We start from the raw sequence: 55,666 nt of genomic DNA, 5'->3' as shown, positions 1-55,666 counted from the left end.
CTCAACGCCAGCCGCAACGGCGGTATCCAGGGCCTCGTACTCGTGCGTGACACCGCCCAGGCCGGTGGTTGGGTGCTCAAGCCGACCAAGCCGCAGGCCGCCGCCTACGAGATGCTCGAGCAGCTGGAGCAGGCCGAGGCCGCTGCCGCCCAGCGCGAGTCCGAGGACTGACCACCCGCCCGTGCCCGAGCTGCCCGAGGTAGAGGTCGTCCGCCGAGGTCTGCACGAGCACGTCGCGGGGAGGACCGTCGCCGCGGTAGAAGTCCTCCACCCACGCGCGATCCGCCGACACCTGCCCGGTGCGGCGGATTTCGCGCTGCGCCTGACCGGTCAGCGCCTGGAGGCCGCGCGTCGTCGCGGCAAGTACCTGTGGGTCGACCTGTCGGGCGGTGACGCCGTGCTCGCGCACCTCGGCATGAGCGGCCAGCTGCTGGTCCAGCCGGTCGGCGCCCCGGACGAGAAGCACCTGCGGGTGCGGGTCCGGTTCGCCGACGACGGCCCCGAGCTGCGGTTCGTGGACCAGCGCACGTTCGGCGGACTGGCGTTGGCGGACATCGTCGAGGTCGACGGGACCCGGTTGCCGCAGCCGGTGGCGCACATCGCGCGCGATCCGATGGACCCGGCTTACGACCCGGTCGCGGCCGTCGCGGCGCTGCGGAAGCGGCGGACCGAGGTCAAGCGCGCCCTGCTCGACCAGACGCTCGTCTCCGGTGTGGGCAACATCTACGCCGACGAGGCGCTGTGGCGGGCCAGGCTGCACGGGTTGCGGCCCACGGACAAGCTGACCAGGGCCAAGGCCGCCGAGCTGCTCGCGCACGCCACGCAGGTGATGCTGGAGGCGCTGGGCGAGGGCGGCACGTCGTTCGACGCGCTCTACGTCAACGTGAACGGCCAGTCGGGCTACTTCGACCGGTCCCTGGCCGTGTACGGGCGGGAGGACGAGCCGTGCCGCCGGTGCGGGACGCCGATCAGGCGCGAGCCCTTCATGAACCGCTCGTCCTACTCGTGCCCGCGCTGCCAACCCCGTCCGAGGGGTTGACGCCTCACCGCGCCGGGTCGGCGAGCCTGCGCAGCAGCGGGGTGACCGCCCTGAGCGAGTCGCGCTCTTCCGGCTCCAGCCGGGCCAGCCGTTCGGACAGCAATTCGGCTTCGCCGTGCGCCAGGGACAGGATGGTGTCGCGCCCGAGACCGGTCAGTTCCACGATGGTGGCCCGCCCGTCCGCGGGATCGGATTCGCGGCGCACCAGGCCGTTGGATTCCAGGCCGGTCACCACCGTGGTCGCCGTCGGCTGCGAGCACAGCGCCCGCACCGCGATCTCACCGATCCGCATCGGCCCTTGTGAGGCGAGTTCCGCGAGGACGAGCAGCTGCGTCGGCTGCAATCGTCGAACGGACGCGGACTGGCGCAGGCTGCGGATCAGCCGGTGCACGGCGACCACGAGTTGTAACGCGTCCTGATTAGTCACACTGGTGGTCATCAGACCTCCTCGTGGCTCACCGTGAGTGAGCAAGTGTCCGAATTCGGACAGGACATTCGCACTATCGCAGTACGGCTGTCCAGAGAACGGTTTCATTCGCACCCGGATGTACTCACGCTTTCCGCACCGATGCGGAGAAGGAACCGTCAAAACGGCATAAAGGGCTGTCGGGCCCGCATCAAGACGATGTCAGGAAGTTCGCCGAACGTAGTCGTCAGGACGGTGGGACGACGTCCGGGCGTAGTGTCTCAGCGTGACAAAGGTGCTGGTGGTCGATGACGAGCCGCAGATCGTGCGGGCGTTGCGGATCAACCTGTCGGCCCGCGGCTACTCGGTGCTGACCGCGCACGACGGCACGGCGGCGCTCAAGGCGGCGGCCGAGGGCAAGCCGGACGTGGTCGTGCTCGACCTGGGCCTGCCGGACGTGGACGGCACCGAGGTGATCGCCGGCCTGCGCGGCTGGACGACCGTGCCGATCATCGTGCTGTCCGCGCGGGTCGACTCCGCCGACAAGGTGCAGGCGCTGGACGCGGGCGCCGACGACTACGTGACCAAGCCGTTCGGGATGGACGAGCTGCTGGCCCGGCTGCGCGCGGCGGTGCGGCGCTCGGCGGTGGTGGAGGGCGAGGACGCGGTCGTGGAGACGGCGTCGTTCACCGTGGACCTGGCGGCGAAGAAGGTGCGCCGCGACGGCGTCGAGGTGCACCTGACGCCCACGGAGTGGGGCCTGCTGGAGATCCTGGCCCGCAACCGGGGCAGGCTGGTGGCGCAGAAGCAGCTGCTGCAGGAGGTGTGGGGCCCGGCGTACGCGAAGGAGACCCACTACCTGCGCGTCTACCTGGCCCAGTTGCGGCGCAAGCTGGAGCCCGAGCCCTCGCACCCCCGGCACCTGGTGACCGAGCCCGGGATGGGCTACCGGTTCGAGCCCTAGAGCCGGCACCGCCGAGCAGCGCGGAGGGAGTTACCGGTGTCGACCTCGCCCCGGCGGCCCTACCACCACGGCGACCTGCGTGCCGCCCTGGTCACGGCCGCCCGCGCGCTCCTGGTCGCCGAGGGCACCGAAGGCCTGACGCTGCGCCGGGCCGCCGCCGCGGCCGGTGTCTCGCACACCGCCGCCTACCGGCACTTCGCGGACAAGGCCGGGCTCGTGGCGGCGGTGATGGCGCAGGGGTTCGACGAGCTGCGCGCGGCGGCCGGGACGGCGTCGGGCGGGCCGCGCGACCGGCTGCACGGCATCGGCCGGGCCTACGTGGGCTTCGCGGTGGCCAACCCGTCGCTGTACCGGCTGATGTTCGGCGGCGAGGTGCCGCGCCGGGACGTGCACCCGGAGCTGTCGGCCGCCGAGCAGCGCGTGCACGTGCTCCTGTCCTCCGCCGTCGTCGCGGCCCAGGAGTCCGGCGAGCTGGCCGCGCACGACGAGGCGGACGTGACCGTCCTGCTGGCCTGCGTCCTGCACGGCCTGTGCTCGCTGGTGCTCGCCGGACAGCTGCCCGTCGAGCGCTCCGACGCCCTCGCGGGCGCGGTGATGGCGCTGGTGGACGCCGGTCTGGCGGCCCGGTGAGGCTCAGCCCGCCGGCATGGTGGGGTGGCGCTGGGACAAGAACGCGGTGCGCACCACGAGTTCCTTGACGCGCGCCGCCGCACGGCCGGTGAGGACGCGTTCCTTCGGGCTGTCGTCGTCGTTCACGAACTGGATCAGGCCGTCGCGGCGACCGAGGCTGATGCACTGGATGCGGTAGCGGAAGCGGAGGTGGTCGTCGGGCCGGCCGCCGTCGAGCCGCTTGGCCAGCGCCCGCACGGCCTGCTGCGTCGTGGGCAGGCCCGTCGCGCACGCCATGCGCAGTTCGAGGCCGTCGTGCCGCTTGATCGCGGCGGCGTCGCCCACGGCCAGGACCTCCGGGTGCGAGATCGACGTCAACGTCTGGTCGACCAGCACGCGGCCGTGGCCGTCCACCGCGAGCCCGGACCGCGCCGCCAGGTCCGGCACGGCGAAACCGGCCGTCCAGACGACCGCGTCGGCGGCGACGACCTCGCCGGTGCCGAGCACGAGGCCGTCTGCGCGGACCTCGGTGACGTCGGCGTGGTCGCGCACCCGGACGCCGAGCCGGCGGAACGCGTGGTGCAGGTGCCGCCTGCCCTTGTCCGACAGGGCGTCGCCGAACCCGCCCGCGGTGACCAGCAGCACGTCCAGGTCCGGGCGCGACTCGGCCAGCTCGGAGGCGGCCTCGATGCCGGTCAGCCCACCGCCCAGGACGGCGACCGTGCGCGCGGTCTTCAGCGCCACGGCGAGCTTCTCGGCGTCCTCGCGGGTCGAGACGGCGTGCGCGTGCTCGGCCGCACCCGGCACGCCGTCCAGGTTCGCGTGACTGCCCAGGGCGTAGATCAGCCGGTCGTAGGCCAGCGCGCCGCCGGTGAGCTGGATCTTGCGGGTGTCCAGGTCGATGTCGGTGACCCGGTCGACCACCAGGTCGACGCCGGTGCCCGCGAGGAGCTCGGCGAGCGGGACGTCGCCCCGCAGCCGCTGCCCCACCGCGAGCTGGTGCAGCCGGACCCGTTCCACGAACCGGTCCCGCGCGTTGACCAGGGTGACGCGGCAGTCGGTCCACTTCGCCGCCAGCTTGGCCGCGGCCAAGCCCGTGTAACCCGCACCGACCACCACGATGTGCTCTGCCATGTTCTCGTCCTTTCGTCATCAGAGGAGCGAGACGGGAGCCTCCGGTGTGACGGCTTAGGGTGTGAGGCGTGTCACCTGTTTCCGTGCTGCACACCTGGCAACTGCCCGAGGCGACCCTCACCGCCGTCCGCGAGCTGCTCGACGAGGTGTTCGACGGCGATTTCGGCGACGAGGACTGGGAGCACAGCCTGGGCGGCGTGCACGCCCTGGTCCGGGACGGCGACGAGCTGATCGGCCACGGCTCCGTCGTGCAGCGGCGGTTGCTGCACGACGGGCGCGCGCTGCGGGCCGGGTACGTGGAGGGTGTCGCGGTGCGGTCGGACCGGCGCCGCCAGGGTGTCGGCGGCGCCGTGATGGCGGCCTTGGAGGACGTCGTGCGCGGCGCGTACCCCCTCGGCGCCCTCAGCGCGTCGGAGGACGCTCTGGCGTTCTACGCGGCGCGTGGCTGGCAGCGGTGGCGGGGCAGGACGTTCGCGCTGACGCCCTCCGGGGTCGAGCGCACCGAGGAGGAGGACGACGGGGTCTTCGTCCTGCCGGTCGTGCCGCTCGACCTCACGCTCGACCTCACCTGCGACTGGCGGGACGGCGACGTCTGGTAGCTACGGGGTGTCCGGCGGGGACGGGGTCTCGTCGGTCGTCGTCGGCGTGGTGGTGGCGCTGGACGACGTGGAGGACGACGGCGACGGCGGGCGGTAGGACGACGGCGGGTTGCTCGGCGGCTGGGTGGTCCGCGGCTCGGACGACATCCCCGCGACCGGCTGCGGGTCCGGGCTCGCCGGGTCGGCCGGCCGCGAGCCGTCCTCCCGGCGCGGCTCCGGCGGTTGCGCGCCCGCTTGCTTGGACACCGTGACCACCACCGTGGCCGTCCGCGCGCCCGGCACGGCGTTCACCGGCGCGTCCTCGGTCGTCCCGACCTCCGCCAGCGGCTCCGGCGGTGGCGCGACCTTGGACCCGCCACCGGCCAGCACCGAGGCGAGCGTGGCGATCACGGTGGCGACGGCGGCGCCGCCCGCGGCGAGCAGAACCACCGAGGAGACCTTCTTCTTCGGCGACGCGCGCTGTTCTTCCTCGAACACACCATCTCCCTGCGGGGGATCCGGACGGATGGTTAGTGTTCGGGTTATCGGCCGCTCAGGCCGCGTGCCTCATCGTTCGGACGGTGATCCACACGATGGTGTGGGTGACCGTCACCGGCGGCGGACGATCTCGTTACGTGCCGGCCGGCGGCTCGGTCGTCGTGCTCGTCGTGGTGGTGGTCGTCGGCACGGTCGTGGTCGTCGGCGGCTTGGTGGTCGTCGTCGTGGTCGTGGTGACCACGGGCGGCGGGGTGGTCGTCGTCGGCTGGGTGCCGGTGTCCTCGACCGTCGTGGTCGTGGTGGTGCCGTCCGGCCTGGTCACCGTGGTCACGCGGGTGCGGCGCGACGTGGTCGTCGTGGTGGTGGTCTCGGTCGTGGTGGTGGTCGACTCCACCGTGGTCGTCAGGCTGACCGAGGACGACGACGTGCGCGGTGCCGTGCTGAGGGTGCTGCGGGACACGACGTCCTCACGCGGCGGCTGGGTGCCGGACGACGCGTCCGGGGTCGCGCCCGCCAGGGACGCGATGGTGGCGAAGATCGTCGACACGGCGACACCGGACGCGGCCAGCAGCACGTTGGGCGACACGCGCAGGCGGGAGCGCTCGGGCTCCGGGGTCTCGTACAACGGTTCTCCCAAGGTCTGTCGGACGTCGTCTCTACCAGCCGAAGTTCTGGGTCCAGTACCAGCCGCGGGTGTCCAGACCCACGCCGATGGTGGTGAACCCGCAGTTCAGGATGTTGCGGCGGTGCCCGTCGGAATTCATCCAGGCCCTCATGACCTGCTCGGCGGACCGCTGGCCCATGGCGATGTTCTCGCCGCCGGGGCTGGGGTAGCCGGCGGTGCGCATCCGCTGGGCGAAGTCGACGCCCTCGGGGGTCGTGTGCGAGAAGTAGTCGCGCTCCGCCATGTCGGTGCTGTGGCTCTGCGCGGCCTTGACCACCCGGTCGTCCACCTCCAGCGGCTTGCAGCCGGCGAGGTCGCGGGCCTCGTTCACCAGGGCGACGACCTGCTGTGCCTGCGACACGGCGGCGGGCGTGGTCGTCGTCGTGGGTGCCGCGGACGGTTCGGATGTGGTGGTCGTCGTCTCCGTCGTCGTGGTGGTCTCGGTGGTGGTGGTGGTCGTCGCGGTGGTGGTTTCGGTGGACGGCGGAGCCTCGGTCGTGGTCGGCAGCGGTTCCGGCTCGCGGCTCTGCGCGGGCTCGCCGACGCCACCCACCCCGCCGACGCCGATGTTGTCGGAACCGCGGCTCTGTGCTGCGCTTTCCCCGACGAACGGGGCGAGCTGTTCCGGGTTGGCGAAGGCGACGCCGGTCGCACCGGCCGCGCCGAGGAGCAGGCCGACGAGTCCGCCGATCACGGATCGGTTACCGCGCCGTGCTGTCACGGTCGCGCACCGTACCACTAACGGGTGAAATGACAGGATGGCTCTTGTGGCTGGAGTAGAGCGGACCGTGCGCCTGACCGCCTGGGTGCGGGGCCACGTGCAAGGCGTCGGTTTCCGGTGGTGGACCCGTGCGCGGGCGCTTGAGCTGGGTCTTGTCGGTTCGGCGTCCAACCTGCGCGACGGACGGGTCGAGGTGAACGCGGAAGGTCCCGAAGTCGCGTGCCGGGAGCTGTTGGTCGCGCTGCGTTCCGGTGACACCCCCGGTCGGGTGGACTCGATCGTGGAGCGCTGGTCGGAGGCCCGCGGCGGCCTCACCGGTTTCGTCGAGCGTTGAACGCCCGGGCCCCCGGTGGCGTAGTACTTCGATGTGGACCGGGGCGAAGATGTCGTCAGGCAGCTGTACGGCCGTTGGCGCGGCCCGCTGCACGGCTACGTCCTGCGCCTGGTCGGCGGTGACCACCAGCAGGCGGAGGACGTCGTCCAGGAGACGTTGCTGCGCGCCTGGCGGCACGTCGACGAGCTGACGCCCGCCGACGCGGGGCCGTGGCTCTACACGGTGGCCCGCAACCTGGTCATCTCCGGTTTCCGCAAGCGCGGCGGCCGCAGGTCCGAGGTGCCGATCGAACCGGACGACCTGCCGCCGGTCGCCGACGAGGTGGAGCACGTCCTGCAGAGCTGGCAGGTGGCCGAGGCGCTGCGGGCGCTGAGCGTCGACCACCGCAACGTGGTGGTCGAGCTGTACTACCGGCGGCGTTCGGTCGCCGAGGCGGCGGCGGTGCTGGGCATCCCGCCGGGCACGGTCAAGTCGCGCTGCTTCTACGCCCTGCGTGCGCTGCGCGACGCGTTGGAGGAACGCGGGGTGACCGAGTCATGAGCTGTGCGCGGACCGTGGCGCTCGGCGCCTACCTGCTCGGCTCGCTCGACCCGGCGGAGCGGTCGGCGTTCGAGCGGCACGTGCACGGCTGTACCACCTGCCGGCGGGAGATGGTGCGGCTGGCGCCGTTGCCGGGACTGCTCAGCCAGGTGCGATTGGACGACCTGGAGCTGCCGTTCGACGACCCCGCGCCCGATCCCGACCTGTGGCCGCTGCCGCCGGCGCCCGAGCCCGTGCCCGTGCCCCTGTCCCTGCCCGTGCCGACCCGGCGACGGCGGTGGCCGGTGCTAATCGGCGCGGGGGTGCTGGTGGTGCTCGTCGCGTTGGGCGCGGTGGTCGTGCCACACCTGGTCGGCGAGGACGCCGTGACGTGGCACGCCTCCGACACCACCTCCGGCGTCGTGGCCAGCGCGGACCTCGTCGGCAAGTCGTGGGGCACCGAGCTGTGGCTGACCGTCGAGAACATGCCCCCGGGCCTGCGGTGCAAGCTGATCGTGCACGACCGGGCCGGGCGGACCGAGGTCGGCGGCTGGTGGGGCACCGACCACGCGCCGGACGAGCGGATCCCCGGCTCCACGTCGTTCCCGGTGGATCAGATCGAACGGCTGGACCTGGTGGTCGACATGGAGGTGCTGGTCTCGGTCCGGCGGTGATCGCGCTGGTCAGCGTGCCGACGACTGGTGAATGGCCCGCACGGGTACTCTGCCCGGCGTGCACCTCAAGAGCCTGACGCTGAAGGGCTTCAAGTCCTTCGCCTCGGCTACCACGCTGCGCTTCGAGCCGGGCATCACGTGCGTCGTCGGACCGAACGGGTCCGGCAAGTCGAACGTGCTCGACGCGCTGCGCTGGGTGATGGGCACGCAGGGCGCGAAGGACCTGCGCGGCGGCAAGATGGAGGACGTCATCTTCGCCGGCACGTCCGGCCGCGCGCCGCTCGGCCGCGCCGAGGTGACGCTGACCATCGACAACTCCGACGGCGCGCTGCCGATCGACTACGTCGAGGTGTCGATCACCCGCCGGATGTTCCGCGAGGGCGCCACCGAGTACGAGATCAACGGCAACTCCTGCCGGCTGATGGACATCCAGGAGCTGCTCAGCGACTCCGGCATCGGCCGCGAGATGCACGTGATCGTCGGCCAGGGCCAGCTCGCCGCGATCCTGGAGAGCAAGCCCGAGGAGCGGCGCGCGTTCGTCGAGGAGGCCGCGGGCGTCCTCAAGCACCGCAAGCGCAAGGAGAAGGCGCTGCGGAAGCTGGAGGCGATGCAGGCGAACCTGACCCGCCTGACCGACCTCACCGCCGAGTTGCGCCGCCAGCTCAAGCCGCTGGGCAAGCAGGCCGAGATCGCCCGGCGCGCGCAGGTCGTGCAGTCGGAGCTGCGGGACGCCCGGATGCGCCTGCTGGCCGACGACCTGGTGACGCAGCGCGAGGCGTTGGCGCGCGAGGAGCAGGACGAGGCCGCCGCCCGCGCCCGTCGCGCCGAGGTGGAGAAGTCGCTGCAACAGGCCCAGTTGCAGCAGAACGAGCTGGAGGACCAGGTCGCGGCCGACGCGCCGAAGCTCCAGCGGGCCCAGGACACCTGGTACCGGCTGTCGGCGTTGGAGGAACGGCTGCGCGGCACGGTGCGGCTGGCCGTCGAACGGGAGCGGCACCTGTCCGCGGCGGTGGACGCGCCGCGCGGTGGGCGTGACCCGGACGAGCTGGAGGCCGAGGCGGAGCAGACCGCGATCCTGGAGCAGGAGCTGCAGGACGGCGTCACGGAGGCCCGGGTCGGGCTCGCCGAGGCCGTGGAGACGCGGGCCGAGCTGGAGCGGATGGTGTCCGCGGCGGAGAAGGCGCACCTGGCCGCGGTGCGCGCGATCGCCGACCGGCGCGAGGGCCTGGCCCGGCTGTCCGGGCAGGTGGAGGCGTTGCGGTCGAAGACGAGCGCCACCGCCGAGGAGATCGAGCGGATGTCGACGGCGCTGGCCGAGGCGGTCGAGCGGTCCGAGGTCGTGCAGCAGGAACTGGCCGAGGCCCGTGAGGTGACCGGGACCGAGGACGAGGACGACGTCGGGCTGGACGAGCGGCACCGGCTGGCGGTCGAGGCGGACGACGCCGCGCGCCGCCGGGTCGAGGAGCTGGTCAAGGCCGAGCGGACCGCCGAGCGCGACATCGCGTCGTGGAAGGCGCGGGTGGACGCGCTGTCGCTGGGCCTGACCCGCAAGGACGGCGCGGGCGCGTTGCTGGCGTCCCGGCTGCCGGGGTTGCTCGGGTCGGTCGCGGCGCTGCTGACCGTGGAGCCGGGTGCGGAGGTCGCGCTGGCGGCGGCGCTCGGTCCGATCGCGGACGCGGTCGCGGTGGCGTCCGGGGCGGACGCGGTGGCGGCGCTGGAGCTGTTGAAGGAGCAGGACACCGGTCGGGCCGGTGTGCTGGTGGGCGGTGCGCCGGTGAGCGTCGACCGGTCCGGCTGGCCGTCGTTGCCGTCCGGCGCGCGGTGGGCCGTGGACGTGGTGCAGGCGCCGGAGCCGTTGCGGCCCGCGTTGCACCGGGCGTTGGAGCGGGTCGCGGTGGTGGACTCGCTGGCCACCGCGCGGGCGTTGGTCGACGAGCGCCCCTCGGTGCGCGCGGTGACGCGTGACGGCGACGTGCTGGGCGCGGACTGGGCGGTCGGCGGGTCGGGGCGCAGCCAGAGCGTCATCGAGGTGCAGGCCGCGGTGGACGAGGCGTCCGAGAAGTTGGCGCTGGCGGAGCGCGCTCTGGAACAGTCCGCGGCGGCTCTGGAGGGTGCACGGGCCGAGCAGCAGGCACGCCGGGCCGAGGTCACCGCGGTGAAGGAGCAGCTCAACGAGGCCAAGGTGCGCCGTGCCCGGTCGTCGGAGCGGCTGAACCGGCTCGCGGCGGCGGTGCGTTCGGCCGAGGCCGAAGTGGAGCGCGTGCGGGCGCAGCGGGAGAAGGTCGAGGCGGCCCGCGAGGAGAACCTGCTCAAGCTCGGCGAGCTGGAAGAACGCCTGCTCGTGGCGCAGGAGCAGCCGCTGGACGACGAGCCGGACACCGCGCACCGCGACGAGATGGCCGCCGAGCTGGCCGCCGCCCGTCAGGGCGAGGTGGACGCCCGGCTGGGGCTGCGGACCGCCGAGGAACGCGCCCGAGCGTTGCAGGGCAAGGCGGAAGGGCTGCGGCGGGCGGCGCGGGCCGAGCGCGAGGCGCGGGAACGTGCCCAGCGCGCCCACGCGGCCCGTGCGCGGGGTGCGGTCGTGGCGAAGGCCGTGGTGCGCGGCGGTGAGATCGCGCTGGAGAAGATCGCCGCGTCGTTGGCGCGGGCGGCCCGCGAGCGTGACGCGGCGCAGGAGCGCAGGACGCAGCGGGAGACGTACCTGGCGCAGGTGCGCAACCTGGTGCGGGAGATGTCGGTCGAGCTGGAGAAGCTGACCGACGCCGTGCACCGCGACGAGGTGCTGCGGGCCGAGCAGCGGATGCGCATCGAGCAGCTGGAGACCAAGGTCGCCGAGGAGTTCGGCATCGGCCTGGAGGACCTGGTCGCCGAGTACGGCCCCGACGTGTTCATCCCGCCGTCGCCGCAGGAGGTCGCCGAGTACGAGGCGGCCAAGGAGCGCGGCGAGCTGGTGACCGCGCCGCAGCCGATGCCGTACGACCGGGACACGCAGGCGCGGCGGGCCAAGCGGGCCGAGCGGGACCTGTCGCTGCTGGGCAAGGTCAACCCGTTGGCGCTGGAGGAGTTCGCGGCGCTGGAGGAGCGGTACAAGTTCCTGTCCAACCAGCTGGAGGACATCAAGGCGACCCGGCGCGATCTGCTGACCGTGGTGAAGGAGGTCGACGACAAGATCCTGGAGGTCTTCACGTCGGCCTACGAGGACGTCGCGCGCGAGTTCGAGATCGTGTTCAAGGTGCTGTTCCCCGGTGGCGAGGGACGGCTGGTGCTGACCGAGCCGGACGACATGCTGACCACCGGCATCGAGCTGGAGGCCCGGCCGCCGGGCAAGAAGGTCAAGCGGCTGTCGTTGCTGTCGGGTGGCGAGAAGTCGCTCGCGGCGGTGGCGATGCTGGTGGCGATCTTCCGGGCCAGGCCGTCGCCGTTCTACGTGATGGACGAGGTCGAGGCGGCGTTGGACGACACCAACCTGCACCGGCTGATCGGCCTGTTCGAGCAGCTGCGGGAGCACTCGCAGCTGTTGATCATCACGCACCAGAAGCCGACGATGGAGATCGCCGACGCGCTGTACGGCGTGTCGATGCGCGGTGACGGCATCAGCCAGGTGATCTCCCAACGCCTCCGCGGCGAGGACAAGCCGAAACGCGCCAAGGCCACCGCGCCCGCCGCGAAGCCCGCCGACACCACACCCCAGCCCACCGCCGCGCAGAACGGCGAGACCGCCGCTGCCGACGCGCCCCGGGCCGAGGCCGCTGCCGAGGTCACGGCGGAGGGTGAGCCCGACCCGTCCGCCTAGTCGAGGCGCAGGATCGTCTCCTCGATCTCCGCGTCTCGCGCGGAGGCGTAGGAGACCTCGGTGCCGATGACCGCGAACCCCGCTTTCCGCAGGACCGCGAGCGAGCCGAGGTTGTCACTGGCGGCGCGGGCGTGCAGCGGCCGGACCGCGACCACGTCCAGGAACAGCGCCAGCGCCCGGCTCGCGACCCCCCGACCCCACACCGACCGGTCGAGCCAGTAGGTGATCTCGGTGTCACCCTCCATCACGAAGCTGGAGATGGTGCCGACGAGCCGCCCGTCCAGGGTCACCGCGCGCAGCTTCGTGTCCGGTGACGCCCGCACCTTCGCCATGTGGGCGTCGAACGCCGCGCGGTCGTCGGGGTCCTCGGCCGTGAAAGCGGCCATCCGCACCGACTCCGGGTCGCGCATCTGCTCGAACAGCGCGTCCAGGTCGGTGTCCTCGACCGGCCGCAGTGCCACCTCTGCCACTGACCCCCCTTGGTTCAAGCCCGCGGGGAACGTATCAGCGGCCACCGACAATTCGCGGAGGTCAGCGCTCGTCGAGGAGCTTCGCCTCGGCCGGCGTCGGCGCGGTGCCGCCGAGGTGGGCCGGCTGCCACCACTGGCCCTCGCCCGACTCCGGGTACCGGGCCTGGGCGTCGTCCAGCAGTTCCTGCATCCGCTCGCGCAGCGCGGCGTCCGTGGTCGGCTCCACCGGCTCGCCGACGATGATCGTGATCGGCACGTGCCGCTGCGTCAGGGACTTGGGCCGCCCCTTGGTCCACAGCCGCTGGGTACCCCAGACCGCCGTCGGCAGCAACGGCACGCCGGCTTCTGCGGCCATCCGCACGGCGCCGCTCTTCACGTCCTTGACGGTGAACGAACGGCTGATCGTGGCCTCGGGGAAGATCCCGACGATCTCGCCGGACCGCAGCGCGTCCAACGCCTGCTGGTAGGACGCCTGCCCGGCGGCCCGGTCCACCGGGATGTGGTGCATCCCGCGCATGAGCGGGCCGGACACGCGGTGCTTGAACACCTCGTGCTTGGCCATGAACCGGACCAGCCTGCGCGCGGGCTGCGCGCCGTAGCCGGCGAAGATGAAATCGAGGTAGGAGACGTGGTTCGAGGCCAGCACGGCCCCGCCGGTGGTCGGCACGTGCTCCGCGCCCTCCACGGTGATCCGCATGTCGAGCACGCGGAACATCAGCTTGGCCGCGGCGATCACCGGCGGGTACACGCGATCTGGCATGAACCCCAGCGTACGTTACTCGTCAGTAGTGCGATCGTGTTCGCGCACCACCCGTGGAACGCCGGCCAGGTCCTCCTCATTGCACAGCAGCTTGAGGGCGTAATACGGCGAACCCTTGGTGTCGTCGTAGTCCAGGTGGACCGCGATCACGTCGACCGCTTCACCGAGCCAGTCCTGTGTCTGCCGCAGCCAGGAGGCCGCGCGCTCCAACGCGCTGGGCAGGTCGTCATCGCGGAACTCGACCGGCCGGTAGGGGACCTCCTGCACGGTGTCCCGCTGGTTGGCAGGCATCGGTAGGTCTACCGCCACCCCGCTGTCGTTGAGTTCGAGTTGGATCGTTTCCTCGCTCACCCTCCCAGGGTTCCCCAACAGGAAACGCGCGGCAAGAGATGTCGGTCATCCGAGGCTGACCGGCAACTCGGCCAGACCGCTGACCAGGACCCTCCGCCACGCCAACTCCTCGACCGGCCGTGCCGCCCGCAAGCCCGGAAACCGCCGCAACAGCACTCGCAGCGCCTCCTGCAACTCGATCCGGGCCAGCTGCGCACCCAGGCAGAAGTGGGGGCCGATGCCGAGCGCGAGGTGCTGGTTGGGCGTGCGCGTGAGGTCCAACACGTCCGGCGAGGGGAACGCGCGCGGGTCCCGGTTGGCCGAACCGATGGCCGCCATCACCCCCTCACCGGCCCGGACGACCACGCCCGCGACCTCCACGTCCTCCAGCGCCACCCGCAGCTGCCCGACCTCGCTGAGCCTGGTGAACCGCATCAGCTCCTCGACCGCGCTCGGCAGCAGCGCCGGGTCGGCCACCAGCCGCTCCCACTGCGACCGCTCGCGCAGCAGGGTGGCGACGAAGCTGGTGATCTGGTTGGCCGACGTCTCGTGCCCCGCGACCAGCAGGTTCAATGCGAACGCGACCAGCTCGTCGTGCGTCAGCGGCGTCGTGCACAGCTCGTCGAGCAGGTCGTCCGACCGGGGCTGCCGACGCTTCTCGGCGACCAACCCGCCCATGTACTCCAGCAGGCTCGCCATCGCCGCCTCGACCCGCGGCTGCTCGGACATCTCCAGGCTGTACGCGAGCTCGACCCACTCCCGGAACCGCTCACGGTCGGCGTACGGCACGCCGAGCAGCGTGCAGATGACCTGGATCGGCAACGGCAGCGCGTACACCTGCCGCAGGTCGGCGCCGTCCACCACGTCGTCGGCCAGCCGTTCGCACAGCTCGCGCACCCACGGCTGGGTCTGCGAGATCCGCCGGTGCGAGAACGCGCCGGACACGAGCTTGCGCAGCCGGGTGTGCTCGGGCGGGTCGGTGGTCGGCAGGGTGCCGGGCAGCGGCCGGGACACGCCGACCCGGGGCGCGCCCGCCGCCACCACGCCCGCCCGGGAGAACCGCGGGTCGGCCAGCACCAGCTTCACGTCGTCGTACCGGGTGACCAGCCACACCTCGGCGCCCGCGAGCGTGCGGACCCGGACCACCGGCGACTCCTCCCGCAGCCGTGCCCAGGTCGGCGACGGGTCGAAGGCGAAGGCGTCGGCGAAGGGGATGTCGAGGACGTCGTCCGTCATGCCCTCGACGCTAGGAGTCCGGGGGAGCGCGGGGCGAGCGCCATCCGGTGCGCATCGGCAGTCGGACGCGGCGTGCGCACCGGGTCGGCGACCTCCGTCACGTCCCGCCCGGCGGGCACCGAAAACTCCCTCGCGTTCTTCCGACCTCGCGGGTGACCATTCCAGCCATGTACGACATCCGTCCCGCCACCCAGGACGACCTGGACGCCGTGCTCGCGCTGGTCCTGCGGCTGCAGGCCGACGACGCGCACCACATCGGCTACCTCGGCGAGACGCTCGGCGACATCGCCGCGGAGCTGGCCGAGTTCGAGCCCGACTGGGCCGCGTGCACGCTGGTCGCCACCGACGACTCCGGGTGGGTGGTCGGCGCGCTCAGCGTCGAGGCCGACACCGAGTCCGGCCGTGCCTACCTGCACGGACCGTTCGTGGACGTGCCGGTCAACCACCCGGCGGGCAGCCGGATCTGGGACCAGACCGCCGACGCCCTCTACACCGCCGCCGAGCCGCTGCTCGACGGCATCGCCGACCGCGAGCTGCTCGGCCACACCGGGCACCGGAGGCTGGCCGCGTTCGCCGAACGGCACCGCTTCTCCGCCGCACGACCGTGCGGCATCCACGTCCTCGACGGTGACGGCCTGCGCGGCCTGCTGATGCGCGAGGCGAGCTGTCCGCGCACCGGCCCGGCCCGCGAGATGCGGGTGCTGCCGACCGACCCGGCCGTGCACGAGGCGGTGGCCGTGCTGCACGAGCGGTGCTTCCCCAAGACCTACCTGTCGGGTCGCAAGCTCGTGGACGGCAGCCGGCAGCACACCGTGGTGGTCGCCCTGGACGGCGACCGGGTCCTCGGTTACGCCTCGGGCAAGGCCGAGCCGGGCGAGTTCTACCTGGACTTCGTGGCCGTGGAACCGGACGTGCGCGGGCAGGGCGTCGGCGCGGCGCTGGTCACCGAGCTGGTGTGGAAGCTGGCCGAGAAATCCGGGGCACGGCCGCAGGTCGCCGCCGCGATACTGGCCGGCAACCGCTCCTCCCAACGGCTCTTCGACCGGCTCGGCTTCCGCCTCCACCTCGAACTCGTCGCCTACCGCGCCAACGCCGCCTGACCGCGTCAGGCCGCCTTGGCCGACACCGCGTCCTGCACGTCCGGCGGCTGGTAGCCCTTGTGCCGCAATGACATCAGCCCACCCACGACCAATGTGACCAGCACACCGAGCACCGTGTACCAGGGGTAGGCCAGCGACACGATCTTCTGGGCCGGCGCCGCCGGCGAGAAGTCGATCGCCAGGGTCGCGTCCGGCCCGACGAACTTCACGCCCAGGATCACGAACGCCATCACGACCACCGTGACCGCGAACGCCACCACCGCGTCGAGTTCCCGAGCCTTGCGGAACACCAGGCCGAGCAGGAACGCCCCGAGCAGCGCGCCGTAGGTGAACCCGGCGATCGACAGGCCCTGCTCCACGATCGGGTTGCCGCGGCGGGTCAGCGTGGCGAACAGCCCGGCGCACACGATCAGCAGGCCGGCCCACACCACCGTCCAGATCCGGCCCTGCTTGAACACCTCGGCCTCGGTCATCGGCCGCCGCACCACGCGCTGCACGATGTCGGTCACGGTCGAGGAGGCCAGCGCGCCCAACGACGACGACAGCGCCGCCGCCAGGATGCCCGCGATCACGAACCCGGACAGCCCGGACGGCATGTCGTTGACGATGAAGTTGGCGAACAGCTCGTCGTTGTTGTTGAGCTTGAGGTCCTTGACCGGGTTGGCCGCCTTGTAGAACGCCCACAGCATCACGCCGATGAACAGGAACAGCGCGAACTGCAGGAACACCACCACACCGCTGGCGATCAACGCCTTCTGCGCCGCACGCACGTCCTTCGTGGCCATCAGCCGCTGCACGATGAGCTGGTCGGCGCCGTGCGAGGCCATGGACAGCACCGCGCCGCCGATGAACGCGACGACGATCGCGTACGGGGAGGTGAGGGGGCTGGCGTTGAAGTCGAGGACCTGGAACTTGCCCGCGTCGGCCGCGGTGGCGAACCACCCCTCGGGCAGCTTGCCGTTCAGCACCAGGATCACCGCGAACGCGCCCACGACGTACCAGAGCATCTGGATCGCGTCGACCCACACCACGGCCCGCACGCCGCCGAGGAAGCTGTAGACCACCATCGCGATGCCCAGCGCCGCCACGATCACCCAGTACGACACGTCCACGCCGTACGCGACCAGCACGACCTTGATCGGGATGGCGGTGGCGAACAGCCGCAGGCCGTCCGCCAGCAGCCGGGTGACGAGGAACGTCAGCGACGCGGTGCTCTGGATGTTGCGCCCGAACCGCTTGCCGAGGAACCCGTACGCGGTGATCAGCTCACCCGCGATGTACTTGGGCAGCAGCACGAACGACACCACGATCCGGCCGATCAGGTACCCGATGGCCAGCGACAGGAACGTCATCGTGCCCAGGTAGGCGACAGTCGGGACGCTCAGCACGGTGAGCGTGGACGTCTCCGCCGACACGACCGACACGCACACGACCCACCACGAGATGCGCCGTTCGCTGACGAAGTAGTCGGTGGCGGAGCGCTGGCGCCCGGCGATCCACACGCCCAGCAGCGGCATGCCCACCAGGAACAGCACGATGATGCCGACATCAAGTGCGCGCATGGTCTCCTCCGTCTTCCTGTCCCTCTTGGCCTGACCGCCGCCCACGGCGGCCGATCGTCAATCCCGTCACGGCGGTGATCACGGGCTCGGGCAGGCGCAGCGGGTAGCGGCCGGGGGTGATCGACCCCAGCGGGCGCGGACCGGCGGCACCGGTGGCGGACGGCACGTTCGCGGGCAGGCCGTGCCAGGTCAGGAAGCCCAGCAGGGCGGCGAGGTACGCCTCCTTGCCCGCGGCGGGCAGTCCCAGTTCGTCGCTCGTGCGCAGGTCCACGTGCCGGCTCAACGACTCGACCAGCACGGGGTTGCGCATGCCGCCGCCGGAACCGATGACGGTGCCCTCGCACTCGGCGGCGATCGTGCGCACCGTCAGCTCGGTCAGCGTGGCCAGCAGGTCCTCGGCGGGCATGGTCAGGCCCTCGGTGACGCGGTCCAGGTAGGCGCGGTTGAAGTGCTCCTTGCCGGTCGACTTGGGCGCGGTGCGGGCGTAGTACGGGTCGGCCAGCAGGCGGTCGAGCAGCTCAGCGTGGACGTTGCCGCGGCGGGCGAACTCGCCGTCGGTGTCCTGGTTGCGCAGGCCTCCGGACAGCACGGTCATCGCCGCGTCCATGAGCGCGTTGCCCGGTCCGGTGTCGTAGGCGATCACACCTTCGGGCGAAACCTTGGTGATGTTGGCGATGCCGCCGATGTTCAGCGCGGTGGCCGGCCTGCCCTGGTCCTCGGCGAACCCGGCCAGCCAGAGGGCGTCCAGGGTGCTCGCCAACGGCGCGCCGTGACCGCCCGCGGCGACGTCGCGGACCCGCAGGTCGGACACCACCGGCAGGCCCGTGGCTTCGGCTATCCACGCGGGCTGGCCCACTTGCAGGGTGCCCAGGCAGCGGCCGTCCTCGACCCAGTGGTGCACGGTCTGGCCCAGTGACGACACCAGGTCGCCCCGGTACCGGACCGCCACGGCGGCGAACGCCCGGCCGAGCCGGGTGTCGAGCGCGCACAGCTCGGCGGCGCTGGTCGGCGGCTCGCGCAGGTCTTCGGGGAACGGGTGCTCGGCGTGCTCCACGGGGGTCAGCACGACGGTCGGGCCGTCCAGGGACAGGTCGGCCACGGCGACGTCGATGGCGTCCATCGACGTGCCCGAGATGAGCCCGATCACCCTCACGCCCTGTGGTCTATTCCACACTGCACGCTTGCGCAAGAGTGTTAGTGGGAAAGTTGCCTCAAATCTACCTAGTTCGTCGATCGTCAACATACGGTGGCGTGCGAGGATTGCCGCGTGTCCACCACGTCCCTGATCTGGATCATCGTCGTCGTCGCGGCACTGCTCGCGGTCGCCCTCGTGACGGGCGTCGTGCTGGCGCGACGCCGGCGGATCAGCCTCACCGAGCCCGAGCAGGACAAGCCCGCGAAGGGCTACCAAGCCGGTGGTGCGATCACGTTCAACGCGCCCGCGCCACCGGTGGCCGAACCGACCAGACCCGCCGAGCCGGTCGAGCGCACCGGGGCGTCACCCGCGCCCGCTCCGGCGCCCACGACGGCGCCGACTCCCGCGCCCGCCAAGCCCGTCGAACCCGTCGAGCACCCGGTCGCCGAGCGCACCGAGGTCGACGGCCAGCCGGGTGTCGGTGACGACGCGGCGGTGCCGCGCGACTCGGTCAAGCGCGGCTTCGTCGAGGTCGACCTGCCCGAGGAAGCCTCCGAGATCGAGGAGATCGAGCCGACCGCCGGTCGGCTGGAACGGCTGCGCGGGCGGCTGTCGCGGTCGCGGTCGACGTTCGGGCAGAGCCTGCTGGGGCTGCTCGGCGCGGGTGACCTGGACGAGGACTCGTGGACCGACATCGAGGACACGCTGCTGATGGCGGACCTGGGTGCGGCGGTCACCGACCAGATCGTCACGGCGCTGCGGGAGCAGATCGTGGCGCGCGGTGTGCGCACTGCCGACGACGTGCGGGCGTTGCTGCGCGACGTGCTGGTCGACGCGCTGCACCCGGAGATGGCCCGCGCGGTGAACGCGTTGCCGCACACCAACGGCTCCGGCAACCTCAAGCCCGCCGTCGTGCTGGTGGTCGGGGTGAACGGCGTCGGCAAGACCACGACGACGGGCAAGCTGGCGCGGGTGCTGGTGGCGGACGGCCGGACTGTGCTGCTGGGTGCGGCGGACACCTTCCGCGCGGCCGCGGCCGACCAGTTGGAGACGTGGGGTTCGCGCGTGGGCGCGACGACCGTCCGCGGCGCGGAGGGTGCCGACCCGGCGTCGGTGGCGTTCGAGGCGGTGAAGCGGGGCGTCGAGGCCGGTGTGGACACCGTGCTGATCGACACCGCGGGCCGGCTGCACACCAAGACCGGCCTGATGGACGAGCTGGGCAAGGTCAAGCGGGTGGTGGAGAAGCAGGCGGCGGTGGACGAGGTGCTGCTCGTGCTCGACGCCACCACCGGGCAGAACGGCCTGACCCAGGCGCGGGTGTTCGCCGAGGTGGTCGACGTGACCGGCATCGTGCTGACCAAGCTGGACGGCACCGCCAAGGGCGGCATCGTGTTCCAGGTCCAGCGCGAGCTGGGCGTCCCCGTGAAGCTCGTGGGCCTGGGCGAGGGCGCCGACCACCTGGCCCCCTTCGAACCGACCGCCTTCGTCGACGCCCTCCTCACCTAACCCCGCGAGTCGAACCTTCAGGACCCCCGAATTCAACGCTCAGGCGCAACTCGTGCAACGCGAACGTTGAAATCGGGGGTCCTGAGCGTTCGACACGCGGGACCTGAGCGTTCGACACGCGCGGGGGTTAGGGGCGGGAGTGGGTGGAGAGGCGTTGGGCGGTGGCGAGGATCTCGGGGATGATGCGGGACAGCGAGTCCTTGGTCAGGCGGCTGTCGGGGCCTGAGACGGAGACGGCGGCCAGGGTCGGTGCGCCGTGCAGGGGAACGGCGACGCAGCGGACGCCCAGCTCCTGCTCGCTCTCGTCCAGCGCGTAACCCTGCTCGGCGATCTGGTCCAGCGAGGCCAGGAGCTCGTCCGGGTCGGTGATGGTGTTCGGCGTGTAGGCGGGCAGGCCCGTGCGGGACAGCAGGGCGCGCACCTCGTCACGCGGCATCTGGGACAGCATCGCCTTGCCCACGCCCGTCCCGTGCGGCAGCAGCCGGCGGCCCACCTCGGTGAACATCCGCATCGAGTGCCGTGACGGCACCTGCGCCACGTACACCACCTCGTCACCGTCCAGCACGGCCAGGTTCGCGGTCTCCTCCACCTGGTCGACCAACTGCGCCAGCAGCGGCCGCGCCCACGTGCCGAACTGCCGTGACGCGGTCTCGCCGAGCCGGATCAGCCGGGACCCGAGCGTGTACCGGCGGTTGCTGTTCTGCCGCACGTACCCCAGCGTGACAAGGGTGCGGATCAGCCGGTGGATGGTCGGCAACGGCAGCCCGGAGGTGGCGGCGAGCTCGGACAGGCTCGCCTCACCCCCGGCGTCGGCGAGGCGTTCCAGCAGGTCGAAGGCGCGTTGGAGCGACTGCACGCCGCCCGTGGACTCCCGTGCCACCGACACCACTCCTTCATTGCCGTTCCGCGTGGTGAAAACTATAGTCCGCGAAGTAGAAACCGACTCGGAATCGAGGTGGGCTTCCATGTCCGGTGTTCGCGTCCTCGGGGGCGAAGTGGAGCGCGGGGACGAGATCCTCACGCCGGACGCGCTGGAGTTCGTGGCGGGCCTGCACCGCGACTTCGCCGCCACCCGTGACGAGCTGATCGCACGCCGCGCCGAACGCCGCCCGCTGGGTTTCCTGGACGAGACCAGGGAGATCCGCGAGGGCGACTGGCGGGTCGCCGAGGCGCCCGAGCCGCTGCGCGACCGGCGGGTCGAGATCACCGGCCCCACCGAGCGCAAGATGACGGTCAACGCGCTGAACTCCGGCGCGAAGGTGTGGCTGGCCGACCTGGAGGACGCCAACACCCCGCACTGGCACAACGTCGTCTCCGGCCAGGTCAACCTGTACGACGCGGCCCGCGGCACGGTCGAGCACACGTCCCCGGAGGGCAAGCGCTACACCCTGCGCGACGACGTGCCCCGGCCGACGATCGTGGTCCGGCCGCGCGGCTGGCACCTGCCCGAACGGCACATCGAGATCGACGGCAAGCCCGCCATCGGCGCACTGGTCGACTTCGGCCTGCACTTCTTCCACAACGCCGAGTTGGGCAAGCCCTACTACTACCTGCCGAAGATGGAGAGCCACCTCGAAGCCCGGCTGTGGAACGACGTGTTCACCGCCGCGCAGCGACGGCTCGGCGTACCGCACGGCACGATCCGCGCCACCGTGCTGATCGAGACGATCCCGGCCGCGTTCGAGATGGACGAGATCCTCTACGAGCTGCGCGACCACGCCTCGGGCCTGAACGCGGGCCGCTGGGACTACCTGTTCAGCACCATCAAGTACTTCCGCGACGCCGGGCCGGACTTCGTGCTGCCCGACCGCAACAGCATCACGATGACCGTGCCGTTCATGCGCGCCTACACCGAGCTGCTCGTGCACACGTGCCACAAGCGCGGCGCGTTCGCCATGGGCGGCATGGCCGCGTTCATCCCGAACCGGCGCGACCCGGAGGTCACCCGCGCGGCGCTGGCCAAGGTGCGTGACGACAAGCGCCGCGAGGCGGGTGACGGCTTCGACGGCTCATGGGTGGCGCACCCCGACCTGGTGCCGGTGTGCGCGGAGATCTTCGACCAGGAGTTCGCCGACCGGCCGAACCAGCTCGACGAGCTGCGGCCGGAGGTGTCGGTCACCGCCGAGCAGTTGCTGGACTTCAAGTCGGCGGACGGCAGCGCCACCCGGGCGGGCGTCGAGTCCGCCGTCGACGTCGGCGTGCGCTACCTGCTGTCGTGGCTGAACGGCAACGGCGCGGCGGCCATCCACAACCTGATGGAGGACGCCGCCACCGCCGAGATCTCCCGTTCGCAGCTGTGGCAGTGGGTGCACAACGACGTCGTGCTGGACGACGGCACGCCGGTCACCGCCGAGCTGGTGCGCACCGTGCTGGCCCAGGTGGAGGAGAAACTCGAGGGCGAGCACCTCGACCTGGCCGTGGAGCTGTTCGAGCAGGTCGCGCTGGCCGACGAGTTCGTGGACTTCCTGACCCTGCCCGCCTACGAGCGGATCGGCTGACGTGCCGCGGACGTCGTTGTCGGTCGAGGCGGTGCGGGCGGTCACCGCGCGGCTGTCCGATGTGGAGCTGCGCGCGCCGGAGGGCCGCCAGCCCGTGCACACCTGCTACGTGCCCGCCGACCGCGTGACGCCGTCCACGCCCGCCGAGTGGGGTGCGCAAGCGCTTGCGGCGTTGGATGGGCACGCCCCGGACGGGCTGGCGGACGTGCTCGACCTCGCGCCGGACGTGGCCGACGTCGTGGACGCGCGGGTGCGGGCGAAGTTGCGCGGCGAGCCGGTGGAGGACCTGCGGATCGACTTCGAGGACGGCTACGGCGCCCGGTCCGACGCGGAGGAGGACTCGGACGCCGAACGCACCGCGCACGTGGTGCGGGACTGGTTGCGCGACGGCGTGGCCCCGCTCCGGTTCGGGCTGCGGATGAAGTCGTTCGACACCAGGGCGTCGCGCGAGCGCGGCATCCGGACGCTGGACGTCTTCCTCACCGCGCTGGGCGAAGCACCCGAGGCGTTCGTCGTCACGTTCCCGAAGGTCACCTCGGTCGCGCAGGTGGAGGTGTTCGGCGACGTGCTGGACCTGTTCGGGCTGCCGCTGCGGTTCGAGGTCCAGGTCGAGACGACCCAGTCGATCGTGGACCGCGAGGGCAGGCTGGCACTGCCGCGGTTCATCGAAGCGGGCCGCGGCCGGGTCACCGGGCTGCACTTCGGCACGTACGACTACACGGCGGGCTGTGGGTTGGGTGCGGCGCACCAGCACTTGGCGCACGGCGCGTGCGACTTCGCCCGCCACGTCATGCAGGTGTCCGCGGCGGGCACCGGTGTCGCGCTGTCGGACGGCTCCACCAACGTGCTGCCGGTCGGCGACGACGTGCACGAGGGCTGGCGCACGCACTACCGGCTGGTGCGGCGGTCGTTGGCGCACGGTTTCTACCAGGGCTGGGACCTGCACCCGGCACAGTTGGTGACCAGGTACGCGGCCGTGCACGCGTTCCACCTCGAAGGCGTGGACGCGGACGCCCGCCGGCTCAAGGCGTACGTGGCCCGGGCCGGCGGTTCGGTGCTGGACGAGCCCGCGACCGCCCAGGCGTTGTCCACGTCGTTCCTCCGCGCCCTGGACTGCGGTGCCCTGGACGAGGACGAAATCCGCCGTGCGACGGGACTCAGCGTGATCGAATTGCAGGCCCTAGCCAGAAGAGAGTGATCACGGCATCGCTGGATGGGGTGATCCTCGAATCAGCGAAGGGCCGAAACGCGCGATACCGGTCAGTGTGTGTGCATGACCATGAGGGCCGGCTTGTGGACCGGGCTGCCGGACCTGGAGCGGGCGGAGTTCCGCTATCAGGTGGTGGCGTGCGCGGCGGACGTGGACGTGCTCATCGCCGCCTTGGCGCGGCCCGAGTGCAATGACGGGATGTTGGAGCACTTCGGGCGCCCACCCGACGCCGAGGGGGAGGCCGACCACAACCTGGTGCTCGCGGTGCGCGGCTCGTGGGGCTACCTCAACTACGTGGACGACGAGTTCACCGGCTGGCCGAAGGGCGAGCCGGACGCGCCGTACGTGGACGAGACCTACACCGATTTCCCGCCGGGCGTGGGCGTGCCGCTGATGACCTACCGCGACATCCTGCTGGAGTTCATGTTCACCGCCCGCCGGCCGACCGTCGTGGACTGGTACGAGGAGGCCGACCTGTTCCACGCCTGGCGGCTGCAGCGGATGGCGCTGCACAAGAAGGTGGCGGGCGACAAGATGTGACCGTGCTCCCCGGCTCGGGAGCACGGCCGCACCGCTTCAGAACGACGGCAGGGTGTACCAGGCCGACCCGGCGTCCTCGGCGTCGTCACGCAGCACGGCGCCCTCGATCAGCCCGTACGGCCGGTCGGCGGCGTAGAACACCTCGTTGTCGTTCGTCAGCCCGAACGGCGACAGGTCCACCGCGAAGTGGTGCTTGTTCGGCATCGACAGCCGCACCTCGGCCACCTCGGGCCGGGCCTCCAGCACCGCCTCGCCCATCGCGTACAGGGTCTGCTGCAACGACAGGCTGTGCTTGGCCGCGAACGTCGCCAGCAGCAGCCGCCGGATCCCGGTGAAGCTCTCCGCCCAGTCGATCCCGTCGGTCGTCCGATCTCCGGCTCCGCCGGGGGTCTGGTAGCGCCACCGCGCCGTCACCGACGTCGCCAGGATCCGGTCGTCGGTCTCCTGCAACGTCGTGTACTCGTCGCGCGGGAAGCCGTGGAACTCCGAGCCGGTCGACTTCAGCACCACCACGTCCCGCACGCCCGACACCACCCACGCGCGCTCACCGTCGATCGTCACGGCGGTCGTGCGCTTCTCGTTGGTGCCTTGCACGAACGAGTGGTCGTTGCCTTCGATGCGTTCCCACGCGTGCTCGTCGATGAGCACGCGGGCGCCCGTGATCGCCTCCTGCGTCGACACGAAGTGCCTGCCCAGCCGCAGCGCGAAGTCCTCGATCTCGCCGACCGGGGCCTGCTTGGCGAAGGCGTAGACGGTGTTCTTCTGCGTGTCGGTCGCCAGCACCTTCGCGTTGTCGCCGGTCAGGTGGGTGTCCGCCAGGTCGCCGCGCAGGGAGGTGCTGACCGTGAGGTCCCTGATCGTGTGCACGGCGCCGTCGCGGGTCACCGTGACGAGGCGGTTCTCCGCCTTCCCGTACTGGTTGGGCCCCAGGACGATGGCCATCGCTCAGCTCCCTCGGTAGGTCGTGTAGGCGAACGGGCTCAGCAGGATCGGCACGTGCAGGTGCGGCGGATCACCGGTGACCCGGAACGCGACGGTGATCTCCGGGTAGAACGGCGTGTCGACGGCGAACACCAGCCGGTGCGCGCCGGGCTCCAGGTCCCGTGCGAACCGCAGCCTGCCGTCGTCGTCGGTGACGCCCTCGGCCAGCACCTCGCCGTCGCGCTCCAACCGGACCGGCACGCCGACCCGCGGCCGTCCCGCCTCGGCGTCGAGCACGTGGGTGGACAACGACGTCATGCCAGCACCTTCCTCAGCCGCAGTGCCGCGATCTTCGCCAGTTCCCGGCTCACCACGCGCAGTTCCACGTCCGGCGGGTTGCCCATCCGGGACGTGAGGTCGGCCAGCATCTGCTCACCGCTCAGCCCTGTCGCGCACACCAGGTAGATGTGCCCGAACCGGTCCTCGTAGGCGGCGTTGGCGGCGAGCAGCCGATCGGCGAGCGACGCCGTGACGCCGGACTGCTCGTCGGCCGACCACTTCGCCGAGACGCCGTCACCCCGGGCACGTTCCCCGATGCGGGGGTGGCCCGCGATGGCGGCGTGGACCTCCTGGTCGCTCAGGTCCGCGTGCCGGTCCGAGGCGGCGAGCAGCGCGTCCACGTCGGGGTAGGGGCGGTCGGCGAGCAGTGCGTCGACCCAGCGCGGCACCGCGAGGCACTCGGCGAGCAGGGGGCGGAGCTGGGCCGCCGGTGCGGAGTTGAACCCTTCCAGGTCGGGCACAAAGGCTCCCTTTTTCTGTATCGCGGAATCCCGTTTCCGCAAAGAGGGACGGTACGAGTGCCCTCCGAGCGTGTCAACAGTCTTGCGCCGCCGTCACGAGCCTGCCTACTCTCTCGATATACGGAAGATGGCATCCGCACTGTGGAATTAGCCTCCTGCCTGCCGGTGGCGGACGGCGGTGACGGCACGGTCGACGCCGCCGTCACCGCCGCGCGCGGCGGCACGGCGGTGGTCGAGGTGGCCGCCGCTGACCGCCCCGGAACCGGTCCTCCGCCGTCTGGCCGGTCGCATCGCCGCGGACCGGCTGGGAGAGTGACGCGCATGGACCTGGTGCTCCGCGCTGCCCGAGTCGTGACCCCGGACGGTGAACGCCGCGCCGACGTCGGCGTCGCCGGCGGTCGGATCGTCGCGGTGGCCGACCACCTGGACGCCGAGCACGTCGTGACGCTCGCGGACGACGAAGTCCTCCTCCCCGGTCTGGTCGACACGCACGTCCACGTGAACGACCCGGGCCGCGGCGACTGGGAGGGCTTCGGCACCGCCACCAGGGCGGCGGCGGCCGGCGGCGTCACCACGATCATCGACATGCCGCTCAACAGCCTGCCGCCGACCACGACCGTGGCCGCCCTGAAGGCCAAGCAGGAGGCGGCACGCGACAACGCGCACGTCGACGTCGGCTTCTGGGGCGGCATCGTGCCGACCAACCTGGACGACCTGGCCGAGCTGCACGCCGCCGGCGTGTTCGGCTTCAAGTGCTTCCTGATCCACTCGGGCGTGGACGAGTTCCCGCACGTCACCGAGGACGAGCTCAGAGCCGCCTTGACCAAGCTCCGGCCACTGGACGCGCTCACGATCGTGCACGCCGAGGACCCGCACGAGGTCACCGAGCCCGGTCCCGGCTACCGCGCGTTCCTCGACTCCCGGCCGCACCGCGCCGAGTCGCACGCCATCACCACCGTGGTCGACCTGGCCAACGAGACCGGGGCCAGGCTGCACGTGCTGCACCTGTCCAGCGGCGAGGCGGTGCGCCAGGTGCGCACGGCCAAGGAACTGGGGCTGCGGCTGACCGCCGAGACGTGCCCGCACTACCTGACGTTCGTCGCGGAGGAGATCGGCGACACCGCGACCGAGTTCAAGTGCTGCCCGCCGATCCGTGACGCGGCCAACCGCGAACAGCTCTGGCGGGCGTTGCGCGCGGACCTGATCGACCTCGTCGTCACCGACCACTCGCCGTGCACCCCGGAGCTGAAGCGCGGCGACTTCGCCACCGCCTGGGGCGGTATCGCGAGCCTGCAACTGGGCCTGTCGGCGGTCTGGACCCAGGCCCGCCAACGCGGGCACGCGCTGACCGACGTGGTCCGCTGGATGGCCACGAAACCGGCCGACCTGGTGGGCCTGGGCACCAAGGGCCGCATCGCGCCGGGCGCGGACGCCGACTTCTGCGTGTTCGCCCCGGACGACGCGTTCGTGGTCGACCGCGCGGCGCTGCACCACCGCAACCCCGTCACGCCCTACCACGGCCGTCCGCTGGCGGGCGTCGTGCGGCAGACGTGGCTGCGCGGCCGACCTGTCGACGACCGGCCGCGCGGCCGGTTGCTGAGCGCCCTCGGCTGAGCCGAGAACCGGACAGAGGAGACGCATGACCCAAGCCCCCGGCTGGACGCGACTGCCCGACCTGGCCTGCCGCTCGGTGGGCGGCGGCGTGGTGTGGGCCAACGACGAGCTGTTCGCCGAACGCGAGAACCTGATCCGCAAGCCCGAGCCGCAGTACCAGACCTCCACGTTCGGGCACAAAGGCCAGGTCTACGACGGCTGGGAGACCCGCCGCCGCCGTGACACCGGCGAGGACCACGCGATCGTCCGCCTCGGCCTGCCCGGCGTGATCAAGGGCGTCGTGGTCGACACCGCGTTCTTCAAGGGCAACTACCCGCCGTTCGCGTCCGTCGAGGCGACCTCCGCCGAGGGCTACCCGGCACCCGACGAGCTGGCCGACTGGGAGACCGTCGTGCCCAGGTCACCGCTCGAAGGCGACCGCAAGCACCACTTCGAGGTGTCCGCCCACCGCCGCTACACGCACGTGCGGCTGACCATCTACCCGGACGGCGGCGTGGCCAGGCTGCGCGTGCACGGCACCCCGGTCGCCGACCCCGACCTGATCCTGCCGGACGCCCTGGACCTGGCCGCCTTGGCGAACGGCGCCTCGGTCACCGCGTGCAGCAACATGTTCTACAGCGACCCGAGCAACCTCATCGCCCCGGGTCAGGCCACCGTCATGGGCGAGGGCTGGGAGACGGCCCGCCGCCGTGACGACGGCAACGACTGGGTCGAGATCGAGCTGGCCGCACCCGGCGTCATCCGGCTCGCCGAACTGGACACCAGCCACTTCAAGGGCAACGCCCCGGGCTGGGCGTCCGTCAAGGGCCGCGACCGGACCGGCGCCGAGTTCGACGTCCTGCCCCGCACCCGCCTCCAACCCGACACCCGCCACCGCTTCCGCATCGACGACAGCCGGGAAGCCACCCACGCCCGCCTCGACATCTACCCGGACGGCGGAATGGCCAGGCTGCGACTGCTCGGCTCCTTGACACCGGACGGTCTGCGCACCATCACCCAGCGCTTCCACGACCTGAGTCAGCCCTTGGGCTGACCACAGGCGCGACTTGGGGGCGGACGGCTACTTCAGCCGCGTTCCACGGCCTGGCTCAACTAACCCCCGAATAACCCCCGAACCAGCACGGCACCCACCCACTCACTCGCCCAAAACGAACCCGCCGCCCGCCCACCGAGCCGGACCCGACCACCGCGCCTGCCCTGGAACCAGCGCGGAACCAGAGACCAGCGCCGGAACTCAGGCCAGCCCTGGCCCGGTCACCCACCGTCGCCACCCGACTCCACGCCATCACCCGACCCGCCCGCCTCGCCCCTGCCCCACCCCACCCTCCGTCACCGGAAATTCCACGCCCACCAGCGCTGTTGGCCGCCGGAAGTACCTGCTTCAACCCCACGAAACGTGCCCGTAACACCAGCCCCCGGACAGTTCACCTCCACGAAACCTGAGGCGCGGCCGCGCGAAACAGGACATCCCGATGCTCCCTGCAACCGAAGCGCAGTGGAGGTCGACGTGGATACAGGGGACACCGCCTGGGTGCTCACCAGTGCCGCACTGGTGCTGTTGATGACGCCGGGACTTGCCTTCTTCTACGGGGGCATGGTCCGGTCGAAGAGTGTGCTCAACATGATGATGATGAGCCTGGGTGCAATCGCCGTGGTCGGTGTGCTCTGGGTGTTGGTCGGCTATTCCATGGCGTTCGGCACCGACGTCGGCGCCGGTCTGCTCGGCAAGCCGTTCGAGTTCTTCGGCCTGGACGGCCTGCTCGGCAAGGAGTCCCTCGCCGGCACCATCCCGTCCACCGTGTTCGTCGCCTTCCAGGCGATGTTCGCCATCATCACGGTGGCGCTGATCTCGGGCGCGATCGCGGACCGCGCCCGCTTCGGGCCGTGGCTGCTGTTCGCCGGCCTGTGGGCGCTGCTGGTGTACTTCCCGGTCGCGCACTGGGTGTTCGACTTCGACGGCAAGGACGCTGACGGCAACGTCGTCGACCCGGGCGGCTGGATCGCGAACCAGCTGGCGGCCATCGACTTCGCCGGTGGCACGGCGGTGCACATCAACGCCGGTGCGGCGGGCCTGGCGCTGGCGATCGTCCTCGGCAAGCGCGTCGGTTGGCCGAAGGACCGGATGAAGCCGCACAGCCTGCCGCTGGTCGTGCTGGGCGCGGGTCTGCTGTGGTTCGGCTGGTTCGGCTTCAACGCGGGCTCGGCCCTCGGCGCCAACGGCACCGCCGGCGTCACGTTCGTCAACACGCTGGTCGCCACGGGCGCCGCGATGCTCGGCTGGCTGCTCGTGGAACGCGTCCGCGACGGCAACGCCACCACCCTCGGCGCCGCGTCCGGCGTCGTCGCGGGCCTGGTCGCGATCACCCCGGCCTGCTCCGCGGTCACCCCGCTCGGCGCCATCGCGATCGGTGCGATCACCGGCGCCCTGTGCGCCCTGGCGGTCAGCCTGAAGTACCGCTTCGGCTTCGACGACTCGCTCGACGTGGTCGGCGTGCACCTGGTCGGCGGCCTCTCCGGCACGATCCTGATCGGCTTCTTCGCCAGCTCCGCCGCCCCGGCGGGCATCGACGGCCTCTTCTACGGTGGCGGCGTGGACCAGCTGTGGCGGCAGGCAGTCGGCGCGATCGCCGTGCTCGCCTACTCCTTCGTCCTCAGCCTGCTCCTGGGCTACCTGGTCAAGCTGACCGTCGGCTTCCGCGCCGACGAGGAGGCCGAGGTCGGTGGCATCGACGAGGCCGAGCACGCGGAGACCGCGTACGAGTTCGGCAGCGGCATCGGCACCCGTGGCGGCAGCAAGCCCAGTGTCGCCGCCGGCGCCACTGCGGTCCTTGAGGGGAGCAACAAGTCATGAAGTTGGTCACCGCGATCATCAAGCCCTTCACCCTCGACGACGTGAAGGCGTCGCTGGAGCAGCTGGGCGTGCTGGGCATGACCGTCAGCGAGGTCCAGGGCTACGGCAGGCAGAAGGGCCACACCGAGGTCTACCGCGGTGCCGAGTACGCCGTGGACTTCGTGCCCAAGCTGCGCATCGAGGTGCTGATCGACGACACCGCCGTGGAGAAGGTCCTCGACGCCGTCGTGGAGGCCGCGCGCACCGGCAAGATCGGCGACGGGAAGGTCTGGGTGACGCCGGTCGACACCGTCATCCGCGTCCGGACCGGGGAGCGCGGCTCGGATGCCCTATAGGGATCCGAAGTAGGAATGGGGGACGGCCGTATGGACAACGACGAGGCGGCCGTCGTCACGGCTGACGACCTGGTGCGAGCACGCGATCGGCTGCTCGCGCCAGGTCGGCGCCGTTTGACGGGGGAGTCGCTGCGCGAGGCGCTGGTGGACCTGCACGAGTTCTGGCTCACCGCGCACGCCTCGCAGGCGGGTGTCGGCGGACCGGGCGGCGGGGTCGCACTGGTCGCCGTGGGGGGTTTGGGCAGGCGAGAGCTGGTGCCCTATTCCGATCTGGACCTGCTCCTGGTGCACAACGGGCACAAGGGCGTGGACGAGATCGCCGAGAAGCTCTGGTACCCGCTGTGGAACTCCGGCATCGGCCTGGACCACTCGGTGCGCACGGTGGGCGAGGCGCTGCGCGTCGCCGCCGGTGACCTGCGCACCGCGTTGGGGCTGCTGGACATCCGTCACATCGCGGGCGACCAGGAGATCAGCCAACGGCTGACCGACAGCGCGCGTCAGGCGTGGCGCTCGGGCGTGCGCACGCGGCTGGACGAGATGTCCGAGTCCGCGTCACGGCGGTGGGCGCGCAGCGGCGAGATCGCGCACCGCGTCGAGCCGGACCTCAAGCACGGCCGCGGCGGGCTGCGCGACGTGACGCTGCTGGACGCGTTGAGCGCGGCGCAGCTGACCGACCGGCCGTCCGCCGAGGTCAACGAGGCGCGCAAGCTGCTGCTGGACGTGCGCACCGAGCTGCGCCGGGTGGCGCGCAAACCGCGGGACGTGCTGCGCGCGCAGGACGGTGACGAGGTCGCCACCGCTCTGGGCCTGCAGGATCGCTTCACGCTGGCCCGCTCGATGTCGTCCGCCGCGCGCACGATCGTCTACGCCGTGGACGTGGCCATGCGCACCGCCCGCGCCGCCGTGCCCAAGCGCGGACTGGGCGTGTTCGCCCGATCCCCGCTCCGGCGCACACCGGCCAGGCGTCCGCTGGACGAGGGCGTCGTGCTGCACGGCTCCGAGGTGGCGCTGGCACGTGACGCCGTGCCCAGCCGCGACCCGGCTCTGCTGCTGCGTGTCGCCACGGCCGCCGCCCGCAGCAAGCACCCCATCGCCGCGGGCACGTTGGCCAAGCTCGCCGACTCGGCGCCCGAGCTGCGCCAGCCGTGGCCCAGGGAGGCCCGGGACGAGCTGCTGGCCCTGCTGGGCAGCGGCACGGGCCTGATCGACGTGGTCGAGGCGCTGGACCGCACCGGCCTGTGGGGCAGGCTCTTCCCCGAGTGGGGCGCGGTGCGCGACCTGCCGCCCCGCGACGCCGCGCACACCTGGACCGTGGACCGCCACCTGGTGCAGGCCACCGCGCACGCGGCCCGCCTGGTGACCAGGGTGTCCCGGCCCGACCTGCTGCTGCTCGGCACCCTGGTGCACGACATCGGCAAGGGCAGGCAGGCCGACCACTCCGAGGTCGGCGCGGCGCTCACCACGCAGATCGCCGAACGGCTCGGCCTGTGGCCGCAGGACGTGGCCACGCTCACCGCGCTGGTGCGCCACCACCTCCTGCTCCCGCACACGGCGACCCGCCGTGACGTGGAGGACGAGGCCACCGTGCGCCGCGTGGTGGACACCCTCGGCGGCGATCCCGTGCTGCTGGAGCTGCTCTACGCGCTGGCCGAGGCCGACGCCGTGGCCACCGGTCCGGGCGTGTGGTCGGACTGGAAGGCCTCGCTGATCAGCGACCTGGTCGCGCGCTGCCGCACGGCGATGGCGGGCGACCCGCTGCCCAAGCCGGAGCCGTTGGACCAGCGCCAGCAGGACCTCGCGCAGGCCGTGCTGGACAGCGGCAAGCCGGACGTGCTGATCGACCCGGGCGACCACGCGGCCACCGTCACCGTGGTCGCGCCCGACCGACCGGGCATGCTCTCCCGCGCCGCCGGGGTGCTCGCGCTCAACTCGCTCGAAGTGCACGCCGCGTCCCTGCGCTCCCACGAGGGCGCGGCCGTGGACGTGTTCACCGTGTCACCCCGGTTCGGCTCGCTGCCGGACGTGACCCTGTTGCGCGAACAGCTCACCAGGGCGCTGGACGGCTCCCTCGCGCTGGCCGACAAGCTCGCCGCGAAGGAACGCGACTACGGCGGCCCGCCGCAGGACCCGCCACCGCCGAAGGTGCTCTGGTTCGACGACGAGTCGACCGGCGCGGTGGTGCTGGAACTGCGCGCGGCGGACCGGATCGGGCTGCTGCACCACGTCGCGGACGCGCTGGAGCAGTCCGGTGTGGACATCGTGTGGGCGCGGGTGTCCACATTGGGCTCCACGGTGGTGGACTCGTTCGCCGTCACCGTGCCGAGGGGTTCGGGCGCGGACGGCATCGACGCGGGCCACCGCCGCCGGATCGAACGGGCCGTGCTCCTGGCCGCCCGCTGAGATCGCCCCGGCGAGGTTGCACCCACCGAGGTTGCGTAGGTCTACGCACAACCGATCGGGGGTGCTCACGCTGCCGGGTGACCCCCGTGCCGGGGGAAGCTTCTCCCGTGGCACGGGGGGACCGCCCGGACCGGGGGGAAGGGGCGGGGGACATCGCCACCGCGTGGTCGGGTGCGGCCTGTCGAGGGGTCGGGCCGCCCCCGATCACGCCGGAACTCGTGGTCGTCCGGAACGTCTCTTTAGTATGGATGCGATGACCGCTGTCGCCGTGAGGCCGCGCTCGCTGGTCGTGCTGGCCGGACTGCCGGGAGCGGGTAAGTCCACGCTGCTCGCCGCCGCCGACACGGACGGCGCGCCCGCCGTCGTGCTGGATTCCGACCAGGTGCGGACCAGGCTCCGCGCCCTCTTCCCCGAGACCCTGCCGTACCGCCTCTACCGCCCGCTGGTGCACTTGGTGCACCGACTCCGGATCGTGTGGTTCGCCGTCACCGCGGACGGCCTGCTGCTGGTCCACGAACCGTCCACCCGTCCGACCACCCGCGCCGGCCTGGTCGCCGTCGGCGTGCTCACCAACCGGCCGCGGCACTTCCTCTGGCTGGACGCGAGCCCGGAGGAGGCGCTGTCCGGCCAGGTGCAGCGGGGCAGGCTGATCCGGTCGCGGTCGTTCTCCCGGCACGTGCGGCGCGCGGCCAGGCTGCGCACCCGGTTCGCCGCGGGCGTGCCGCCGCGCGGCTGGCAGGGCCTGACCCTGCTGACCCGGCGCGACCACCTGCGCCTGTCGGTGACGCCGGGGTGAACGGCTACCCTGAGTACGAGGAACCCACCGACGACGTGCGAGGTCTGGCGGCATCGTGTTCAACACCCTTTCCGACCGGCTCACCTCGGTCCTGCAGAACCTGCGGGGCAAGGGGCGGCTGTCCGAGGCCGACATCGACGCGACCGCGCGCGAGATCCGGGTCGCGCTGCTGGAGGCCGACGTCGCGCTGCCCGTGGTGCGCACGTTCATCGCGAAGGTCAAGGAGCGCGCCAAGGGCGCCGAGGTCAGCCAGGCCCTGAACCCGGCCCAGCAGGTCGTCAAGATCGTCAACGAGGAGCTCGTCGGCATCCTCGGTGGGGAGACCCGCAGGCTCAACCTGGCCAAGAACCCGCCGAGCGTGATCATGCTCGCGGGTCTGCAGGGTGCCGGTAAGACGACCCTGGCGGGCAAGCTCGCCAAGTGGCTCAAGGGCCAGGGCCACACCCCGATCCTGGTGGCGTGCGACCTCCAGCGCCCCAACGCGGTGACCCAGCTGCAGGTGGTCGGCGAGCGGGCGGGCGTGCCGGTGTTCGCGCCCGAGCCCGGCAACGGCGTCGGCGACCCGGTCGACGTGGCCCGCAAGGGCATCGAGGAGGCCAAGCGGGCGCAGCACGACATCGTCGTGGTCGACACCGCGGGCCGCCTCGGCGTGGACGAGGAGATGATGCGCCAGGCCGTCGACATCCGCGCCGCCGTGCAGCCCGACGAGGTGCTGTTCGTGGTCGACGCGATGATCGGCCAGGACGCGGTGAACACCGCGACCGCGTTCTCCGAGGGCGTCGGCTTCACCGGCGTGGTGCTGACCAAGCTCGACGGCGACGCCCGCGGTGGTGCCGCGCTGAGCGTGCGCGAGGTCACCGGCCAGCCCATCCTGTTCGCCTCGAACGGCGAGAAGCTGGAGGACTTCGACGTCTTCCACCCGGACCGGATGGCGAGCCGGATCCTGGGCATGGGCGACATGCTCACCCTCATCGAGCAGGCCGAACAGGCCTTCGACGCCGACCAGGCGGAAGCCGCCGCGGTCAAGATGGGCTCCGGCCAGCTCACGCTGGAGGACTTCCTGGAGCAGATGCTGGCCCTGCGCAAGATGGGCCCCATCGCGAACCTGCTCGGCATGCTGCCCGGCGCGGGCCAGATGAAGGACCAGCTGGCCAACCTGGACGAGAAGCACCTGGACCGGGTGCAGGCGATCATCCGCGGCATGACCCCGGCCGAGCGCGACGACCCGAAGATCATCAACGCGTCCCGCCGGCTGCGCATCGCCAACGGCTCGGGCGTCCGGGTCAGCGATGTGAACGACCTGGTCAACCGGTTCTTCGAAGCCCGCAAGATGATGAGCCAGATGGCCGGTCGCTTCGGCCTGCCGGGCGGCGGCGGCAAGAACAACCGCAAGGGCAAGGGGAAGAAGGGCAAGAAGGGCAAGGGCCGCGGCCCCACGCCGCCGAAGGTGCGCGGCGGGTTCCCCGGCATGCCCGGCATGCTGCCACCCGGGATGCCCGGCATGCCCAACCAGGGCGGCGGCCCCGCGCTGCCGCCGGGGCTCGGCGGCTTCGACCAGCTCCCACCCGGCTTCGACCCGTCGAAGCTGAAGTTCGACAAGTGAGCGGCCTGCACCTGCGGGGCGTGGTCCTCCCCGAGGGCGGCGACCCGCAGGACGTCTGGGTGGTCAACGGGCGGATCCGCACCAAGCCGGTGCCCGGCGCGACCACCGTGAGCAGCGGCGGCTACCTGGTGCCCGGCCTGGTCGACGCGCACTGCCACGTCGGCCTGGGCGCCAAGGGCGCGGTCGACCTGCCCGAGGCGGTCGACCAGGTCCTCGCCGACCGGCGGACCGGCACGCTGCTCATCCGCGACTGCGGCTCGCCGCTGGACACGCGCCCGTTGCAGGAGCGGCTGGACCTGCCCCGGATCATCCGCGCGGGCAGGCACCTGGCCAGGCCCAAGCGGTACATCAAGTACCTGGGCGTCGAGATCGAGGACCCGGCCGACCTGCCGTCCGCGGTGGCCGAGCAGGTCGCCGCCGGTGACGGCTGGGTGAAGCTGGTCGGCGACTGGATCGACCGGGAGACCGGCGACCTCGCCCCGCTGTGGACCGAGGACGTGCTCACCGAGGCGATCAAGGTCGCGCACGAGAACAAGGCCAGGGTCACCGCGCACGTCTTCGGCGAGGAGGCCCTGCCCGCGCTGCTCAACGCGGGCATCGACTGCATCGAGCACGGCACCGGCCTGACCGACGCCACGATCGAGCAGATGGCCCGGAACCGGACCGCGCTCGTGCCGACGTTGATCAACATCGAGAACTTCCCGGCCATCGCGGCGGGCGCGGACAAGTACCCGACCTACCAGGGCCACATGCGCGACCTGTACGCGCGCAACACCGCGACCATCGCCAAGGCGGTCGAAGCGGGCGTGCCGGTGTTCGCGGGCACGGACGCGGGCGGCGGCATCGAGCACGGGCGGATCGTGGACGAGGTCAAGGCCCTCCACGGCGTCGGCCTGAGCACGACCCAGGCCCTGGGCGCCGCCTCCTGGGCCGCCCGCGAGTGGCTCGGCTTCCCGTCGCTCACCGAGGGCGCGGCGGCCGACATCGTGGTCTACGACGCCGACCCGCGTGCCGACCTCGACGCCCTCCGCCACCCGAAGCTGGTCATGCTGCGCGGCCGGATCCACGCCTGACCTGCCCCGCGGTAGGAAATCCGGGCACGTGCCGCGCGACGAGGAGTTCTTCCGCCACCCGTGGTGAGTGCTGCCGCCGTCAGGGTGATCTTGAACGGCCTCGGGCAGCACTCCGCCCCGCCGGACCACTACGTTCGGACGAGTGGAGGAACAGCAGGACCAGGACACCGGCCGGGCGCACTGGGGTTTCCTGGCGTTCTTCACCGGCCTGGGCGGCTACCACCTCGCGATCCTCGCCTTCACCGCCGCGACGGCCGACCGGTTCGCCGAGGTCGACGTCACCGACCCGCCGGTCCTCGGCCCGCTCCTGCTGCTGGTCTTCCTGCCCAACGTCCTGCTCGGCCTCGGTCCCGTCGTCATCTCGTGGTACCGGGGGAACGGGCCGAACTCCGATTTCGGCCTCATCCCCACGCGCCGCGACCTGAAGGTGGGCCTGGCGGCCGGTGGCGCGGCCCTGCTGGCCGCCTGGCTGCTCGGCGCCCTGCTGCTGCGCATCAACCCGGACCGGTCCAGTTCGCTGGACGAGATCGAGGCGCTGTCCGGCGGCCGCACGATCTGGCTGGCCGCGGCGGCGCTGTTCGTCTTCCTCGGCGCGCCGCTGACCGAGGAGCTCCTCACCAGAGGCGCGCTGTGGCAGGCGCTGGCGCACTACAAGATCCCGAGGTTGGTGATCCTGGCCCTCACCGCCGTCGTCTTCGCGTTCCTGCACGAGGAGAGCTGGCGCGTGCTGAGCCTGTTCGCCCAAGGGCTCGCCATCGGTGCGGCCCGCATGATCACCGGCCGGGTGGCCTCCAGCGTGGTGGCGCACGCCACGAACAACCTGCTGCCCGCCGTCTACCTCTACACCGGCTGATTAGGGTGGATGGCTGTGACACGACCGGATGAACCACCGCCAGGCCTGATCGCCAGCGTCCGCGCGGTCGGACGGGGGCCGGAAGTGGTGCAGGCGGGCCAGCGGTGGGGTTTCGGCGCGTTCCTGCTGGTGGAAGCGGTTTTCATTCTCAGTGCGGTGTTCATCACCGCGGCGGCCCGCACGTCGGGCACGGACATCGGGTCCTCGGTGAGCTTCGTGCTGATCGGCTCGATGGTGCCGACGGTGCTGGCCGCGGCGGTCGCCGTGACCATCACCTACGTGCGCGGCAACGGCCCGTTCCAGGACCTCCGGCTGGCCTGGGACTGGGCGGACGTCAAGGTCGGGCTCAAGCTGGGCGTGTTCGGCCTGGTGCTCACCTACGCGGCCGCCGTGGTCTGGTCGAAGGTCGTCGGCGACACGAACGCCACCTCCGCGATCAGCGAGTTGGTGGACGGCGCGGGGCTGCCCCTCGCCGCCGCCGTGGTGATGTTCCTCTACGTGTGCTTCCTCGGCCCGGTGTGCGAGGAGGTCATCTACCGCGGCCTGCTGTGGGGCGCGATCGAGCGGCAGCGGTGGAGCCGGTGGGCGGCGTTCGTGCTCACCACGCTGATCTTCGCGGCCAGCCACCTGGAACCGCTGCGGACGTCGTTGCTCATCGTCATCGCGGTGCCCATCGGCATCGCCCGCCTCATCACCCGCAGGCTCACCGCGAGCGTGGTGGCGCACGTCATCAACAACTTCCTGCCCGGCCTGACCCTCCTGCTCGTCTCGATCGGGGTGATGCCCGCGTGACCGTCCGCGCGATGGACCTCAACAGCGACCTCGGCGAGGGCTTCGGCATCTGGCGCCTGGGTGACGACGAAGCCCTGCTCGGCATCGTGACCAGTGCGAACGTGGCCTGCGGCTTCCACGCGGGCGACCCGTCGACCATGCGCCGGGTGTGCCGGCAGGCCGCCGCCGCCGGCGTGGCGGTCGGCGCCCAGGTCTCCTACCGCGACCTCGCGGGCTTCGGCCGCCGGTTCATCGACGCGGACCCGGCCGAGCTGGCCGACGAGGTGCTGTACCAGATCGGCGCGCTGGACGCGTGCGCCAGAGCGGCCGGGACCTCGGTGGAGTACGTGAAGCCGCACGGCGCGCTCTACAACGCCACCGTCCACCACGACCGCCAGGCGCAGGCCGTGGTGGACGGCGTGAAGGCGTTCGGCGACCTGCCCGTCCTCGGGCTGCCCGGCTCACGCCTGCTGCACCACGCCGAACGGGCGGGCCTGCGCGGTGTCCGGGAGGCGTTCGCCGACCGCGCGTACACCCCGGACGCCACCCTCGTGCCGCGCACCCAGCCCGACGCCGTCCTGACCAGCACGGACGCCGTCCTCGCCCAAGTGCTCCGGCTCGCCGAACGCGGTGAGCTGGTCGCCGCGGACGGCACGGTGATCAAGGTGGAGGTCGACTCCATCTGCCTGCACGGCGACACCCCGGGCGCGGTCGAGCACGCGACGAAGGTCCGTGCGGCGTTGGAGGACGCGGGTGTCCCCGTGGCCCGATTCGTGGTCCGCTAGACCCGTCTGGCAGAATGGTTGGTTGTTCGCCGAGGTCGGTCCCTCTCACCGTGCCATGGCGCCCCAGACACCTGGGCTTTCACCACCCGTGCCCCACTCGGGTGAGGACTGCCCGCACCTGAGCACACGAGAGCACGAGGAGCACCCACACCCGTGGCCGTCAAGATCAAGCTTCAGCGGCTTGGCAAGATCCGTCAGCCGTACTACCGGATCGTCGTCGCCGATGCCCGCACCCGCCGCAACGGCAAGGCCATCGAGACGATCGGCAAGTACCACCCGAAGGAAGAGCCGTCGTTCATCGCGGTGGACAGCGACCGCGCGCAGTACTGGCTGGGTGTCGGCGCGCAGCCGACCGAGTCGGTCCAGCGCCTGCTGGAGATCACCGGTGACTGGCAGAAGTTCAAGGGCCTCCCGGGCGCCGAGGGCACGCTGAAGGTCAAGGAGCCGAAGACGAGCAAGGCGGAGCTGTTCGCCGCCGCGCTGGCTGCCGCCGGTGACGCCCCGACCACCGAGGCGACCACCCCGAAGAAGAAGTCGGCCAAGAAGGACGACGCCAAGAAGGCTGACGCCGAGGCCGCTCCCGAGGCTGCCAAGGACGAGGCGTGAGCTTGTTGGCTGACGCCCTCGAACACCTCGTTCGGGGCATCGTCGACCACCCGGACGACGTCCGGGTGAACCTGGTCACGACCCGGCGCGGTCGCACGCTCGAGGTTCACGTCCACCCGGACGACCTCGGCAAGGTGATCGGCCGCAGCGGTCGCACCGCGACCGCCCTGCGCACCGTGATGGCAGGCATCGGTGGTCGTGGCGTGCGCGTCGACGTGGTCGACACCGACCGCTGAACGCGCACATGGACGTCGTCGTCGGCCGAGTGGCCAAGGCGCACGGGATCAGCGGCGAGTTGGCCGTCGACGTGCGCACCGACTCACCCGATACCCGGTTCGCGCTGGGCTCGGTGCTGACCGCCAAGCTGCGCGACGGCACGTCCCGCAACCTCACCGTCGCAGCCGCCCGGAGCCACTCCGGGCGGCTGCTGGTGCGTTTCGAGGAAGTGCTGACGCGTGACGTCGCCGAGACGCTGCGGGGCACGTTGCTGCTCGGCAGCACCGAGGACCTGCCGCCGACCGGCGACCCGGACGAGTTCTACGACCACGAGCTCGAAGGGCTGACCGCCGAACTGGCGGACGGCACGCGGGTCGGCACCGTGCTGGAGATCGTGCACGGTCCGGGCGGTGAGCTGCTGGTGGTCAAGCGCGACAACGGCGACGAGACCCTGGTGCCGTTCGTGCGCGAGATCGTGCCCACGGTGGACATCGCGGGCAAGCGCGTCGTGCTGGACCCTCCCGAGGGCCTGCTCGATGCGGATTGACGTCGTCACGATCTTCCCGGAGTACCTGGACCCGCTGCGCGCCGCCCTGCTGGGCAAGGCGATCGACAAGGGCCTGATCAGCGTCGGCGTGCACGACCTGCGCGACTGGACGCACGACGTGCACAAGGCCGTGGACGACAGCCCGTACGGCGGTGGTCCCGGCATGGTGATGAAGCCCCAGGTGTGGGGTGAGGCGCTGGACGTGGTGTGCACCCCGGCCACCCGCCTGATCGTGCCCACGCCCGCCGGTCGGCCGTTCACCCAGCGGATGGCGCACGACCTGGCCGCCGAGGAGCACCTGGTGTTCGCCTGCGGCCGGTACGAGGGCATCGACCAGCGGGTGGTCGACGACGCGTCCCGCCGGATGCGCGTGGACGAGGTCTCCATCGGCGACTACGTGCTGGTCGGCGGTGAGGTGGCGGTCCTGGTGGTGGTCGAGGCCGTCGTCCGCCTGCTGCCCGGCGTGCTGGGCAACCCGAAGTCGGCCGCCGAGGACTCGTTCTCGGACGGCCTGCTGGAAGGCCCCAGCTACACCCGGCCCGAGGTGTGGCGCGAACTGGCCGTGCCGGAGGTGCTGCGCTCGGGCAACCACAAGGCGATCGACCGGTGGCGGCGCGACCAGTCGCTGCGCCGCACCCGCGAACGCCGCCCCGAACTGCTCGACGCCCTGCCCGAGGGCGCGCTCGACAAGCACGACCGCAAGCTGCTGGAGGCGCTCGACCAGGAGCGGTAGCCAGGGCCGATTTCGTCCCGCCGCCCCTCGTCTGGCACACTGGACAGGTTGCTGCACCCGGTTCTACTCATCCGGCGTGCGCTAGGCCCGCCCCCGCGCGTGTGTGACTTGAGTTCGGCCGCGCCCTGGGGGAGTACGCAATACACGTGAGGACGAGGACGGACCACCGATGAACACCCTGGACGCTCTTGACGCCCAGTCGCTGCGCTCCGACATCCCCAGCTTCCGGCCGGGCGACACGCTGAAGGTCCACGTCCGCGTCATCGAGGGCTCCCGCGAGCGGGTCCAGGTGTTCCAGGGCGTCGTGATCCGCCGGCAGAACGGCGGCATCCGCGAGACCTTCACCGTCCGCAAGGTCTCGTTCGGTGTCGGCGTCGAGCGCACCTTCCCGGTGCACTCCCCGAACATCGCCGAGATCGAGGTCGCCTCCCGCGGCGATGTCCGCCGGGCGAAGCTGTACTACCTCCGCGACCTGCGCGGCAAGGCCGCCAAGATCAAGGAGAAGCGCGACGCCAAGCCGGCCTCCTGACGCCGGACACACGCGGAACCAGTAGCCTGCCCACGTGGCAGATCCCGTGCACCGCTCCGCTGACGAAGACGGTCAGGATCCCGCGGCCGAGTCCACTCCGGACTCGGCTGCGGGCGGCAAGTCGAAGAAGGACAAGAAGAAGCCCCCGCTCTGGCGCGAGCTGCTCGTGCTCGGTGCGACGGCCTTGGTCCTCACCATCCTGATCCAGACGTTCCTCGCCCGGGTGTACGTGATCCCGTCGCAGTCGATGGAGGAGACCCTCCACGGCTGTCCCGGCTGCAACAACGACCGGGTGCTGGTCGACAAGCTGGTCTACGACTTCACCGAGATCGAACCGGGTGAGGTCGTGGTCTTCCGCGGCCCCGAGACGTGGGGCAACAACGACTTCACGTCGAACCGCTCGGACAACCCGATCGTGGCGGGCATCCAGTCGATCGCCTCGCTGGTCGGGCTCGCGCCGCCGGACGAGCGCGACTTCGTGAAGCGGGTCATCGCGGTCGGCGGGCAGACCGTCGAGTGCTGCGACGACCAGCACCGCGTGAAGGTCGACGGCAAGCCGCTGGACGAGCCGTACATCTACTGGCAGCCCGGCACGTCACCGGAGAACCACGACCCGTTCGAGCCGGTCAAGGTCCCCGAGGGCCACCTCTGGGTGATGGGTGACAACCGCACGAACTCCACCGACTCCCGCAAGCAGGGCGGTGGCGGCGTGGCGGGCACCGTGCCGGAGGACAACGTCATCGGCAAGGCGCGGGTCATCGTGCTGCCGCCGTCGCGCTGGCAGGGCATCGGCGACCACAACCCGCAGTCCCTCGCGCTGGGCGCGCCCGCGTGGCAGGGCGCCATCCCGGCGGGTGCCGGCCTGGCCGCGGCGTGGCCGGTGGTGTTCTTCGGCCGGAAGCTCCGCAAGCGGTTGACCAGGGCCTCACAGCCCTGATCGGTACGCTGACCGGGTGGTAGACGTCGCATCGTCGCGCGGGTCCTCCGACGAGGGGGACCCGGGGCACGAGGAGAAGGTCGAGCAGTGGCGTGCCCGTGCGCGCAAGAAGGCCAAGCGCAAGGGCTCGTTCTGGAAAGAGCTGCCGATCCTGATCGGTGTCGCGGTGGTGCTCGCCGTGTTGATCCAGTCGTTCCTGGCGAAGGTCTACATGATCCCGTCCGAGTCGATGGAGCAGACGCTGCACGGCTGCTCCGACGGCTGCTTCGGCGACCGGGTGCTGGTCGACAAGCTGACCTACGACTTCAGCGAGCCCGAGCCCGGTGACGTGGTCGTCTTCCACGGCCCCGAGACCTGGATCAACCAGGACTTCGTGACGGCCGAGCCGACGAACCCGGTGGTCAGGGCGCTGCAGGGGCTCGGGTCGCTGATGGGGTTCCCCGCGCCGAACGAAGAGGACTTCGTCAAGCGGGTCATCGCGGTCGGCGGGCAGACCGTGCAGTGCTGCGACGACCGCAACCGGGTCGTGGTCGACGGCGAGCCGCTCGACGAGCCGTACGTGTACTGGGCGCCGGGCCGCAGCACCGTGCAGGAGTCGTTCGCCGAGCTGAAGATCCCCGAGGGTTACCTGTTCGTGCTGGGTGACAACCGCAACGACTCGTGCGACTCGCGGTGCCAGGGCGACGGCCGCGAGGGCGGTCTCGTGCCGGTGGACAACGTGGTGGGCAAGGCACGGGCGATCGTGCTGCCGCCGGCCCGCTGGCAGGGTGTCGGCGACCACAACCCGCAGGTCGTGGCGATCGGCGCCCCCGCGTGGCAGGACGCGCTGCCGGCCGGTGTCGGCCTCGCGGCGGCGTGGCCCGTGCTGCTGCTGGGCAGGCGGGTGAGGTCGCGGTTCCGGGGTTCGCGGCTGAGATAGGGTCGAGGGGTGATCCGCAAGCCGCCTCGCGTCCAGGTTCGGCAGACCGCGGGCATCTGGGCCTTCGAAGCCGCGTTGGACCGGCGCGGGTTCGGCCCCGTGGCCGGCGTGGACGAAGCCGGTCGGGGTGCCTGCGCCGGACCGCTGGTGGTGGCGTCGTGCGTGCTCAAGCCGGGTGACGCGGCGAAGCTCGACGGGCTCACCGACTCGAAGCTGCTCACCTCCGCCGCGCGGGACCGGATGTACGACCTGGTGCTCAAGCGCGCGTTGGACTACGCGGTGATCGTGATCCCGAACGTCGAGGTGGACCTGATCGGCGTGCACGTGGCCAACATCGAGGGCATGCGGCGTGCGGTCGCCCAACTGGGTGCACATCCGGGGTACGTCCTGACGGACGGCTTCCCGGTGCCGGGGCTCACGGCGCCGAACATGCCGGTGGTCAAGGGCGACCGGGTGGCCGCGTGCGTCGCGGCGGCGTCCGTGCTGGCCAAGGTCACCCGGGACCGGATCATGACCGGCCTGCACGAGGAGCTCCCCGTCTACGGGTTCGACGTGCACAAGGGCTACAGCACCCCCGAGCACGCGGCGGCGCTGGCGGAGCACGGCCCGAGTGCGCAACACCGCTGGTCGTATGCGAACGTGGCCGCTGCGGCGCGACGGCACGGACTGGAACCGCCGCACCGTGTGGCGCGCGACGTGGTCGCCACCACCGTGGTCCAGAATGGGTCAACCCCGCAGACCAGCGGCGGCAGGCTCGCGACGAGGAGGGGCGCGGATTCGATGATTACCCGCGCGGAGGCGTAATGAGTGCAGAGGATCTCGAGAAGTACGAGACCGAGATGGAGTTGTCGCTGTACAAGGAGTACCGCGACATCGTCAGCCAGTTCTCGTTCGTCGTGGAGACCGAGCGGCGGTTCTACCTGGCCAACTCGGTGGACGTGCAGGTCCGCAACGCGGACGGCGAGGTCTACTTCGAGGTGCGGATGTCGGACGCGTGGGTGTGGGACATGTACCGCCCCGCCCGGTTCGTGAAGAACGTCCGTGTGATCACCTTCAAGGACGTCAACGTCGAGGAGTTGGACAAACCCGACCTCAGGTTGCCCGAGGACGGCCCGTTCAACTCCTGATACCCGCTTCAGTCGCAGGGGCCTGCCCGACCGGGCAGGCCCCTTTGCGTCTTTCCCGCCCTCCTCGCGGGTGGCCGCCCATACCACGCGATACCGACAATTCCACCGGCTCTGTCCACAGCCCCTGAAGTTGTCCACAGTCGGCGAACTCCCCATCGCCACCCCTCCACCGCCCCGGCAAGGTCGAGACCAAGACCGATTCCGGAGGGGTGGGGGACATGAACACGGCGACCGACTTGGGCAGGCGCGGCGAGGACGCGGCGTGCCGGTACCTGGAGCACGAGGGCCTGTCGATCCTGGCCCGCAACTGGCGGTGCGACGACGGCGAGCTGGACGTCGTGGCCACCGATGGCACGCGACTGGTGGTGGTCGAGGTGAAGTGCCGTTCGGGCACCACCAGGGGTACGCCGCTGGAGGCCGTGACGCCGGACAAGCTCGAGCGGGTCCGGAAGTCGGCGCTGCGCTGGCTGAGCGCGCACCGGATCGGCCGGGTGGAGATCCGGTTCGACGTGATCGCGATCGAGTGGCCGCCCGAGGGCCAGGTCCGCCTGCACCACCTGCGAGGTGTGTGATGGCGCTCGCGCGCACGTGGTCGGTGGCGTTGTTCGGCGTGGACGGCGTCCCGGTGGAGATCGAGGCGGACGTCGGGGTGGGAACGGTGCGGACCCAGCTCCTGGGCCTGCCGGACGCCGCCTTGCACGAGTCGAAGGACCGCGTGAAGGCGGCCGTGCGCAACAGCGGGCACAACTGGCCGTCCCAACGGGTGACGCTGGGCCTGTCCCCGGCCACGCTGCCGAAGAACGGCTCCGGCTACGACCTGGCCATCGCCTGCGTCGTCCTGGCCGCCGCGAAAGCGATCCCGGGCGACCGCCTGTCCGACACCGTCCTGCTGGGCGAGCTGGCCCTGGACGGCCGCGTCCGCGCCGTCCGCGGTGTCCTGCCCGCGCTGCTGGCCGCGAGGCGGGCGGGCCTCGCCCAGGCCGTCGTGCCGACCTCCACGCTCGCGGAAGCGGCCCTGGTCGAAGGCCTGACCGTGCACGGCGCGACCACCCTGACGCAGGTACTGGCCTGGCTGACCGGCGAGGGAACGCTGTCACCCGCCGGCCCACCTGCGACGACTCCGCCCGCAGACGGTCCGGACCTGGCGGATGTGATCGGCCAACCGGAAGCGAGGTGGGCCCTCGAAGTGGCGGCTGCGGGCGGTCACCACCTCCTGCTGACCGGCCCGCCAGGCACCGGCAAGACCATGCTGGCGCAGCGGCTGTCCGGCCTCCTCCCGCCGCTGTCGATGGAGGAAGCGCTGGGCGTCACGGCCGTGCACTCGATCGCCGGCCTCCTCAGCTCCGACGCGCCGCTGGTCACGACACCCCCGTTCGTCTCCGTGCACCACTCGACGTCCACCGCGGCCCTGATCGGCGGAGGCGCCGGCTTGGCCAAGCCCGGTGCCCTGAGCCGGGCCCATCGCGGGGTGCTGTTCCTGGACGAGGCGCGCGAGTTCGGGGTGGGCAAGTTGGAGGCCTTGCGCACGGCCCTCGAGGAAGGAGAGGTGCGCATCGCCCGGCGTGACGGCATCACCCGCTATCCCGCTCGGTTCCAGCTCGTGATGGCCACGAATCCGTGCCCGTGCGCCCCGCCGAAGGACATCGACTGCATCTGCCTGCCCGCGGCCAGGCGGCGGTACGAGGCCAAACTCTCCGGTCCGTTGCTCGACCGGGTCGACCTCAGGGTGCCGATGCGTCCGCTGACCGCGATGAATCGCGAGTTCGTGGCCGAGCCCGAACCGACCGCGACCGTGCGCGAACGTGTGCGGAAGGCCAGGACGAGAGCGGCGGAACGGTGGGCCGAGTACGGCTGGTCCACCAACGCGGAAGTCCCTGGCGCGGACCTGAGGAGGGAGTTCGCCCTTCCTCGGGAGACCACTTCGAGCGTGGACCGCGCACTTGCCACCGGTGCGCTGACGGGCCGAGGGGCCGACAGGTGCCTGCGAGTCGCCTGGACCCTCGCCGACCTGGCCGAAGACGACCGACCCACCGCGGACCACGTGGCGGCCGCCCTGGAATTCCGAGAGCGCAGGAAGGCATGAACAGGCACTGGACGCGGCCGAACCCGACGGTCGCCGAGACGTCTACGACGCACGTCCCACAGCCGTCCGCCGACGTCGCGGGTGGCCCTGGCAAGTCGCATTCCGACCTCGACGGCGGTGCGGGCCCCGGGCAGGTCGGGTTCCGGGCGCCGAGGTCGACCGTCGAGTGGTGGTGCCGGCCATGAGCACGGACGAGATCCGGTTGGCGCGGGCGTACCTGTCCCGGGTCGCCGAGCCTCCCGCCGCCGCGCTGTCCCGGTTCGTCGCCGAGGTGGGGCCGGTTCAGGCGGCCGAGTCGGTCCGGGCCGGTGAGGTGCCTGTCGGGGTCGACAGCCAGACCTCCGCGCGGCGGGCGCTGGACCTGGCCGAGCAGGACCTGGAGGCGGCGGCGAAGGTCGGCGGGCGGCTGCTGGTCCCCGAGGACGACGAGTGGCCTCGCTGGCCCTTCAACGCCTTGACCATCGCCGCCGCCAACGGCCTGCGGTGCGGGTTGGAGCCGTTGGCGTTGTGGGTGCGGGGTGAGGCGGACCTCGCCAAGATCACCGAACGGGCGGTCGCGGTGGTGGGTAGCCGGTCGGCGACGGGGTACGGGGAGCACGTCGCCGGCGAGTTCGGCTTCGGGTTGGCCGAGGCCGGGGTCACCGTGGTGTCCGGGGCCGCCTTCGGCATCGACGGCGCCGCCCACCGGGGCGCGATCACGGCCGGCGGGCTGACGATCGCCGTGCTGGCCTGCGGGATCGACGTCGCCTACCCGTCCAGCCACCGCGCACTGCTGGAACGCATCCCCAGCCAAGGCCTGCTGGTGAGCGAGTACCCACCGTCGCACACGCCCGCGCGCCACCGTTTCCTGACGCGGAACCGCCTCATCGCGGCGCTCGCGGAGGGCACCGTGGTGGTCGAAGCGGGACGGCGCAGCGGGGCCAAGAACACCGCGGCGTCCACGGCGGCGCTGGGCCGGGTGCTCATGGCCGTTCCCGGACCGATCACCTCGGTCAACTCGGCGGGCTGTCACGAGCTGCTGAGGTCGGGGATCGCGCTGCCGGTGACCAGCGTCGCCGAGATCGTCGAGTCGACCGGGCGGCTCGGCGTCGACCTGGTCGAGGCCACCAAGAACACCGACACCGGGCCTCCGCAGGGCGACGCGATGCGGGTCTTCGAAGCGCTGGGCCTGACGTCCGGGCACAGCCCGGAGGAGATCTCGGTGGAGTCCGGTGTCGAGCTGGCCCGGGTGCGCGCCTTGCTGCCGCAATTGGAACTGGCCAGTCTCGCCGAACGCGTGGACAGCGGTTGGAAGCGCTCCCAGGACAGGAGTTGGCGTGGCGATACTTGACCAAGAGCGCTCGAGGGCGCAGCGTCAGGGGCTATGTCCCCGCCGCCGCCCGCTCGGACACGTCGTGTCGACCTGGTTCGCCTGCGTCGCGCGCTGCCCGCGGACGTCGCGGCGGCCCTGGACCGCTACGAACGCCACCTCGCGATGGAACGCGGACTGTCACCGCACACGGTGCGCGCCTACCTCGGGGACGTGGTCGCCCTGCTGGTCCACTTAGCCGACGGCACGCCCGACAACGCCACCGTGGAAGCCATCGACCTGACCGGACTGCGGTCGTGGCTGGCTTCCCAGCACTCCGCCGGCGCGAGCCGGACGACGATGGCCAGGCGTGCCGCGTCCGCCCGAACCTTCACCGCCTGGGCCGCCCGCAACGGCCTGCTCACCGTCGACCCGGGCCCGCGCCTCAGTGCGCCCCGCCCCCACCGGACCCTCCCCGCGGTCCTGCGCCCGGACCAGGCCGGTGCCGCCATGGCAGTTGCCGAACTCGGTGCGGAACAAGGCGATCCGGTTGCGCTGCGTGACCAAGCCGTGGTGGAGTTGCTGTACGCAACAGGTGTCCGGGTCGCCGAGTTGTGCGGTCTCGACCTCGACGACGTGGACTACTCCCAAAGGGTGATTCGGGTTCTGGGCAAGGGTAGTCGCGAACGCACCGTGCCGTTCGGCGTTCCGGCCGAACGGGCTATCCGGCGCTGGGTGGAATACGGCCGATCCGCCCTGGTCAACGACCGTTCACAACGCGCGTTGCTGTTGGGCGCCCGAGGCGGTCGGCTCGACCCTCGTACTGCCAGGAGGGTTGTCCACGATGTAGTGGGTGCGGTACCTGAGACGGCCGACACCGGGCCCCACGGCCTTCGCCACTCCGCGGCGACGCACCTGTTGGAAGGGGGAGCGGACCTGCGCACCGTCCAAGAGCTTCTTGGTCACGCTACGCTCGCAACGACTCAGCTCTACACACACGTCACCGTCGAACGGCTGAAGGCGATCCATGACCGAACCCACCCCCGCTCCTGACGTCGCAGGGGGAGGTTCGCGGACCGCAACCGTGACCTCTCCCTCCGCCGCGCACGTCGGGACCTCGTCGGCGGCGCGCACCGCGACTGGGACGAACGGTCACCACGTCGACGGCGAGCCGCTGCACGCGAACGGGCACGCGCTACCCGCGGTCGTGGGCAGGCCCGCGCACGCGGCGTCCGAGTCGCGCACCGCCGATGACGTGGAAGCCGGGATCATCGCGCTGTGGCACACCTACGGCGAATCGCGCCGGCAGGGTCTGCGGGACCGCCTCGTGCTCCACTACGCGCCGCTGGTGAAGTACGTCGCCGGCCGGGTCGGCACCGGCCTGCCCGCGCACGTCGACGTGGCGGACCTGATCCAGTCGGGCATCTTCGGCCTGGTCGACGCGATCGAGAAGTTCGAGCCCGAGCGCGGCCTGAAGTTCGAGACATACGCGATGCAGCGCATCCGCGGCGCGATCCTGGACGACCTGCGCTCACAGGACTGGGTGCCGCGCTCGGTCCGCAGCCGCGCACGTGACGTCGAACGCGCCCTGGAACGCCTCGGTGGCCGCCTCCAACGCACCCCGACCGACCGCGAGCTCGCCGCCGAGCTGAAGATCGGCCTCGCTGAGCTGCGCGAGCTCTACGCGCAGCTCCAGCTCACCAGCGTGGTCGCCCTGGACGAGCTGATCGCCGCCGGCCGCGGCACCGGTGGCGCGGGTTCGTCCCTGGCCGAGTCCCTGCCCGACGAGGGCGCCGAGGACCCGATCGCCACCCTGGTCGACCAGGACAGCCGCCGCCAGCTCGCCGACGCGATCGCCCAACTCGCCGAACGCGACCGCGTCGTGGTCACCCTGTACTACTTCGAGAACCTGACGCTGGCCGAGATCGGCAAGGTCCTGGGCGTCACGGAATCCCGCGTGTGCCAACTGCACACCCGGGCGGTGCTGCGGCTGCGCACCAAGCTGAACGAGCAGCTGGAGGCCTGACCCAGCACAGCCGCCGACCTCCGGCCACCCACCCTCCACCGACCGGACTGAACATCCGCTCCCGCGCGCCCGCACGGGCCAACCCCCGGGCGCCGATCCGGCGGGGATCTCGCGCGGGTTGCCGAATCCGGGCCGGGCGCTGTCGCGTCGGTGGCCGGGTCGAGTGCTGTCGTGTCGGTGGCGGATTCCCGGCCGAGTACTCCACCAGGGTCAGCGTTGGGCACCGTGGGCCGCTCAGCGGGTTGGGCGGGCCGCTGCAGGTCGGGGGTCAGCGGGTTGGGCGGGACACCGTGGGCCTGGGGTCGGTTGGGACGAGTGAGCCGCTGCAGGTCGGGTCTAGTGGGGTGGGTGGGCTCGTCACGGATCGGCCGGTGGTGTCCGACCTCGGGAGGAGGCGGACTCGGCCGTTGGCCAGGAGGCGCAGCGGGTCCAGGTAGGTGCGGGAGCGGGGTGGGGTGATGCGGATTGCGCCCCAGTGGAGGCAGGCTCGTGCCGGGCAGTCCTCGTGGCCCGGGTCGAGGGTGCCGATGGGGGAGCCTCGGCGCACCGGTTGGCCTCGGCGAACGGTCGGGGTGACCGGTTCGTAGGTGGTGCGCAGGCCGCCCGCGTGCAGCAGCGAGACGACGGTGCGGTCGGCGACCGGGCCCGCGTGCAGGACCACGCCATCGGCGGCGGCCAGGACCGGGGTGCCCGGTGGGGCGGCCAGGTCGACGCCGCGGTGGCCGGCGGCGTACTCGGTCGCCGGCGGGTCGAAGGTGCGGACCACCTGGTGCGGTGGCGCCAGCGGCCAGGCGAAGCGCGGTGGGCGGGAGGCGCGGGCGGGGGACGCCGCGGGTAGCGTGACGACGGCTGTCAAGGCCAGGACCAGCAGTGTTCGCATGGTGGGAGTCATGGGTCCAGGGTTCCGGCCGGGACCGGGGGCTACCAGTGGCTTCGTCCCACCTGTGGACAACTCAAGACCCTGTGGACAACTCGAGGCCCGGTTCGTTGTTCCCCGGCCTCCCGGCGTACACTCGGACCGCGGCCCGTGTGAGTGCGGGGCGACTTCGCGTGCCAATGCAGATCCGACCGAGTTTGGGTGTGGTCGAGTCACGGCGTCCGGCGGTCCTGAGGTGAGACGCCTCCGGTTCGGACGGCGGCAGGGGCACCAGGGCGGCGGTCCGACCCGGCCCGCCGCGACGAACCGGAACGCGCGCCGGCCCACCGCCAGGCGCGCCTGAACGAAGAGGTGCGAACCCGGCCATGGCCGTCGTCACCATGAAGCAGCTGCTCGACAGCGGCGTGCACTTCGGGCACCAGACCCGTCGCTGGAACCCGAAGATGAAGCGCTACATCTTCACCGAGCGCAACGGCATCTACATCATCGACCTGCAGCAGACGCTGACCTACATCGACCGGGCTTACGAGTTCGTGAAGGAAACGGTCGCGCACGGCGGGTCGATCCTGTTCATCGGCACCAAGAAGCAGGCGCAGGAGGCCATCGCCAACGAGGCCCTCCGCGTCGGCATGCCCTTCGTGAACCAGCGCTGGCTGGGCGGCATGCTCACCAACTTCTCCACGGTGCACAAGCGCCTCCAGCGGCTCAAGGAGCTGGAGTCGATGGAGCAGACCGGCGGTTTCCAGGGTTTCACCAAGAAGGAAATCCTGATGATGAACCGCGAGAAGGACAAGCTGGAGCGCACGCTCGGCGGTATCCGCGACATGTCCAAGGTGCCCAGCGCCGTGTGGATCGTGGACACCAAGAAGGAGCACATCGCGGTCGGCGAGGCGCGCAAGCTGAACATCCCGATCGTGGCGATCCTCGACACGAACTGCGACCCGGACGAGGTCGACTACCCGATCCCGGGCAACGACGACGCGATCCGGTCCGCCGCGCTGCTGACCAAGGTCGTGGCCGAGGCCGCCGCAGCCGGTCTGATGGCGCGCTCCGGCGCCCGCACCCAGGCCGCTGACGGTGCCGACAAGCCCGAGCCGGGCGTCGCCACCGACGAGCCGCTGGCCGAGTGGGAGCAGGAGCTGCTGGTCGGCGCCGAGGCGACCGACAAGCCGGCCGCGGCCCCCGCCGCCCCGGCCGAGGGCACCGAGGCCGTCCAGTCCTGATCTGCCCGCACGCCGCGCCTGCCCTGACCACGGCGGGCGCGGCGTGCGCACAGCACCGGCACTGAACAGCCAGAACAGCTCGAACTGCACCACACCCAGCGCGTACCACGCGTCGGCGAGCGAAGCCGACGATCAGACCGCAGAAGGAACGGAAATCGCACGATGGCGAACTACACCGCCGCTGACGTGAAGCGCCTCCGCGAGCTGACCGCCGCAGGCATGATGGACTGCAAGAAGGCGCTCGAGGAAGCTGACGGCGACTTCGACAAGGCGGTCGAGATCCTGCGCATCAAGGGCGCCAAGGACGTCGGCAAGCGCGCCGAGCGCACGACCTCCAACGGCCTGGTCGTGGCCGAGGACGGCGTGATGATCGAGCTGCGCTGCGAGACGGACTTCGTCGCCAAGAACGCCGACTTCCAGGAGCTGGCCTCCCGGATCGTCGCGGTCGCCAAGGCCACCCGCCCGGCGGACGTCGACGTCCTCAAGGCCACCGACCTCGACGGCAAGGCCGTCGACGCGGTCGTCCAGGAGTTCTCCGCCAAGATCGGCGAGAAGCTGGAGCTGGCCAAGGTCGCCGTCTTCGACGGCACCGTGACCACCTACCTGCACCGCCGTGCCGCCGACCTGCCGCCCGCCGTGGGCGTGGTGGTCGAGTACACCGGCGACAACGAGGAAGCGGCCCGCGGCGCCGCCATGCAGATCGCCGCGATGCGCCCCACCTACCTCACCCGCGACGAGGTCCCCGCGGACGTGGTGGCCCACGAGCGCCGCATCGCCGAGGAGACCTCTCGCGAGGAGGGCAAGCCCGAAGCGGCGCTGCCCAAGATCGTCGAGGGTCGCGTGAACGGCTTCTTCAAGGACGTCGTGCTCCTGGAGCAGGCTTCCGTGACGGAGTCCAAGAAGACCGTCAAGGCCGTGCTGGACGAGGCCGGGATCACCGTGACCCGCTTCGCCCGGTTCGAGGTCGGCCAGGCCTGATTCGCGTGAGGGCGGGGTTGCGCGCAGACGTCGCGACCCCGCCCTTGCCGTGTCCAGAGGAGTACCTGTGAGCGCAGAGGTAGACCACGCGAAAGCGGATCAAGCCGACGACGAGCCCATCCACGGCTACCGCCGGGTGATGCTCAAGCTGGGCGGCGAGATGTTCGGCGGTGGCGGTGTCGGCGTCGACCCCGACGTCGTGCAGACCGTCTCACGCCAGATCGCCGCGGTCGTCCGGACCGGGGTCCAGGTCGCGGTCGTCATCGGCGGCGGCAACTTCTTCCGCGGCGCCGAGCTGCAGCAGCGCGGCATGGACCGCAGCCGCGCCGACTACATGGGCATGCTGGGCACCGTGATGAACTGCCTCGCCTTGCAGGACTTCCTGGAACGCGAGCACGGCATCGAGACCCGCGTGCAGACCGCCATCACCATGGGCCAGATCGCCGAGTCCTACATCCCCCGCCGGGCCATGCGGCACCTCGACAAGGGGCGCGTGGTCATCTTCGGCGGCGGCGCCGGCATGCCGTACTTCTCCACCGACACGACGGCCGCGCAGCGCGCGCTGGAGATCGGTTGCGAGGTCGTGCTGATGGCCAAGGCCGTGGACGGCGTCTACACCGCCGACCCCAAGACCGACCCGGACGCGCTGATGTTCGACAACATCACCCACCGGGAAGTGCTCGAACGCGGCCTGAACGTCGCCGACGCGACCGCGTTCAGCCTGTGCATGGACAACAACATGCCGATCATGGTCTTCAACCTGCTCACCGAGGGGAACATCGCGCGAGCCGTGCGCGGTGAGAAGATCGGCACACTGGTGAGCACCCCCGGTGGTCGCCCGTCCTTCTAGACCTGCTGGGATTCGAGCCGAACTGCGCACACCAAGGGAGTCAGTCGTGATTGACGAGACCCTCCTCGACGCCGAGGAGAAGATGGAAAAAGCGGTGTCCGTGGCGAAGGAGGACCTGGCCGCGGTGCGCACCGGCCGTGCCAACCCCTCGATGTTCTCCCGCATCGTGGTCGAGTACTACGGTTCGCCCACCCCGCTGAACCAGCTGGCCAGCGTCGCCATCCCGGAGGCGCGCATGGCGGTGATCAAGCCCTACGACGCCACCCAGCTCAACGCGGTCGAGAAGGCCATCCGCGACTCCGACCTGGGCGTCAACCCCAGCAACGACGGCTCGATCATCCGTGTGGTGATCCCGCAGCTGTCCGAGGAACGCCGTCGCGAGATGGTGAAGGTCGCCAAGGGCAAGGGCGAGGACGCCAAGGTGTCCGTGCGCAACATCCGCCGCAAGGCGAAGGAAGAGCTGGACCGCCTGGTCAAGGACGGCGAGGTCGGCGAGGACGACGGCACCAGGGCCGAGAAGGAACTGGAGAACGTCACCCACCGCTACGTCGCCCAGATCGACGAGCTGGTCAAGCACAAGGAAGCCGAGCTGCTCGAGGTCTAGGTGATCACGTCGGGTTCGGCGGTCGGGTCGGGTATCCGCGCGCTTTGCTTGGCCGGTGGACGGCCGTGATAGGAGCACAACAGGTGTCAGGCGGCGGTGACCAGGGCGCGCCGGAGAAGAGCGCGTCACGCGCCGGGCGCAACCTGCCCGCGGCCATCGGCGTGGGTGTCGGTCTGGGTGCGGTCATCCTCGTCGCCCTGCTGACGGTGCGCGAGCTGTTCGTCGGCGTCGTCGCCGTGGCCGTCGCGGTGTCGATGTACGAGCTGGCGGGTGCGCTGAAGCGCGGCGCGGGCATCCGGGTCGCGCTGGTGCCCGTGCTGTTGGGCGGTCAGGCGGTGGTGTGGCTGGCCTGGCCGTACGAGCGCGGCGGCGTGCTCAGCGCGTTCGTGGTGACGATCCTGGTGTGCCTGCTCTGGCGGCTCAAGGACGGCGCGGAGGGCTACCTGCGCGACGTCACCGCGTCCATCTTCACGGTCGCGTACGTGGCCGTGTTCGCGGCTTTCGCGGTCATGTTGGTGGTGCCGGACGACGGCGTGTTCCGCGTCCTGGCGTTCCTGATCGGCGTCGTGCTGTCCGACACCGGCGGTTACGTGGCCGGCGTGCTGTTCGGCAAGCACCCGATGGCCCCCACCATCAGCCCGAAGAAGTCCTGGGAGGGTTTCGCGGGCTCGATGGTGGCGGGCATGGTCGGTGGCGCGCTCACCGTGGGCCTGATGCTGGACGGCCAGTGGTGGCAGGGCGTGCTGTTCGGCGCGACCCTGGTCGTCACGGCGACGGCGGGCGACCTGGTCGAGTCGCTGATCAAGCGCGACCTCGGGATCAAGGACATGGGCACGCTGCTGCCCGGTCACGGCGGCCTGATGGACCGGATGGACTCACTGCTGCCGTCCGCCGTCGTCGCCTGGCTGCTGCTGCACGTGTTTGTGCCCGCTTAGTCGTCGTACGGATCGTCCACCCGTGACTCGGTGGACTCCTCCTCCGACAGCGGGGTCGTGCGGGACGGGTCGATCACGGAGAACACCGCGCCCGTGTGGTCGGCGA

At 71.4% G+C, this 55,666-nt stretch carries 61 protein-coding genes (2 of these 61 cut by a window edge); 44 read left to right on the top strand and 17 right to left on the bottom strand.

The window, feature by feature from the left end:
* Positions 1–171 carry the 3' portion of a hypothetical protein gene (locus tag B0I31_RS02230; protein WP_106613579.1) on the top strand. Its footprint begins 60 nt before the window's first position, so 171 of the gene's 231 nt are visible here — the last part of the coding sequence; the start codon falls outside the window, past its left edge; the stop codon is at positions 169–171.
* Between the two features lie 10 nt (positions 172–181).
* Complete coding sequence (gene mutM, locus B0I31_RS02225; RefSeq protein WP_106613578.1) at positions 182–1,039, top strand: bifunctional DNA-formamidopyrimidine glycosylase/DNA-(apurinic or apyrimidinic site) lyase; 858 nt, start codon at positions 182–184, stop codon at positions 1,037–1,039.
* 4 nt (positions 1,040–1,043) lie between these two features.
* Here mutM and B0I31_RS02220 read toward each other — a convergent pair whose 3' ends face one another.
* Positions 1,044–1,478 (bottom strand): MarR family winged helix-turn-helix transcriptional regulator, encoded by a 435-nt coding sequence (locus B0I31_RS02220; RefSeq protein ID WP_106613577.1) that lies wholly within the window; start codon positions 1,476–1,478, stop codon positions 1,044–1,046.
* A gap of 253 nt (positions 1,479–1,731) precedes the next feature.
* On the opposite strand from B0I31_RS02220, the gene B0I31_RS02215 reads away from it, so the two are divergent.
* Positions 1,732–2,409, top strand: a complete 678-nt coding sequence (locus B0I31_RS02215; RefSeq protein ID WP_106613576.1) for a response regulator — start codon at positions 1,732–1,734, stop codon at positions 2,407–2,409.
* A gap of 36 nt (positions 2,410–2,445) precedes the next feature.
* Entirely contained in the window at positions 2,446–3,039 is a 594-nt protein-coding gene (locus B0I31_RS02210; protein WP_106613575.1) for a TetR/AcrR family transcriptional regulator, read from the top strand.
* A gap of 3 nt (positions 3,040–3,042) precedes the next feature.
* Here the strand turns inward: B0I31_RS02210 and B0I31_RS02205 are convergent, their stop codons facing one another.
* Positions 3,043–4,152, bottom strand: a complete 1,110-nt coding sequence (locus tag B0I31_RS02205) for an NAD(P)/FAD-dependent oxidoreductase (RefSeq protein ID WP_181319950.1) — start codon at positions 4,150–4,152, stop codon at positions 3,043–3,045.
* A 68-nt stretch (positions 4,153–4,220) separates the two neighbouring features.
* Here B0I31_RS02205 and B0I31_RS02200 point away from each other — a divergent pair, with 68 nt between their 5' ends.
* A complete protein-coding gene (locus B0I31_RS02200) occupies positions 4,221–4,751 on the top strand; it encodes a GNAT family N-acetyltransferase (protein WP_219910570.1) in 531 nt (176 codons plus the stop codon).
* On the opposite strand, the gene B0I31_RS02195 is transcribed toward B0I31_RS02200, so the two are convergent.
* The 3 genes from B0I31_RS02195 to B0I31_RS02185 form a co-directional block, all read right to left on the bottom strand.
* Positions 4,752–5,228, bottom strand: a complete 477-nt coding sequence (locus B0I31_RS02195) for a hypothetical protein (RefSeq protein WP_106613574.1) — start codon at positions 5,226–5,228, stop codon at positions 4,752–4,754. It abuts the gene before it with no gap.
* Between the two features lie 133 nt (positions 5,229–5,361).
* A complete protein-coding gene (locus B0I31_RS40330) occupies positions 5,362–5,853 on the bottom strand; it encodes a hypothetical protein (protein WP_181319949.1) in 492 nt (163 codons plus the stop codon).
* Positions 5,854–5,884: 31 nt separating this feature from the next.
* A complete protein-coding gene (locus B0I31_RS02185) occupies positions 5,885–6,586 on the bottom strand; it encodes a CAP domain-containing protein (protein ID WP_245949600.1) in 702 nt (233 codons plus the stop codon).
* A 64-nt stretch (positions 6,587–6,650) separates the two neighbouring features.
* Here B0I31_RS02185 and B0I31_RS02180 point away from each other — a divergent pair, with 64 nt between their 5' ends.
* From B0I31_RS02180 to smc, 4 genes are read left to right on the top strand one after another with little or no spacing between them, the layout of a single operon-like run.
* Positions 6,651–6,947, top strand: a complete 297-nt coding sequence (locus tag B0I31_RS02180; RefSeq protein WP_106613572.1) for an acylphosphatase — start codon at positions 6,651–6,653, stop codon at positions 6,945–6,947.
* A gap of 33 nt (positions 6,948–6,980) precedes the next feature.
* Positions 6,981–7,487 carry a sigma-70 family RNA polymerase sigma factor gene (locus tag B0I31_RS02175; protein ID WP_106613571.1) on the top strand — a complete coding sequence of 169 codons (507 nt, stop codon included), beginning with the start codon at positions 6,981–6,983 and terminating at the stop codon, positions 7,485–7,487.
* On the top strand, positions 7,484–8,140 hold the full coding sequence (locus B0I31_RS02170; protein ID WP_106613570.1) for an anti-sigma factor family protein: 657 nt from the start codon (positions 7,484–7,486) through the stop codon (positions 8,138–8,140). Before B0I31_RS02175 ends, B0I31_RS02170 begins: the two co-directional genes overlap by 4 nt.
* 58 nt (positions 8,141–8,198) lie before the next feature.
* On the top strand, positions 8,199–11,933 hold the full coding sequence (gene smc / locus B0I31_RS02165) for a chromosome segregation protein SMC (RefSeq protein WP_181319948.1): 3,735 nt from the start codon (positions 8,199–8,201) through the stop codon (positions 11,931–11,933).
* Here the strand turns inward: smc and B0I31_RS02160 are convergent.
* The 4 genes from B0I31_RS02160 to B0I31_RS02145 all read right to left on the bottom strand — a co-directional run bounded on the left by B0I31_RS02160 (position 11,930) and on the right by B0I31_RS02145 (position 14,729).
* The gene (locus B0I31_RS02160) at positions 11,930–12,403 is read right to left on the bottom strand and encodes a GNAT family N-acetyltransferase (RefSeq protein ID WP_106613569.1); all 474 of its coding nucleotides are present in this window, start codon (positions 12,401–12,403) and stop codon (positions 11,930–11,932) included. The two genes, smc and B0I31_RS02160, sit on opposite strands and share 4 nt — an antisense overlap.
* A 61-nt stretch (positions 12,404–12,464) precedes the next feature.
* Complete coding sequence (locus tag B0I31_RS02155; protein WP_106613568.1) at positions 12,465–13,163, bottom strand: lysophospholipid acyltransferase family protein; 699 nt, start codon at positions 13,161–13,163, stop codon at positions 12,465–12,467.
* A 15-nt stretch (positions 13,164–13,178) separates the two neighbouring features.
* A complete protein-coding gene (locus tag B0I31_RS02150) occupies positions 13,179–13,514 on the bottom strand; it encodes a hypothetical protein (protein ID WP_053720469.1) in 336 nt (111 codons plus the stop codon).
* Between the two features lie 45 nt (positions 13,515–13,559).
* Complete coding sequence (locus B0I31_RS02145) at positions 13,560–14,729, bottom strand: cytochrome P450 (RefSeq protein ID WP_106613567.1); 1,170 nt, start codon at positions 14,727–14,729, stop codon at positions 13,560–13,562.
* A gap of 167 nt (positions 14,730–14,896) precedes the next feature.
* On the opposite strand from B0I31_RS02145, the gene B0I31_RS02140 reads away from it, so the two are divergent.
* Positions 14,897–15,829, top strand: a complete 933-nt coding sequence (locus B0I31_RS02140) for a GNAT family N-acetyltransferase (RefSeq protein ID WP_106613566.1) — start codon at positions 14,897–14,899, stop codon at positions 15,827–15,829.
* 5 nt (positions 15,830–15,834) lie between these two features.
* On the opposite strand, the gene B0I31_RS02135 is transcribed toward B0I31_RS02140, so the two are convergent.
* Together B0I31_RS02135 and B0I31_RS02130 are read right to left on the bottom strand one after the other, a co-directional pair.
* Positions 15,835–17,391: a sodium:solute symporter gene (locus B0I31_RS02135; RefSeq protein ID WP_106613993.1), complete on the bottom strand. Its 1,557-nt coding sequence runs from the start codon at positions 17,389–17,391 to the stop codon at positions 15,835–15,837.
* The gene (locus B0I31_RS02130; RefSeq protein ID WP_245949598.1) at positions 17,378–18,544 is read right to left on the bottom strand and encodes an anhydro-N-acetylmuramic acid kinase; all 1,167 of its coding nucleotides are present in this window, start codon (positions 18,542–18,544) and stop codon (positions 17,378–17,380) included. Before B0I31_RS02130 ends, B0I31_RS02135 begins: the two co-directional genes overlap by 14 nt.
* 114 nt (positions 18,545–18,658) lie before the next feature.
* On the opposite strand from B0I31_RS02130, the gene ftsY reads away from it, so the two are divergent.
* Positions 18,659–20,032, top strand: coding sequence for a signal recognition particle-docking protein FtsY (ftsY, locus tag B0I31_RS02125; protein WP_106613564.1), 1,374 nt, complete (start codon positions 18,659–18,661; stop codon positions 20,030–20,032).
* A 127-nt stretch (positions 20,033–20,159) separates the two neighbouring features.
* Here the strand turns inward: ftsY and B0I31_RS02120 are convergent, their stop codons facing one another.
* Positions 20,160–20,918 carry an IclR family transcriptional regulator gene (locus tag B0I31_RS02120; protein ID WP_245949596.1) on the bottom strand — a complete coding sequence of 253 codons (759 nt, stop codon included), beginning with the start codon at positions 20,916–20,918 and terminating at the stop codon, positions 20,160–20,162.
* A 79-nt stretch (positions 20,919–20,997) separates the two neighbouring features.
* Here B0I31_RS02120 and aceB point away from each other — a divergent pair, with 79 nt between their 5' ends.
* From aceB to B0I31_RS02105, 3 genes are all read left to right on the top strand, one after another.
* The gene (gene aceB / locus B0I31_RS02115; protein ID WP_106613562.1) at positions 20,998–22,530 is read left to right on the top strand and encodes a malate synthase A; all 1,533 of its coding nucleotides are present in this window, start codon (positions 20,998–21,000) and stop codon (positions 22,528–22,530) included.
* Between the two features lies 1 nt (position 22,531).
* Complete coding sequence (locus tag B0I31_RS02110) at positions 22,532–23,728, top strand: DUF6986 family protein (RefSeq protein ID WP_106613561.1); 1,197 nt, start codon at positions 22,532–22,534, stop codon at positions 23,726–23,728.
* A 75-nt stretch (positions 23,729–23,803) separates the two neighbouring features.
* Positions 23,804–24,280: an Imm1 family immunity protein gene (locus B0I31_RS02105; protein WP_106613560.1), complete on the top strand. Its 477-nt coding sequence runs from the start codon at positions 23,804–23,806 to the stop codon at positions 24,278–24,280.
* 36 nt (positions 24,281–24,316) lie between these two features.
* Here B0I31_RS02105 and pucL read toward each other — a convergent pair whose 3' ends face one another.
* Genes pucL through uraD form a run of 3 tightly spaced genes read right to left on the bottom strand, consistent with a single transcriptional unit; the run spans position 24,317 to position 26,001 of the window.
* A complete protein-coding gene (gene pucL / locus B0I31_RS02100) occupies positions 24,317–25,222 on the bottom strand; it encodes a factor-independent urate hydroxylase (RefSeq protein ID WP_106613559.1) in 906 nt (301 codons plus the stop codon).
* 3 nt (positions 25,223–25,225) lie between these two features.
* Positions 25,226–25,519 carry a hydroxyisourate hydrolase gene (locus tag B0I31_RS02095; protein WP_106613558.1) on the bottom strand — a complete coding sequence of 98 codons (294 nt, stop codon included), beginning with the start codon at positions 25,517–25,519 and terminating at the stop codon, positions 25,226–25,228.
* On the bottom strand, positions 25,516–26,001 hold the full coding sequence (gene uraD, locus B0I31_RS02090; RefSeq protein WP_106613557.1) for a 2-oxo-4-hydroxy-4-carboxy-5-ureidoimidazoline decarboxylase: 486 nt from the start codon (positions 25,999–26,001) through the stop codon (positions 25,516–25,518). The genes B0I31_RS02095 and uraD overlap by 4 nt, the downstream gene beginning before the upstream one ends.
* A 321-nt stretch (positions 26,002–26,322) precedes the next feature.
* On the opposite strand from uraD, the gene allB reads away from it, so the two are divergent.
* The 25 genes from allB to B0I31_RS01965 all read left to right on the top strand — a co-directional run bounded on the left by allB (position 26,323) and on the right by B0I31_RS01965 (position 50,093).
* Positions 26,323–27,615 carry an allantoinase AllB gene (gene allB, locus B0I31_RS02085; protein ID WP_106613556.1) on the top strand — a complete coding sequence of 431 codons (1,293 nt, stop codon included), beginning with the start codon at positions 26,323–26,325 and terminating at the stop codon, positions 27,613–27,615.
* 25 nt (positions 27,616–27,640) lie between these two features.
* Positions 27,641–28,648, top strand: a complete 1,008-nt coding sequence (alc, locus tag B0I31_RS02080) for an allantoicase (protein WP_106613555.1) — start codon at positions 27,641–27,643, stop codon at positions 28,646–28,648.
* Positions 28,649–29,122: 474 nt separating this feature from the next.
* Complete coding sequence (locus B0I31_RS02075) at positions 29,123–30,466, top strand: ammonium transporter (protein ID WP_106613992.1); 1,344 nt, start codon at positions 29,123–29,125, stop codon at positions 30,464–30,466.
* A complete protein-coding gene (locus B0I31_RS02070; protein ID WP_073896567.1) occupies positions 30,463–30,801 on the top strand; it encodes a P-II family nitrogen regulator in 339 nt (112 codons plus the stop codon). Before B0I31_RS02075 ends, B0I31_RS02070 begins: the two co-directional genes overlap by 4 nt.
* Before the next feature lie 30 nt (positions 30,802–30,831).
* The gene (locus B0I31_RS02065; protein WP_106613554.1) at positions 30,832–33,201 is read left to right on the top strand and encodes a [protein-PII] uridylyltransferase; all 2,370 of its coding nucleotides are present in this window, start codon (positions 30,832–30,834) and stop codon (positions 33,199–33,201) included.
* Between the two features lie 253 nt (positions 33,202–33,454).
* Positions 33,455–33,997 carry an AAA family ATPase gene (locus tag B0I31_RS02060; protein ID WP_245949594.1) on the top strand — a complete coding sequence of 181 codons (543 nt, stop codon included), beginning with the start codon at positions 33,455–33,457 and terminating at the stop codon, positions 33,995–33,997.
* Between the two features lie 55 nt (positions 33,998–34,052).
* Positions 34,053–35,600, top strand: coding sequence for a signal recognition particle protein (gene ffh / locus B0I31_RS02055; RefSeq protein ID WP_106613552.1), 1,548 nt, complete (start codon positions 34,053–34,055; stop codon positions 35,598–35,600).
* Entirely contained in the window at positions 35,597–36,673 is a 1,077-nt protein-coding gene (locus B0I31_RS02050; protein WP_181319947.1) for an amidohydrolase family protein, read from the top strand. The genes ffh and B0I31_RS02050 overlap by 4 nt, the downstream gene beginning before the upstream one ends.
* Before the next feature lie 142 nt (positions 36,674–36,815).
* A complete protein-coding gene (locus tag B0I31_RS02045; RefSeq protein WP_106613551.1) occupies positions 36,816–37,526 on the top strand; it encodes a CPBP family intramembrane glutamic endopeptidase in 711 nt (236 codons plus the stop codon).
* A 9-nt stretch (positions 37,527–37,535) separates the two neighbouring features.
* A complete protein-coding gene (locus tag B0I31_RS02040; protein WP_106613550.1) occupies positions 37,536–38,318 on the top strand; it encodes a CPBP family intramembrane glutamic endopeptidase in 783 nt (260 codons plus the stop codon).
* Between the two features lie 11 nt (positions 38,319–38,329).
* Complete coding sequence (locus tag B0I31_RS02035) at positions 38,330–39,082, top strand: LamB/YcsF family protein (protein ID WP_106613990.1); 753 nt, start codon at positions 38,330–38,332, stop codon at positions 39,080–39,082.
* Between the two features lie 153 nt (positions 39,083–39,235).
* Positions 39,236–39,688, top strand: a complete 453-nt coding sequence (gene rpsP / locus B0I31_RS02030) for a 30S ribosomal protein S16 (protein ID WP_106613549.1) — start codon at positions 39,236–39,238, stop codon at positions 39,686–39,688.
* Positions 39,685–39,924: an RNA-binding protein gene (locus tag B0I31_RS02025; protein ID WP_015104447.1), complete on the top strand. Its 240-nt coding sequence runs from the start codon at positions 39,685–39,687 to the stop codon at positions 39,922–39,924. The genes rpsP and B0I31_RS02025 overlap by 4 nt, the downstream gene beginning before the upstream one ends.
* Positions 39,925–39,932: 8 nt before the next feature.
* On the top strand, positions 39,933–40,451 hold the full coding sequence (gene rimM / locus B0I31_RS02020) for a ribosome maturation factor RimM (RefSeq protein WP_106613548.1): 519 nt from the start codon (positions 39,933–39,935) through the stop codon (positions 40,449–40,451).
* Positions 40,441–41,184 carry a tRNA (guanosine(37)-N1)-methyltransferase TrmD gene (trmD, locus tag B0I31_RS02015; RefSeq protein ID WP_106613547.1) on the top strand — a complete coding sequence of 248 codons (744 nt, stop codon included), beginning with the start codon at positions 40,441–40,443 and terminating at the stop codon, positions 41,182–41,184. The genes rimM and trmD overlap by 11 nt, the downstream gene beginning before the upstream one ends.
* Positions 41,185–41,353: 169 nt before the next feature.
* Positions 41,354–41,713 (top strand): 50S ribosomal protein L19, encoded by a 360-nt coding sequence (gene rplS, locus B0I31_RS02010; RefSeq protein ID WP_053720493.1) that lies wholly within the window; start codon positions 41,354–41,356, stop codon positions 41,711–41,713.
* A 34-nt stretch (positions 41,714–41,747) separates the two neighbouring features.
* Positions 41,748–42,650 (top strand): signal peptidase I, encoded by a 903-nt coding sequence (gene lepB, locus B0I31_RS02005; protein ID WP_106613546.1) that lies wholly within the window; start codon positions 41,748–41,750, stop codon positions 42,648–42,650.
* 16 nt (positions 42,651–42,666) lie between these two features.
* Positions 42,667–43,569 (top strand): signal peptidase I, encoded by a 903-nt coding sequence (lepB, locus tag B0I31_RS02000; protein ID WP_106613545.1) that lies wholly within the window; start codon positions 42,667–42,669, stop codon positions 43,567–43,569.
* 9 nt (positions 43,570–43,578) lie between these two features.
* On the top strand, positions 43,579–44,373 hold the full coding sequence (locus tag B0I31_RS01995) for a ribonuclease HII (RefSeq protein WP_106613544.1): 795 nt from the start codon (positions 43,579–43,581) through the stop codon (positions 44,371–44,373).
* A complete protein-coding gene (locus tag B0I31_RS01990) occupies positions 44,373–44,696 on the top strand; it encodes a DUF2469 domain-containing protein (RefSeq protein WP_015104440.1) in 324 nt (107 codons plus the stop codon). The genes B0I31_RS01995 and B0I31_RS01990 overlap by 1 nt, the downstream gene beginning before the upstream one ends.
* Before the next feature lie 218 nt (positions 44,697–44,914).
* A complete protein-coding gene (locus B0I31_RS01985; protein WP_106613543.1) occupies positions 44,915–45,268 on the top strand; it encodes a YraN family protein in 354 nt (117 codons plus the stop codon).
* The gene (locus B0I31_RS01980; protein ID WP_106613542.1) at positions 45,268–46,779 is read left to right on the top strand and encodes a YifB family Mg chelatase-like AAA ATPase; all 1,512 of its coding nucleotides are present in this window, start codon (positions 45,268–45,270) and stop codon (positions 46,777–46,779) included. Before B0I31_RS01985 ends, B0I31_RS01980 begins: the two co-directional genes overlap by 1 nt.
* Positions 46,780–46,960: 181 nt before the next feature.
* Positions 46,961–48,109 carry a DNA-processing protein DprA gene (dprA, locus tag B0I31_RS01975; protein ID WP_106613989.1) on the top strand — a complete coding sequence of 383 codons (1,149 nt, stop codon included), beginning with the start codon at positions 46,961–46,963 and terminating at the stop codon, positions 48,107–48,109.
* A 33-nt stretch (positions 48,110–48,142) separates the two neighbouring features.
* On the top strand, positions 48,143–49,120 hold the full coding sequence (locus tag B0I31_RS01970; protein ID WP_106613541.1) for a tyrosine recombinase XerC: 978 nt from the start codon (positions 48,143–48,145) through the stop codon (positions 49,118–49,120).
* Positions 49,095–50,093, top strand: a complete 999-nt coding sequence (locus B0I31_RS01965) for a FliA/WhiG family RNA polymerase sigma factor (RefSeq protein ID WP_181319946.1) — start codon at positions 49,095–49,097, stop codon at positions 50,091–50,093. The genes B0I31_RS01970 and B0I31_RS01965 overlap by 26 nt, the downstream gene beginning before the upstream one ends.
* Before the next feature lie 268 nt (positions 50,094–50,361).
* On the opposite strand, the gene B0I31_RS01960 is transcribed toward B0I31_RS01965, so the two are convergent.
* Positions 50,362–50,985: a M23 family metallopeptidase gene (locus B0I31_RS01960; protein WP_106613540.1), complete on the bottom strand. Its 624-nt coding sequence runs from the start codon at positions 50,983–50,985 to the stop codon at positions 50,362–50,364.
* A gap of 350 nt (positions 50,986–51,335) precedes the next feature.
* On the opposite strand from B0I31_RS01960, the gene rpsB reads away from it, so the two are divergent.
* From rpsB to B0I31_RS01935, 5 genes are all read left to right on the top strand, one after another.
* Positions 51,336–52,193, top strand: a complete 858-nt coding sequence (rpsB, locus tag B0I31_RS01955; RefSeq protein WP_106613539.1) for a 30S ribosomal protein S2 — start codon at positions 51,336–51,338, stop codon at positions 52,191–52,193.
* Positions 52,194–52,355: 162 nt separating this feature from the next.
* Positions 52,356–53,171 carry a translation elongation factor Ts gene (tsf, locus tag B0I31_RS01950; protein WP_106613538.1) on the top strand — a complete coding sequence of 272 codons (816 nt, stop codon included), beginning with the start codon at positions 52,356–52,358 and terminating at the stop codon, positions 53,169–53,171.
* Between the two features lie 139 nt (positions 53,172–53,310).
* Positions 53,311–54,021, top strand: coding sequence for a UMP kinase (pyrH, locus tag B0I31_RS01945; protein WP_051772088.1), 711 nt, complete (start codon positions 53,311–53,313; stop codon positions 54,019–54,021).
* A gap of 46 nt (positions 54,022–54,067) precedes the next feature.
* Positions 54,068–54,625, top strand: a complete 558-nt coding sequence (gene frr, locus B0I31_RS01940; protein ID WP_106613536.1) for a ribosome recycling factor — start codon at positions 54,068–54,070, stop codon at positions 54,623–54,625.
* An 83-nt stretch (positions 54,626–54,708) separates the two neighbouring features.
* Positions 54,709–55,560 carry a phosphatidate cytidylyltransferase gene (locus B0I31_RS01935; protein WP_106613535.1) on the top strand — a complete coding sequence of 284 codons (852 nt, stop codon included), beginning with the start codon at positions 54,709–54,711 and terminating at the stop codon, positions 55,558–55,560.
* On the opposite strand, the gene B0I31_RS01930 is transcribed toward B0I31_RS01935, so the two are convergent.
* On the bottom strand, positions 55,557–55,666 hold the 3' portion of the coding sequence (locus B0I31_RS01930; RefSeq protein ID WP_106613534.1) for a VOC family protein. It continues 709 nt past the right edge of the window; only the last 110 of its 819 coding nucleotides appear in the window; its start codon lies beyond the right edge, outside the window; it ends in the stop codon at positions 55,557–55,559. The genes B0I31_RS01935 and B0I31_RS01930 overlap by 4 nt on opposite strands.

The sequence above is a fragment of the Saccharothrix carnea genome, from assembly GCF_003014735.1.
Classification (GTDB): Bacteria; Actinomycetota; Actinomycetes; order Mycobacteriales; family Pseudonocardiaceae; genus Actinosynnema; species Actinosynnema carneum.
The sequence above is the reverse complement of the archived record's forward strand: the minus strand, read 5'-3'. Positions and strand labels throughout refer to the sequence as shown.

Bases quoted from the DNA above. Each gene is read 5' to 3' on its own strand.
- B0I31_RS02155 (WP_106613568.1), bottom strand. From the start codon at position 13,163: ATGCCAGATCGCGTGTACCCGCCGGTGATCGCCGCGGCCAAGCTGATG.
- B0I31_RS01960 (WP_106613540.1), bottom strand. From the start codon at position 50,985: ATGACTCCCACCATGCGAACACTGCTGGTCCTGGCCTTGACAGCCGTC.
- alc (WP_106613555.1), top strand. From the start codon at position 27,641: ATGACCCAAGCCCCCGGCTGGACGCGACTGCCCGACCTGGCCTGCCGC.
- B0I31_RS02065 (WP_106613554.1), top strand. From the start codon at position 30,832: ATGGACAACGACGAGGCGGCCGTCGTCACGGCTGACGACCTGGTGCGA.
- aceB (WP_106613562.1), top strand. From the start codon at position 20,998: ATGTCCGGTGTTCGCGTCCTCGGGGGCGAAGTGGAGCGCGGGGACGAG.
- B0I31_RS02145 (WP_106613567.1), bottom strand. From the start codon at position 14,729: ATGACGGACGACGTCCTCGACATCCCCTTCGCCGACGCCTTCGCCTTC.
- B0I31_RS02095 (WP_106613558.1), bottom strand. From the start codon at position 25,519: ATGACGTCGTTGTCCACCCACGTGCTCGACGCCGAGGCGGGACGGCCG.
- B0I31_RS01970 (WP_106613541.1), top strand. From the start codon at position 48,143: ATGTCCCCGCCGCCGCCCGCTCGGACACGTCGTGTCGACCTGGTTCGC.
- B0I31_RS01980 (WP_106613542.1), top strand. From the start codon at position 45,268: ATGGCGCTCGCGCGCACGTGGTCGGTGGCGTTGTTCGGCGTGGACGGC.
- B0I31_RS01965 (WP_181319946.1), top strand. From the start codon at position 49,095: ATGACCGAACCCACCCCCGCTCCTGACGTCGCAGGGGGAGGTTCGCGG.
- B0I31_RS02040 (WP_106613550.1), top strand. From the start codon at position 37,536: ATGGCTGTGACACGACCGGATGAACCACCGCCAGGCCTGATCGCCAGC.
- pucL (WP_106613559.1), bottom strand. From the start codon at position 25,222: ATGGCCATCGTCCTGGGGCCCAACCAGTACGGGAAGGCGGAGAACCGC.
- pyrH (WP_051772088.1), top strand. From the start codon at position 53,311: ATGCTCAAGCTGGGCGGCGAGATGTTCGGCGGTGGCGGTGTCGGCGTC.
- B0I31_RS02180 (WP_106613572.1), top strand. From the start codon at position 6,651: ATGGCTCTTGTGGCTGGAGTAGAGCGGACCGTGCGCCTGACCGCCTGG.
- B0I31_RS02070 (WP_073896567.1), top strand. From the start codon at position 30,463: ATGAAGTTGGTCACCGCGATCATCAAGCCCTTCACCCTCGACGACGTG.
- rpsB (WP_106613539.1), top strand. From the start codon at position 51,336: ATGGCCGTCGTCACCATGAAGCAGCTGCTCGACAGCGGCGTGCACTTC.
- dprA (WP_106613989.1), top strand. From the start codon at position 46,961: ATGAGCACGGACGAGATCCGGTTGGCGCGGGCGTACCTGTCCCGGGTC.
- rimM (WP_106613548.1), top strand. From the start codon at position 39,933: ATGGACGTCGTCGTCGGCCGAGTGGCCAAGGCGCACGGGATCAGCGGC.
- B0I31_RS01985 (WP_106613543.1), top strand. From the start codon at position 44,915: ATGAACACGGCGACCGACTTGGGCAGGCGCGGCGAGGACGCGGCGTGC.
- rplS (WP_053720493.1), top strand. From the start codon at position 41,354: ATGAACACCCTGGACGCTCTTGACGCCCAGTCGCTGCGCTCCGACATC.
- trmD (WP_106613547.1), top strand. From the start codon at position 40,441: ATGCGGATTGACGTCGTCACGATCTTCCCGGAGTACCTGGACCCGCTG.
- B0I31_RS02220 (WP_106613577.1), bottom strand. From the start codon at position 1,478: ATGACCACCAGTGTGACTAATCAGGACGCGTTACAACTCGTGGTCGCC.
- B0I31_RS01990 (WP_015104440.1), top strand. From the start codon at position 44,373: ATGAGTGCAGAGGATCTCGAGAAGTACGAGACCGAGATGGAGTTGTCG.
- B0I31_RS02170 (WP_106613570.1), top strand. From the start codon at position 7,484: ATGAGCTGTGCGCGGACCGTGGCGCTCGGCGCCTACCTGCTCGGCTCG.
- B0I31_RS02205 (WP_181319950.1), bottom strand. From the start codon at position 4,152: ATGGCAGAGCACATCGTGGTGGTCGGTGCGGGTTACACGGGCTTGGCC.
- B0I31_RS02105 (WP_106613560.1), top strand. From the start codon at position 23,804: ATGACCATGAGGGCCGGCTTGTGGACCGGGCTGCCGGACCTGGAGCGG.
- tsf (WP_106613538.1), top strand. From the start codon at position 52,356: ATGGCGAACTACACCGCCGCTGACGTGAAGCGCCTCCGCGAGCTGACC.
- B0I31_RS02060 (WP_245949594.1), top strand. From the start codon at position 33,455: ATGACCGCTGTCGCCGTGAGGCCGCGCTCGCTGGTCGTGCTGGCCGGA.
- B0I31_RS02135 (WP_106613993.1), bottom strand. From the start codon at position 17,391: ATGCGCGCACTTGATGTCGGCATCATCGTGCTGTTCCTGGTGGGCATG.
- B0I31_RS02140 (WP_106613566.1), top strand. From the start codon at position 14,897: ATGTACGACATCCGTCCCGCCACCCAGGACGACCTGGACGCCGTGCTC.
- B0I31_RS02035 (WP_106613990.1), top strand. From the start codon at position 38,330: ATGGACCTCAACAGCGACCTCGGCGAGGGCTTCGGCATCTGGCGCCTG.
- allB (WP_106613556.1), top strand. From the start codon at position 26,323: ATGGACCTGGTGCTCCGCGCTGCCCGAGTCGTGACCCCGGACGGTGAA.